The sequence below is a fragment of the Nocardia sp. NPDC059764 genome (assembly GCF_042732555.1).
Lineage (GTDB): Bacteria > Actinomycetota > Actinomycetes > Mycobacteriales > Mycobacteriaceae > Nocardia.
This window is the reverse complement of record NZ_JBHWHH010000009.1, coordinates 18484-74943: the sequence shown is the minus strand read 5'-3', so window position 1 is coordinate 74943 and position 56460 is coordinate 18484. Positions and strand designations below refer to the sequence as shown.

51 protein-coding genes and 2 pseudogenes (1 of these 53 only partly in view) are annotated in these 56460 nt (G+C 69.2%); 15 read left to right on the top strand and 38 right to left on the bottom strand.

From position 1 onward, the window contains the following. The 3 genes from ACFV4K_RS03545 to ACFV4K_RS03535 form a co-directional block, all read right to left on the bottom strand. Positions 1 to 242, bottom strand: the 5' end (the start) of a protein-coding gene (locus ACFV4K_RS03545; RefSeq protein WP_379271782.1) for an enoyl-CoA hydratase-related protein. 1444 nt of this gene lie to the left of the window's left edge; only the first 242 of its 1686 coding nucleotides appear in the window; its start codon is at positions 240 to 242; its stop codon lies beyond the left edge, outside the window. A gap of 191 nt (positions 243 to 433) precedes the next feature. Then, positions 434 to 1591 (bottom strand): lipase family protein, encoded by a 1158-nt coding sequence (locus tag ACFV4K_RS03540; protein ID WP_379271797.1) that lies wholly within the window; start codon positions 1589 to 1591, stop codon positions 434 to 436. A gap of 240 nt (positions 1592 to 1831) precedes the next feature. Next, entirely contained in the window at positions 1832 to 2479 is a 648-nt protein-coding gene (locus ACFV4K_RS03535) for a TetR/AcrR family transcriptional regulator (protein ID WP_379271780.1), read from the bottom strand. A gap of 240 nt (positions 2480 to 2719) precedes the next feature. On the opposite strand from ACFV4K_RS03535, the gene ACFV4K_RS03530 reads away from it, so the two are divergent. The 3 genes from ACFV4K_RS03530 to ACFV4K_RS03520 all read left to right on the top strand — a co-directional run bounded on the left by ACFV4K_RS03530 (position 2720) and on the right by ACFV4K_RS03520 (position 5970). Further along, positions 2720 to 3904, top strand: a complete 1185-nt coding sequence (locus ACFV4K_RS03530) for an LLM class flavin-dependent oxidoreductase (protein WP_379271778.1) — start codon at positions 2720 to 2722, stop codon at positions 3902 to 3904. A gap of 4 nt (positions 3905 to 3908) precedes the next feature. Then, complete coding sequence (locus tag ACFV4K_RS03525) at positions 3909 to 4976, top strand: alcohol dehydrogenase catalytic domain-containing protein (protein ID WP_379271777.1); 1068 nt, start codon at positions 3909 to 3911, stop codon at positions 4974 to 4976. Positions 4977 to 5121: 145 nt separating this feature from the next. After that, a complete protein-coding gene (locus ACFV4K_RS03520; protein ID WP_379271775.1) occupies positions 5122 to 5970 on the top strand; it encodes a ParA family protein in 849 nt (282 codons plus the stop codon). 2 nt (positions 5971 to 5972) lie between these two features. Here the strand turns inward: ACFV4K_RS03520 and ACFV4K_RS03515 are convergent, their stop codons facing one another. Continuing rightward, positions 5973 to 6950, bottom strand: a complete 978-nt coding sequence (locus ACFV4K_RS03515) for an NAD(P)/FAD-dependent oxidoreductase (protein ID WP_379271774.1) — start codon at positions 6948 to 6950, stop codon at positions 5973 to 5975. 82 nt (positions 6951 to 7032) lie between these two features. Here ACFV4K_RS03515 and ACFV4K_RS03510 point away from each other — a divergent pair, with 82 nt between their 5' ends. Next, positions 7033 to 7617: a helix-turn-helix domain-containing protein gene (locus tag ACFV4K_RS03510; protein WP_379271772.1), complete on the top strand. Its 585-nt coding sequence runs from the start codon at positions 7033 to 7035 to the stop codon at positions 7615 to 7617. A 16-nt stretch (positions 7618 to 7633) separates the two neighbouring features. Here the strand turns inward: ACFV4K_RS03510 and ACFV4K_RS03505 are convergent, their stop codons facing one another. The 6 genes from ACFV4K_RS03505 to ACFV4K_RS03480 all read right to left on the bottom strand — a co-directional run bounded on the left by ACFV4K_RS03505 (position 7634) and on the right by ACFV4K_RS03480 (position 13749). After that, complete coding sequence (locus ACFV4K_RS03505; protein ID WP_379271771.1) at positions 7634 to 8257, bottom strand: TetR/AcrR family transcriptional regulator; 624 nt, start codon at positions 8255 to 8257, stop codon at positions 7634 to 7636. A 73-nt stretch (positions 8258 to 8330) separates the two neighbouring features. Next, entirely contained in the window at positions 8331 to 9824 is a 1494-nt protein-coding gene (locus ACFV4K_RS03500) for a flavin-containing monooxygenase (RefSeq protein ID WP_379271769.1), read from the bottom strand. Then, on the bottom strand, positions 9821 to 10678 hold the full coding sequence (locus ACFV4K_RS03495; RefSeq protein ID WP_379271767.1) for an SDR family NAD(P)-dependent oxidoreductase: 858 nt from the start codon (positions 10676 to 10678) through the stop codon (positions 9821 to 9823). The genes ACFV4K_RS03500 and ACFV4K_RS03495 overlap by 4 nt, the downstream gene beginning before the upstream one ends. Beyond that, complete coding sequence (locus ACFV4K_RS03490) at positions 10662 to 11564, bottom strand: alpha/beta fold hydrolase (protein ID WP_379271765.1); 903 nt, start codon at positions 11562 to 11564, stop codon at positions 10662 to 10664. The genes ACFV4K_RS03495 and ACFV4K_RS03490 overlap by 17 nt, the downstream gene beginning before the upstream one ends. Then, the gene (locus ACFV4K_RS03485) at positions 11561 to 12976 is read right to left on the bottom strand and encodes a cytochrome P450 (RefSeq protein ID WP_379271764.1); all 1416 of its coding nucleotides are present in this window, start codon (positions 12974 to 12976) and stop codon (positions 11561 to 11563) included. Before ACFV4K_RS03485 ends, ACFV4K_RS03490 begins: the two co-directional genes overlap by 4 nt. A 113-nt stretch (positions 12977 to 13089) precedes the next feature. Next, positions 13090 to 13749, bottom strand: a complete 660-nt coding sequence (locus ACFV4K_RS03480; protein WP_379271762.1) for a TetR/AcrR family transcriptional regulator — start codon at positions 13747 to 13749, stop codon at positions 13090 to 13092. Between the two features lie 136 nt (positions 13750 to 13885). On the opposite strand from ACFV4K_RS03480, the gene ACFV4K_RS03475 reads away from it, so the two are divergent. After that, positions 13886 to 14830: an oxygenase MpaB family protein gene (locus ACFV4K_RS03475; RefSeq protein ID WP_379271760.1), complete on the top strand. Its 945-nt coding sequence runs from the start codon at positions 13886 to 13888 to the stop codon at positions 14828 to 14830. Positions 14831 to 14836: 6 nt separating this feature from the next. Here the strand turns inward: ACFV4K_RS03475 and thpD are convergent, their stop codons facing one another. The 11 genes and pseudogenes from thpD to ACFV4K_RS03420 all read right to left on the bottom strand — a co-directional run bounded on the left by thpD (position 14837) and on the right by ACFV4K_RS03420 (position 23265). Then, positions 14837 to 15721: an ectoine hydroxylase gene (gene thpD, locus ACFV4K_RS03470; RefSeq protein ID WP_379271759.1), complete on the bottom strand. Its 885-nt coding sequence runs from the start codon at positions 15719 to 15721 to the stop codon at positions 14837 to 14839. A 9-nt stretch (positions 15722 to 15730) separates the two neighbouring features. Then, on the bottom strand, positions 15731 to 16120 hold the full coding sequence (locus tag ACFV4K_RS03465) for an ectoine synthase (RefSeq protein WP_379271757.1): 390 nt from the start codon (positions 16118 to 16120) through the stop codon (positions 15731 to 15733). 1 nt (position 16121) lies between these two features. Continuing rightward, a pseudogene (gene ectB / locus ACFV4K_RS03460) lies at positions 16122 to 17401 on the bottom strand (diaminobutyrate--2-oxoglutarate transaminase). Further along, complete coding sequence (ectA, locus tag ACFV4K_RS03455) at positions 17398 to 17934, bottom strand: diaminobutyrate acetyltransferase (protein WP_379271755.1); 537 nt, start codon at positions 17932 to 17934, stop codon at positions 17398 to 17400. Before ectA ends, ectB begins: the two are co-directional and overlap by 4 nt. Positions 17935 to 18028: 94 nt before the next feature. Continuing rightward, complete coding sequence (locus ACFV4K_RS03450) at positions 18029 to 18754, bottom strand: response regulator transcription factor (RefSeq protein ID WP_379271754.1); 726 nt, start codon at positions 18752 to 18754, stop codon at positions 18029 to 18031. A gap of 254 nt (positions 18755 to 19008) precedes the next feature. Continuing rightward, complete coding sequence (locus ACFV4K_RS03445) at positions 19009 to 19692, bottom strand: L,D-transpeptidase (protein WP_379271752.1); 684 nt, start codon at positions 19690 to 19692, stop codon at positions 19009 to 19011. Then, positions 19692 to 20234: a YaeQ family protein gene (locus tag ACFV4K_RS03440; RefSeq protein ID WP_379271750.1), complete on the bottom strand. Its 543-nt coding sequence runs from the start codon at positions 20232 to 20234 to the stop codon at positions 19692 to 19694. Before ACFV4K_RS03440 ends, ACFV4K_RS03445 begins: the two co-directional genes overlap by 1 nt. Before the next feature lie 274 nt (positions 20235 to 20508). Continuing rightward, a pseudogene (locus tag ACFV4K_RS03435) lies at positions 20509 to 20712 on the bottom strand (winged helix-turn-helix transcriptional regulator); the annotation flags it as partial. A 73-nt stretch (positions 20713 to 20785) separates the two neighbouring features. Further along, positions 20786 to 21934 carry an RNA-guided endonuclease InsQ/TnpB family protein gene (locus ACFV4K_RS03430; protein WP_379271748.1) on the bottom strand — a complete coding sequence of 383 codons (1149 nt, stop codon included), beginning with the start codon at positions 21932 to 21934 and terminating at the stop codon, positions 20786 to 20788. Between the two features lie 138 nt (positions 21935 to 22072). Next, positions 22073 to 22717 (bottom strand): pentapeptide repeat-containing protein, encoded by a 645-nt coding sequence (locus tag ACFV4K_RS03425; RefSeq protein WP_379271746.1) that lies wholly within the window; start codon positions 22715 to 22717, stop codon positions 22073 to 22075. A 65-nt stretch (positions 22718 to 22782) separates the two neighbouring features. Further along, positions 22783 to 23265, bottom strand: coding sequence for a MarR family winged helix-turn-helix transcriptional regulator (locus tag ACFV4K_RS03420; RefSeq protein WP_379271745.1), 483 nt, complete (start codon positions 23263 to 23265; stop codon positions 22783 to 22785). 84 nt (positions 23266 to 23349) lie between these two features. On the opposite strand from ACFV4K_RS03420, the gene ACFV4K_RS03415 reads away from it, so the two are divergent. After that, entirely contained in the window at positions 23350 to 25137 is a 1788-nt protein-coding gene (locus ACFV4K_RS03415; RefSeq protein ID WP_379271743.1) for an ABC transporter ATP-binding protein, read from the top strand. Positions 25138 to 25235: 98 nt separating this feature from the next. Next, the gene (locus ACFV4K_RS03410; protein WP_379271742.1) at positions 25236 to 26018 is read left to right on the top strand and encodes a VOC family protein; all 783 of its coding nucleotides are present in this window, start codon (positions 25236 to 25238) and stop codon (positions 26016 to 26018) included. A 64-nt stretch (positions 26019 to 26082) separates the two neighbouring features. Here ACFV4K_RS03410 and ACFV4K_RS03405 read toward each other — a convergent pair whose 3' ends face one another. The 3 genes from ACFV4K_RS03405 to ACFV4K_RS03395 all read right to left on the bottom strand — a co-directional run bounded on the left by ACFV4K_RS03405 (position 26083) and on the right by ACFV4K_RS03395 (position 31799). Then, positions 26083 to 27219, bottom strand: coding sequence for a lipase family protein (locus ACFV4K_RS03405; protein WP_379271740.1), 1137 nt, complete (start codon positions 27217 to 27219; stop codon positions 26083 to 26085). A gap of 170 nt (positions 27220 to 27389) precedes the next feature. Next, positions 27390 to 30926: a carboxylic acid reductase gene (car, locus tag ACFV4K_RS03400; RefSeq protein ID WP_379271739.1), complete on the bottom strand. Its 3537-nt coding sequence runs from the start codon at positions 30924 to 30926 to the stop codon at positions 27390 to 27392. Positions 30927 to 31100: 174 nt separating this feature from the next. Further along, positions 31101 to 31799 carry an alpha/beta hydrolase gene (locus ACFV4K_RS03395; protein WP_379271738.1) on the bottom strand — a complete coding sequence of 233 codons (699 nt, stop codon included), beginning with the start codon at positions 31797 to 31799 and terminating at the stop codon, positions 31101 to 31103. A gap of 82 nt (positions 31800 to 31881) precedes the next feature. On the opposite strand from ACFV4K_RS03395, the gene ACFV4K_RS03390 reads away from it, so the two are divergent. Next, on the top strand, positions 31882 to 32793 hold the full coding sequence (locus ACFV4K_RS03390) for an AraC family transcriptional regulator (RefSeq protein ID WP_379271736.1): 912 nt from the start codon (positions 31882 to 31884) through the stop codon (positions 32791 to 32793). 199 nt (positions 32794 to 32992) lie between these two features. Here ACFV4K_RS03390 and ACFV4K_RS03385 read toward each other — a convergent pair whose 3' ends face one another. The 3 genes from ACFV4K_RS03385 to ACFV4K_RS03375 are packed head-to-tail and all read right to left on the bottom strand — an operon-like array spanning position 32993 to position 36286. Next, the gene (locus ACFV4K_RS03385) at positions 32993 to 35374 is read right to left on the bottom strand and encodes an ATP-binding cassette domain-containing protein (protein WP_379271735.1); all 2382 of its coding nucleotides are present in this window, start codon (positions 35372 to 35374) and stop codon (positions 32993 to 32995) included. Positions 35375 to 35417: 43 nt separating this feature from the next. After that, positions 35418 to 35831, bottom strand: coding sequence for a VOC family protein (locus ACFV4K_RS03380; RefSeq protein ID WP_379271733.1), 414 nt, complete (start codon positions 35829 to 35831; stop codon positions 35418 to 35420). Positions 35832 to 35836: 5 nt separating this feature from the next. Beyond that, positions 35837 to 36286, bottom strand: a complete 450-nt coding sequence (locus tag ACFV4K_RS03375) for a helix-turn-helix transcriptional regulator (protein WP_379271732.1) — start codon at positions 36284 to 36286, stop codon at positions 35837 to 35839. Between the two features lie 197 nt (positions 36287 to 36483). Between ACFV4K_RS03375 and ACFV4K_RS03370 the strand changes: the two genes are divergently transcribed. After that, entirely contained in the window at positions 36484 to 37497 is a 1014-nt protein-coding gene (locus ACFV4K_RS03370; RefSeq protein ID WP_379271730.1) for an alpha/beta hydrolase, read from the top strand. Positions 37498 to 37563: 66 nt separating this feature from the next. Here the strand turns inward: ACFV4K_RS03370 and ACFV4K_RS03365 are convergent, their stop codons facing one another. From ACFV4K_RS03365 to ACFV4K_RS03340, 6 genes are all read right to left on the bottom strand, one after another. Continuing rightward, positions 37564 to 38442, bottom strand: a complete 879-nt coding sequence (locus tag ACFV4K_RS03365; protein ID WP_379271729.1) for a GNAT family N-acetyltransferase — start codon at positions 38440 to 38442, stop codon at positions 37564 to 37566. A 59-nt stretch (positions 38443 to 38501) separates the two neighbouring features. Continuing rightward, entirely contained in the window at positions 38502 to 39605 is a 1104-nt protein-coding gene (locus tag ACFV4K_RS03360) for a PrsW family glutamic-type intramembrane protease (RefSeq protein WP_379271727.1), read from the bottom strand. Then, positions 39602 to 40171 carry a hypothetical protein gene (locus tag ACFV4K_RS03355; RefSeq protein WP_379271725.1) on the bottom strand — a complete coding sequence of 190 codons (570 nt, stop codon included), beginning with the start codon at positions 40169 to 40171 and terminating at the stop codon, positions 39602 to 39604. The genes ACFV4K_RS03360 and ACFV4K_RS03355 overlap by 4 nt, the downstream gene beginning before the upstream one ends. Before the next feature lie 263 nt (positions 40172 to 40434). Further along, on the bottom strand, positions 40435 to 41283 hold the full coding sequence (locus ACFV4K_RS03350; protein WP_379271724.1) for a lysophospholipid acyltransferase family protein: 849 nt from the start codon (positions 41281 to 41283) through the stop codon (positions 40435 to 40437). Positions 41284 to 41636: 353 nt separating this feature from the next. Then, positions 41637 to 42407: an ABC transporter permease gene (locus tag ACFV4K_RS03345; RefSeq protein WP_379271722.1), complete on the bottom strand. Its 771-nt coding sequence runs from the start codon at positions 42405 to 42407 to the stop codon at positions 41637 to 41639. Further along, positions 42407 to 43357: an ATP-binding cassette domain-containing protein gene (locus ACFV4K_RS03340; RefSeq protein ID WP_379271721.1), complete on the bottom strand. Its 951-nt coding sequence runs from the start codon at positions 43355 to 43357 to the stop codon at positions 42407 to 42409. Before ACFV4K_RS03340 ends, ACFV4K_RS03345 begins: the two co-directional genes overlap by 1 nt. A 104-nt stretch (positions 43358 to 43461) precedes the next feature. On the opposite strand from ACFV4K_RS03340, the gene ACFV4K_RS03335 reads away from it, so the two are divergent. Together ACFV4K_RS03335 and ACFV4K_RS03330 are read left to right on the top strand one after the other, a co-directional pair. Further along, complete coding sequence (locus tag ACFV4K_RS03335) at positions 43462 to 44187, top strand: TetR/AcrR family transcriptional regulator (protein WP_379271720.1); 726 nt, start codon at positions 43462 to 43464, stop codon at positions 44185 to 44187. 117 nt (positions 44188 to 44304) lie between these two features. Beyond that, positions 44305 to 45252 carry an alpha/beta hydrolase family esterase gene (locus ACFV4K_RS03330; RefSeq protein ID WP_379271718.1) on the top strand — a complete coding sequence of 316 codons (948 nt, stop codon included), beginning with the start codon at positions 44305 to 44307 and terminating at the stop codon, positions 45250 to 45252. On the opposite strand, the gene ACFV4K_RS03325 is transcribed toward ACFV4K_RS03330, so the two are convergent. After that, positions 45223 to 46521 carry an MFS transporter gene (locus ACFV4K_RS03325; RefSeq protein WP_379271795.1) on the bottom strand — a complete coding sequence of 433 codons (1299 nt, stop codon included), beginning with the start codon at positions 46519 to 46521 and terminating at the stop codon, positions 45223 to 45225. The two genes, ACFV4K_RS03330 and ACFV4K_RS03325, sit on opposite strands and share 30 nt — an antisense overlap. Positions 46522 to 46729: 208 nt before the next feature. On the opposite strand from ACFV4K_RS03325, the gene ACFV4K_RS03320 reads away from it, so the two are divergent. Together ACFV4K_RS03320 and ACFV4K_RS03315 are read left to right on the top strand one after the other, a co-directional pair. Continuing rightward, on the top strand, positions 46730 to 47617 hold the full coding sequence (locus tag ACFV4K_RS03320; RefSeq protein WP_379271717.1) for a LysR family transcriptional regulator: 888 nt from the start codon (positions 46730 to 46732) through the stop codon (positions 47615 to 47617). Positions 47618 to 47703: 86 nt separating this feature from the next. After that, positions 47704 to 49008 carry a hypothetical protein gene (locus ACFV4K_RS03315; protein ID WP_379271716.1) on the top strand — a complete coding sequence of 435 codons (1305 nt, stop codon included), beginning with the start codon at positions 47704 to 47706 and terminating at the stop codon, positions 49006 to 49008. Here the strand turns inward: ACFV4K_RS03315 and ACFV4K_RS03310 are convergent. Then, positions 49005 to 51278, bottom strand: a complete 2274-nt coding sequence (locus ACFV4K_RS03310; protein ID WP_379271714.1) for a bifunctional serine/threonine-protein kinase/ABC transporter substrate-binding protein — start codon at positions 51276 to 51278, stop codon at positions 49005 to 49007. The genes ACFV4K_RS03315 and ACFV4K_RS03310 overlap by 4 nt on opposite strands. A gap of 280 nt (positions 51279 to 51558) precedes the next feature. Between ACFV4K_RS03310 and ACFV4K_RS03305 the strand changes: the two genes are divergently transcribed. Together ACFV4K_RS03305 and ACFV4K_RS03300 are read left to right on the top strand one after the other, a co-directional pair. Then, positions 51559 to 52182, top strand: a complete 624-nt coding sequence (locus ACFV4K_RS03305; RefSeq protein ID WP_379271713.1) for a hypothetical protein — start codon at positions 51559 to 51561, stop codon at positions 52180 to 52182. Between the two features lie 108 nt (positions 52183 to 52290). After that, the gene (locus tag ACFV4K_RS03300) at positions 52291 to 53043 is read left to right on the top strand and encodes an SDR family NAD(P)-dependent oxidoreductase (RefSeq protein ID WP_379271711.1); all 753 of its coding nucleotides are present in this window, start codon (positions 52291 to 52293) and stop codon (positions 53041 to 53043) included. 65 nt (positions 53044 to 53108) lie between these two features. On the opposite strand, the gene der is transcribed toward ACFV4K_RS03300, so the two are convergent. From der to ACFV4K_RS03285, 3 genes are all read right to left on the bottom strand, one after another. After that, a complete protein-coding gene (gene der / locus ACFV4K_RS03295) occupies positions 53109 to 54524 on the bottom strand; it encodes a ribosome biogenesis GTPase Der (protein WP_379271710.1) in 1416 nt (471 codons plus the stop codon). Next, the gene (gene cmk / locus ACFV4K_RS03290) at positions 54521 to 55189 is read right to left on the bottom strand and encodes a (d)CMP kinase (protein WP_379271793.1); all 669 of its coding nucleotides are present in this window, start codon (positions 55187 to 55189) and stop codon (positions 54521 to 54523) included. Before cmk ends, der begins: the two co-directional genes overlap by 4 nt. A 65-nt stretch (positions 55190 to 55254) precedes the next feature. After that, a partial coding sequence (locus ACFV4K_RS03285) for a pseudouridine synthase (protein ID WP_379271708.1) occupies positions 55255 to 56460 on the bottom strand: 1206 nt, incomplete at its 5' end.

The following is a 56460-nucleotide window of genomic DNA, read 5'->3' as shown; positions in this document are numbered from 1 at the left end:
TGATCGCCCTCCGGTCCCGGCTGCACGACCAGCACCACGTGCCGGGCGCGCAGGTCCGCCGGGACCGGTTCGGCGAGTATGAGCCCGACGATGAGGTCGGGCCCGAAGGCTGCCACCCCGGCCCTGATCGCGTCGTCCCCGAGCGCCAGTTCCACCCCGATGAGATGACCCCGATCGGCCAGCTCGATCCGGATGCGCTGCGTCAGGCTGTCGAAAGCGTCGGCCACGAGCAGGATTCGCATCGGACTTCTCCCCTTGAAACACGGCTCAGCGTTGAGCCAGCTAACTATTTCTATCTAGAAGTAACTGACGAAACAGCGCTTGACAAGTTTCGGGATCAAGCTGTTACCAAAGGAAATTCAGAAAGGAGCACTCTGTCTCTTCTGACATACCGACGCAATCAGGATGGTGCAGCACACAATTGGTTAATACATCAACAGCTGGTCGGAACCGGATCCCCGCGGAAACGCGACTCCACGTAGTTCCAGGCATCCGGGAAACCCGCCACCGCCGTGGTCATGTGCTCGGCGATCTCGAAGGGCCGGAACATCACCGGCGCGCCCGCCTTGCAGTAGCGGTCGGCCACCTCGGCCACCGGATCGAACGACGTCAGCTCGTCGAACCGGCCCTGCCAGAAGTAGGTCGGGGCGACCGGGACGGCGGTGTTGTAGCGCAGGCTGTTCTCACGCAGTACCTCGTGCGCCACCGGGCTGTCCATCAGGCTCTTGGAGGCGGCCATCTGCTCGGCATTGCGGAAGATGCCGTGGAACAGCAGGAAGCGACGGCAGGCGTCGTGGGTGAACTCGCGGAACCACAGGCCGTTCTCATTGAGCTGATCCGAGATCGGCAGGCGGTTCGGGTATTCGCGCTCCAGGCCCATGGCCGCGGCGAAGGCCAGGCCGAAGCCCGGGTGCGGGGCGAAGCCCAGCGACAGCGCCATCTGCTCCAGGTCGGCCGGAATGCCGCCCGCCACCACGGCGTCCAGCTTCAGGTCGGGGGCGTACTCGGGCTGCATGGCCCCGGCCCACGCCGTCGCCATGCCGCCGCCGGAGTACCCCGCCAGCGCCACCGGCGAATTGCCCAGACCCAGCTCGGCGACCTTGCGGACCGCCTTCACGCTGTCCAGGGTCACCATGCCGCTCAGCTTCGCCGCGCCGTAGGCCACGTTCGGGCCCAGGTAGTCCGGCATGGAGATGGCCCAGCCGCGGCCGATCGGCAGCATGGCACCGGCGCCGTCCTGCAGTTCGCCGTTGAACAGTGAGCGCGACGGGTTGCACTGCGAGCCCAGGGAATTGATCAGGGCCTGGTACGAGACCAGCGGCGGGTTCTTGACGCCCTTGGGCATCAGCACCGTGGTCATGCCCAGGATCGGCTGACCCTGCGAATTGGTGGAACGGAAGGCGACCTGCCAGCCGTCGGTGCCCACGTACAGACCCGGATCGATACGCCGGGTGCGGACCACGTCACCGGGCGCGAAACCGCCCAGGTCGGCGGGCGGGCTGTAGAAAGGATCGGGATCCTGTGTGGGATAAAGGGGTTGAGCCGATACGGGGGCGCACACCGACCCTGCGGTCAGGATGCTCAAAGCCAGGACCACCGCCCTGGCGGATCTTGCGAACAACGACGTTCCCTCACACTTCAGCCGTTCGAGTCTCGCGCCCCCGACTGCACGGCGAACGAACGGTCGACCAACAAGCAACGGATTGGCATGCGGCACAGCCGCGCCCATGACCGGAAGAGGACAGACAGCAAGCCTCTCGCGAATCGTCCAGTGACGCTACAGCTAACCTGGGCAAACGTCCAGACATACGAACAAACCAGGCACGAACTGTCAGCGAGCAGCCCCGCTCAGTAGACGATCGAGTCCACCGATCAGGAAGACTACCTGGTCCTCGTATAAGTCCGATAATTCCTGCGCGGGTGGAGGAGTCGTGGCCGGGTGCCAGTCGTCGGCACGACTGAGCGCCTGCAGGAAACCCATGAGCGCAATGGCCCAGCGGGCTTCCAGGCGATCGGGGTCCGAGGCCGGGAAGGCGCGGCGCAGCTGGACGTGCAACTGATCGGGCAGGTCCTGCTCGGCGGTCGCCAGCGCCGGATGCGAGACCAGCGAGAGCTGGGTGACGATCTTGATCCACCGCATGCCGCGAGTCCGGTGCGCCAGCAGCAGGTCCCGATAGGGCTCGGTGACCGCGCGCACCAGCGTCTCCGCGGTCGGCGGCCCCGGGCGCGCCGCCAGCGCGTCGGCATTGGCGCGGATGCGGTCACGCACCGTGGCGCCCAGATCCAGCAGCACCGCGGCGATCAGATCGTCCTTGGTGCCGAAGTGGTAGTTGACCGACGACGGACCCAGACCCGCCGCGGCATTGACCGCGCGCACCGACACCGCGTCCACACCCTGGGCGGCGAACAGGCGCTCGGCGGTCTTCACCAGCCGGGTGCGGGTCGCATTGCCCTGGCGGTTCTGCATCGGGACGGTCACGCCACGAGCTTGGCACATCGGCGCGGCGGGCCCGTCAGCACGGGGTGCACAACTGGATCGACAGACCGATTTCCGGACGCCGAAACCGCCCATTATCGGGGCGCAATCAGTCCTTCCACCTGAGTTTTCGAATCATGTCCACTCACCGGGACGACCACATTTCTGGATCACTTGATCCAGGTTTACTCGGGGAACCGCCCCGGGCGACGAAGCCCGGCGCACTGGGTAAGGAGATCCCGCATGTGGACCGCTGAATCGATGAAGTTCGGGGCGTTCCTGGCCCCCTACCACCCCCTCGACGCCGACCCGGCCCTCCAGCTGCGGCGCGACATCGATCTCATGGAACACCTCGACCACCTCGGCTTCGACGAAGCCTGGATGGGCGAGCACCACTCCACCGGCGCCGAGATCGTGCCCGCGCCCGACGTTTTCATCGCCGCCGCCGCCGAACGCACCGAACGTCTGCGCTTCGGCACCGGCGTCATGTCGCTGCCCTACCACCACCCGCTGGTCACCGTCGACCGCATCACCCAGCTCGACCTGCAGACCCGCGGGCGGCTCATCTTCGGCACCGGACCCGGCAAGATCCCGCTCGACGCGCACATGATGGGCATCAACCCCTCCGACCAGCGCCGCCGCCAGGGCGAGGCCCTGGACGCGATCCTGGCGCTGCTGCGCGGCGAGGTCGTCAATATGACCACCGACTGGTTCACCCTGCGCGACGCGCGCGCCCAGCTGCCCACCTACGATCCGGCCGGGATCGAGGTCGCCACCGCCTCCACCATCTCCCCCAACGGGTCGGTGCTGGCCGGCACGCACGGGCTGTCGCTGCTATCGCTGGCCGCCAGCTCGCCCATGGGATTCGAAGTGCTGGACCGCAATTGGGGCGTCTACGAGAAGGCGTGCGCCGAACACGGGCACGTCGCCGACCGGTCGCGGTGGCGGCTGGTCAACCCGATCTTCCTCGCCGAGACCCGCGAGGAGGCCGAGCGCGCGGTGAGCCGGCGTATCGGATCCATGGCCGCCTACGTGAACCGGCAGACCGGCGAGAACCCGGCCTGGGCCGACACGCCCAAGGGCATCATCGACCAGTGGCGCAATGACAACCTCGGCGAATTCGGGCAGGCCATCATCGGTACGCCCGACGAGGCCATCGAGCGCATCGAGAAGCTGATCGAGAAGACCGGCGGCTTCGGCACCATGCTCGTGCTGCACGTGGACATGGCCGGCTGGGAGGACACCAAGCGCAGCTACGAGCTGTTCGCCTCGGAGGTGATCCCGCACTTCAAGAATCGCAACCGCCGCCGCGAGGACAGCCTGCAGTACGCCGCCGACAACCGAGAACTGCTGATCGGGCAGCTGGTCACCGCGATCAGCAAGGCCCACACCGACTACTACGGCGAATCCGCCGCGACGGGAGCCTGACACCATGCGCGCCACACAGTTTCTGAACGGCGAGTTCACCGCCACCGAGGTGGCCGAGCCGCCCGCCCTCGGACCCGGCCAGCTGCGCATCGCGGTCGCCGCGTGCGGCATCTGCGGCAGCGATCTGTCGATGTCGAAGGATCCCTGCCGATTCGTGCAGGTGGCCACCGACAGCGGGTATCCGCTCGCGACCTTCGACACCGAGCGGCCGGTGGTGCTCGGGCACGAGTACGCCGGGACCGTCAGCGAGATCGGTTCCGGGGTCACCGATTTCGCGGTCGGGGACCGGGTCGCCGGGATCGGGCTGGCCACCGAGACCGCCACCGGGATTCCGACGATCATCGGCTACTCCAACGACTATCACGGGGCGTTCGGCGAGAGCATCGTGGTGGACTCGTGGTGGGTGCGGCACGTGCCCGACGGGTTGTCCCTCGAACACGCCACCTTGGCCGAGCCGCTGCACGTGGGCGAGATGCATGTGCAGCAGTCGGGGCTGACGCCTGAGGACTCGGCGCTGGTGATCGGCTGCGGGACAATCGGACTCGGGGCCATCATCGCGGCCAAGGCGCGCGGGGCGCGGCTGGTGGTCGCCTCCGAGCCCTCGCCCAAGCGCCGCGAGCTGGCGCGGGCGGTCGGCGCGGACATCGTGGTCGATCCGAACGAGCAGGATCCGATCGCGGCCTGGATGGCGGCGGTGGCACAGCAGGATTCGGTGGTGGGCCAGTCGGGCACCGGCATCCTCATCGCCTTCGAATGCAGCGGGCGCGCCGGAATCCTCGGCACACTCATGGGGACCATGCCGTTCAATTCGCGCATCCAGGTGGTGGCCGCGCCGTTCGCGGACGAGCTGATCATTCCGGTGGTGGGCCAGTTCCGGCGGATCGCCATCAATTTCGGGCACGGGCCGTACGAGAACGCCTACGAAATCACCCTGGAGCGATTGGCGTCGGGGCAGATCGACGCCGAGGCGATCATCACCGGCCGGGTCGGGCTCGATGGCGTGGCCGAGGCGTTCACCGCGCTGCGGGACCCCGAGGAGCACGTGAAGATCCTGGTGCTACCGGGCCGCTGAACTGCCGGTTCCGTCCGATCCGGGGTGGAGGGCGCTATGGGTTGAGACCCTCCACACCGGGATTGGCTAACGTCCAGCGATTTCGAGACAAAGCGCCCCGGAGCGGGTCCGCCAGTTCCGCCACGTGACAGGTTATTCTGGCGAAATGTCGGCAAACAATGCTGTTGGGGAGGACGTGGCGACCACGGGCGAGGCCCAGGTGATTGCCCTGTGCAATCAGAAGGGCGGCGTCGGAAAGACCACCTCGACGGTCAATTTAGGTGCCGCGCTTGCCGAGTGCGGGCTGCGGGTGCTGCTGGTCGATCTCGACCCGCAGGGCGCGCTCTCGGCGGCGCTCGGCGTGGCCCACCACAACCTGGAACTGACCGTCTACGACCTATTGAGCCGCAACGCCCCACCCATCGACGATGTCCTGCTCGAGACCGCCGTCACCAATCTGCATCTGCTGCCCAGCAATATCGACCTCTCCGCCGCGGAGATCCAGCTCGTCAACGAAGTCGGCCGCGAACACTCCGTGAGCCGGGTGCTGAACCCCATCCGCGACCGCTACGACTACATCCTCATCGACTGCCAGCCGTCGCTGAGCCTGCTCACCGTGAACGCCCTGGCCTGCGCCGACGGCGTCATCATCCCCATGGAGTGCGAGTTCTTCTCGCTGCGCGGCCTGGCCCTGCTCAACGACACCATGGAAAAGGTGCGCGAACGCCTCAACCCCCGCCTCGAACTGTCGGGCATCGTGGTCACCATGTTCGACTCCCGGCTGCTGCACTCGCGCCAGGTCCTCGACCGCGTCGCCGACACCTTCGGCGAACGCCTCTACGACACCATGATCTCGCGCACCGTCCGCTTCCCCGACTCCACCATCGCCGGTGAACCCCTCACCACCCTGGACCCCAAATCCAAAGGCGCCGAGCAATACCGGGAACTGGCCCGCGAATTCCTCAAGCGCTCCGGCCGAGACCAGGCCCAGGGCTCCCTGTCCTTCACGCAGTAGAACTACCGCGCGACCTCCGACGCCAGTGCGGCGCGGTGGGTTTCGACGGCCTGGCGGGTTTCCTCGGTGACCAGGTCGGCGTTGATGTGGGCGCCTGCCATGGCGCCGGCGGCGGCGGAATTGCCGACCTGGGCGGAGAGGTCGGTGACGTTGCCCGCTGCCCAGACGCCGGGGATCTCGGTGCGGCCGGTGGGGTCGGCGGGGATGTATTCGCCTGCGCCCGAGGGGTGGGGTGTGGGGGTGAGGCCGAGGTCGGTGAGGAAAGCGGCTCGGGCCTTCATGTGGGTGGGGGCGGCGAGGATTTCTCGGGGGATGACGGTGCCGTCGGTGAGGCGGACGCCGGACAGGCGGTCGGCGGTGACTTCGACCGAGGCGATGTCGCCGGGGACTACCCGGATTCCCCTGGCGGCCAGTTGTTCCGATTCCTCTTCGGTGGGCGGGGTGTTGGTGTGGGCGAAGTAGACGATGTCGTCGCTCCACTGGCGGAAGAGCAGGGACAGGTGGACGGCCATGGGGCCCAGGCCCAGCACGCCGATGGGGCGGTCGCGGACCTCCCAGCCGTGGCAGTAGGGGCAGTGGATGACGTCGTGGCCGAAGCGGTCGCGCAGACCCGGAATGGCGGGGAGTTCGTCGACCAGGCCGGTGGTGACGAGCAGGCGGCGGGCCCGCACGGTGCGGGCGGCGGCGAGGATGACGACGAAATCGTCACCGTCCCTGCGGATTCCGGTCACCACACCGGAGACGACGTGGCCGCCGTAGTCGCGGACCTCCGCGCGACCGCGGGTCAGTAGTTCGGCGGGCGGGACGCCCTCGCGGGCGAACAGGCCGTGCACCCGGTCAGCGGGGGCGTTGCGCGGGGCGCCCGCGTCGATCACCGCCACCGTGCGGCGGGCCCGGGCGAGCATGAGGGCTCCGTTCAGGCCCGCGGGTCCCCCGCCTACCACCACCACGTCGTAGCTGTCGTTCAGCTGATCGGTCATTGATGACCACCTCCTGTCTACGACCATGCGGACCGCACGGCCATATCGGCAACCTTCTTTGCCGATATGGCAAACTGGAGTCATGACCGAGGATATCGACGCAGCCCTGGAAGGGGTGGGCCTACGACTCCGTGAGCTGCGCAAACAACGGGAAACCACGCTGGCCGAGCTGTCCACGGAGACGGGGATCTCGGTGAGCACCTTGTCGAGGCTGGAATCCGGGGCGCGGCGGCCCACCCTGGAGCAGCTGCTGCCCTTGGCGCGCGCCCACGGCGTCACCCTCGACGAGCTGGTGAACGCGCCCGACACCGGGGATCCGCGGGTCCACCTGCGACCGATCACGCGCGGCGGGATGCAGATGCTGCCGTTGACCCGGCGGGCGGGCGGGATTCAAGCGTTCAAGATCATCATGGATCCGAGATCCGGTCGCACCGAACCGAATCCGCAGACCCACGAGGGCTACGAGTGGCTCTACGTCCTCAACGGCCGGTTGCGGATGATCCTCGGCGCGCACGACCTCGTATTGGAGCCGGGCGAGGCCGCCGAATTCGACACCCGTGAACCGCACTGGTTCGGCGCGGCCGACGATCGGCCGGTCGAATTTCTCAGCCTGTTCGGCAAACAGGGCGAACGCGCCCACTTCCGCGCCCGCCCGCGCAAGGACTGATCAGGCCAGGACCTGATCAGGCCGGGTAGCGCGGACCGATCAGCGCCAGCGCGGTTTCCACCGCCACCGGAATGATCTCGGTGATGTCGCGCCCGTCCTCCACCATGGAGGCGATGAGCTCACGGAAGCCGCCGTAGAGGATGGTCGCCATCTGATGCGTCGGCGGATGCAGGCCCGCGCCCTGGAATTCCGTTGTGCCGGTCAGGGTTTGGATCAGCGTGATGAACGCGTCCGCGGCGTCGCGCTGCAGGTCCCGGGCCCGCTCCCCCAGCGCCGGGATGTCGCGGATCCAGGCCAGCGTGATGGGAGTGTCCACGCGCGAGGCCCCGATCCACGCCTCGACCGCCTGATGGATCTGGGTGTCCCACGGCGCGGACACGTCCACAGCGGCGTAGATCTGCGCGATGGTGTCGTTGTTGCGTTCGGTCAGCAGCGCCACGAAGCAGTCCTGCTTGTCGTCGAAATGCTCATAGAAGGTGCGTCGCGAGGTCTTGGCCAGGCGCACGATATCGGCGACCGTGGTGTCGCGGTAGCCGCGCTCGCGGATCGCGTCGGCCATCGCATCGAGCAGCCGACGCCGGAAGCCGGACTCGGCGGCGGAGTCGGCGCTGGTGGCGGAGTCGGCGCGGGTCACGAGCATCAGCGTAGTTTGCCCGGATCTCGGTGGGTGCCGCGACGGCCGGTGTGTTCGCCGCGGCGCTGGTCACCCGAGGTCAGGCGGTCACCGGTTCGGGCCCGCGATCGACGCTCGCGGCCCGCACCGAGCGGCGGCCGAAGCGGATGGTGCCGTCCTCGATTCGCCCGTGCCGCAAGGTGATCACGTCCTGCGCGTAGTTCATGCCCAGCCGCCACGGCGGGCGCGATCCGGCTTTGGGGAAGCGGTCCATCGACCGCAGCACGTAGCCCGCCTGGAAGTCGAGCAGCGGCGTGGTGGTCACCGCGGGGTCCGGCCACGGCGTGGCTTGGCTGTACCCGTGCTCGTCGAGGTGCCGCAGCAGCCGGCAGACGAATTCGGCGACCAGGTCGGCTTTGAGCGTCCAGGAGGCGTTGGTGTAGCCGATGGTGAAGGCGAAATTCGGGACGCCGCTGAGCATCATGCCCTTGTAGGCCATGGTGTCGGAGGCGGCGATCTCGCGCCCGTCGACGGTGAGCGCGATGCCGCCCAATGCCAGCAGATCCAGTCCGGTCGCGGTCACCACGATGTCGGCGGGCAGTTCGGCCCCGGATTCGAGGCGGATTCCGTCCGCGGTGAATCGTTCGATGCGGTCGGTGGCCACCGAGGCGCGTCCGGCGCTGATCGCCCGGAACAGATCCCCGTCCGGAACCAGGCACAGCCGCTGATCCCACGGGTTGTAGCTGGGATTGAAATGCGTGTCGACGTCGTAACCGTCGGGCAGCTGCTTGATGGTGAGGTCGCGGAAGAACTTGCGCATCATGGCGGGTCGCCGCTGGCTGAGCTGGTAGATGACGGTGCCGATGGCCACGTTCTTCCAGCGGGTGACGGCGTAGGCGCGCCGCTCCCCCAGCCATTGCCGCAGTTTGGTGGCGACGGCGTCGACGCTCGGCGCGGACATGATGTAGGTGGGTGAGCGCTGCAGCATGGTGACGTGCGCCGCGGTCTCGGCCATGGCGGGCACCAGTGTCACCGCGGTCGCGCCGCTGCCGATCACCACGACCCGCTTTCCGGCGTAGTCGAGTTCGGCGGGCCAGTGCTGCGGATGCACGACCTGTCCTCGGAACTCGTCCAGCCCGGCGAACTCCGGGACATAGCCCTCGTCGTAGCGGTAGTAGCCGCTGCACAGGTAGAGGAAGTCGCATGTGATGGTCGAGCCCCTGCCGTCATGCTCGTATCCGACGGTCCAGCGCGCTTCCTCCGAGTCCCACGAGGCCCCGGTCACGTTGTGCCCGTACCGGATTCGCCGGTCGATGCCCGCGTCGGCGGCGGTGTCGCGAATGTAGGACAGGATGGCGGGCCCGTCCGCGATGGCCTCGGCCGCCACCCACGGCCGGAACCGGTACCCGAGGGTGTGCATGTCGGAGTCCGACCGCACCCCCGGATACCGGAACAGGTCCCAGGTCCCGCCCATGGCCTCGCGGGCCTCGAGGATGGCGTAGCTGCGGTCCGGGAACGCGTCCTGCAGATGGTGCGCCGCCCCGATCCCCGACAGTCCGGCGCCGACGATCAGCACGTCCACGTGTTCGGTCATCGTCCCGCTCCCTTCGAGGCCCGGGTCCGCGCCAGGCCCATCACGACCGACAGCACGTCGAAGTAGTGCGTCGGGGTCACCCGGGTGAGGATGTCGAACAGATACGCGTCGGGTCCGACGAGGATGCGCGCCTTGCCGCGTTCGACTCCGCGGCAGATGATCTCGGCCGCCTTCTCCGGGCTGGTCATGGTCATGGCCTCGAATTCGGCGGCCATCTGCTCGTGGCTGCGGCCCCGGCCCTCGGGGTCCTGCCGGACGCGACCGTTGCGGGCGATATTGGTGCGGATGCCGCCGGGGTGCACGGTCACCGCCGAGACGCCGGTCCCCCGCAGTTCCTGCCGCAGCGCGTCGGTGAATCCGCGCACCGCGAATTTCGCCGCGCAGTAGGCGCTCTGGTACGGCATGCCCGCCAGCCCGAACACGCTGGAGGTGTTGACGATCGCGCCGCTGCCCTGTTCGACCAGGATCGGCAGGAAGGCTCGCGTCCCGTTCACGACGCCGTCGAAGTTGATCTGCCGCAGCCATTCGTCGTCCTCGGGCACGGTGTCGAGCACCGAGGAGGACACGGCCACACCGGCATTGTTGAAGACCGCGGCCAGGGGTGCGGTCAGCCACGCCTGCACTTCCTCGGCGAACGCGAGCTGGTCGGCGGCGTCGCGCACGTCCAGTACCCGGGTCAGCACCGGCCCGTTCAGTCCGGCCGCGGTCTGCTTCAATCCGTCGGCGTCGATATCGGCGATGGCCACCGGTGACCCACGGCGGGACAGCAGTTGGGCCAGTCCCCGCCCGATTCCCGAGGCCGCGCCGGTGATCATGACCGGGTGGCCGGACAGCGGCCTAGAGGTTCGGGGCATCGGAACTCCTGGATTCGGCGGTGCGGATGTGGGTGTCGATGAGGTCGGCGAAGGTGGGCCAGAGCGCGACCGGCAGATCGTGGCCCATGCCCGGCACGGTGTGCAGGCGCGCGCCCGCGATCGCGGCGGCGGTCACCGCGCCGCCGGTGGGGTTCACCATCGGGTCGCGGTCGCCGTGCACCACCAGGGTGGGCGCGGTGATGGTCCGCACCTCGCGAGTCCGGTCCCCGGACTTGAGGATTCCGGCGAGCTGCCGCCCGACGCCCGCCGCCGGGCGCGGATCGCGATCCCAGGTCAGGCCCGCCGTGGCCCGGATCCGCGGCTCGTCGAGGGGATATCCGGCCGACCCGATGTGCCGGTACATGCGCACCGCGCCCTCGACGTGCTCCTCCCGCGTGCGAGCGGGCTTGGCGAACATGCGAATCCAGGTGGACGGCGCGGGCCGCCCGACCCGCGGCGCACCCGTGGTGGAGAAGATCGACGTCAGCGAGGACACCCGCTCGGGATAGCGGGCGGCCACGGTCTGGGCGATCATCCCGCCCATGGACATGCCGACCAGATGCGCCGACCGCCAGCCGAGGATGTCGAGCAGTCCGGCGGTGTCGGCGGCCATATCCCCGAGATCGTATTGCTGTGCGTCCCAGCGCTTGCGGGCCATGGCGAGACCACCCGGCGGCCGGAACCCGGCGTGGGTGGAGGTGCCGACGTCGCGATTGTCGAATCGCACCACGTCGTAGCCGCGGACCACGAGCTGCGCGACCAGACCGTCGTGCCATTCGTGCTTCTGTTGTCCGAGCCCGGCGATGAGCAGCAACGGCACACCCGCGCCCTGCCGCTCGTAGGTCAGGGTGATGCCCCGCCCGACCTCGGCGACCCGCTCGCTCATGCGGTCACCTGCTCGCCGCGCGCGTCCCGGGAGTCGGCGGATTCGTCTGTGACAGTGCTGGATTCGACCGACACCGCGCCGGTCTCGCCGGATTCGACGTCGGCGGTCGACCGCGGCGTCCTGCGGTACACGACCGCGCGCCCCTTCTTCGCGGGAGCCAGCGCGACCCCGCGGAAGTGGGTGCGCTCGTCGGGCGCGTCGGTGGGCGCGAGGGTGAAGTCGCGCAGCAGCACCCGCAGCACCACGTTCATCTCCATGGTCGCGAACGCCGCTCCGATGCACCGGCGCGCGCCGCCGCCGAACGGAATCCAGTTGAACGTCCCCGGCCGCGCGTCGAGGAACCGGTCCGGGTCGAAATCGCGTGGGTTGGCGAACAATTCCGGATTGTCGTGCATGAGCCGGATGCTGACCAGGACGTGCTGGCCACGCGGCAGCGTCCAGCGGCCCAGCCGGAAGTCGTCCACCCGCACCTTGCGGGCGGTGGCGTCGATGACCGGGCGCACCCGCTGGACCTCGAGCAGCGTCGCCTCGCGCAGCGCGGAGCCGCCCGCGTCGGTCTCCTCGACCAGGCGCGCCAGGATGTGTGGGTGCCGGCGCAGCCGTTCGACGGTCCAGGCCAGCGAGGTGGCGGTGGTCTCGTGGCCCGCGGTGAGCAGGGTGAGCAGCTCGTCGGCGATCTCGCTGTGTGTCATGGCCGAGCCGTCGTCGTAGCGGGCCTGCAGCAGCATGGCCAGGACATCGTCGCGGTCGGCCAGGTGCGGGTCGGCGGCGGCGCGGCGGATGAGCCGTCCCACGATCTCGTCGTAGCTCGCGCGGTGGGCCTGGAACCGCGCCCACGGCCCGAAGCGCCCGAACAAGCCCTGCGGCACCGGCAGCGTCGCCAGCGCGGAGGCGACCAGCACCAGTTTCGGGATCACCTCGCGCAGTTGCTCGAATTCCGCTCCCTCCGCACCGAATACGGCGCGCAGGATCACATTGAGCGTGATGCGCATCATCGAATCCATGGTCGCGAATTCGCGCCCCGAGGGCCAGGTGGCCATCTCGCGGATGGCCTCCTCCTCGATCAGCGATTCGTAGACCGCCAGCCGCCGCCCGTGGAAGGGCGGGGTGAGCAGTTTGCGCTCCTTGCGGTGCTCCTCACCGCGCCGCGCGAACAGCGAACCGGGGCCCAGGAATTGGCCGAGGTTGATGTCGAGATTGTCGACCAGATCGGTGTGGGTGGTGAACAGCGCCTTCACCTCGGCGGGGTCGGACAGCACGACGGTGGGCCCGAAGCGCGGCATCGACACCACGAACGCCGACCCGTAGCGCTGATGCAGCCGCCGCCAGGCGCGGGTGCGCCCGGCCAGAATCTCGATGCCCTGCACGAAGCCCGGCGTCGTCGGTCCGTCGGGCAGTGTCACTGTGGTCATGCGCCATCTCCCAGCGTGGTACTTCTTCGTACCAGCGCGACGGTACGCCCGTGTACCACGGTGTGGCAAGGGTCACTTTCGCGACGTCAGGGGCGATGGGGTGGCGTTTCCGCTTACTGGCCGGTGCCGACGAGCAGCGCGACGATGGCCTGGACGAATCCCTCGATGCGTTCACGGGGGTATACATCCGGTTCGCTGACCGCCAGCCGGCCCAGCATCTCGGCGATGGTCAGCAGCGAATCGGTGAGCAGGCCGGAATCGATTCCGGCCCAGCGGGAATCGGCGATCAGGCCCATGCGGACCAGGGCCTCGGCCCGGTCGAAGATGCCCGCGCGGGAGCTGCGGATGGCCTCGCGGTATTCGTCGGGGGCATTGCCGGGGCCCGAGAGCAGCAGTCGCCAGCGGGTCGGATTGTCCAGGGCCACATCGACGAACGCGCGGACCGAGGCGGAGGCCGCGACCACCGGATCCGCTCCGAGCAGGTCGGTGGGCAGGGTGTCGGCGACCTGCTCGAGGGCGCGTTCGCGTTCGCGTTCCAGCAGGGCGGCGACGAGCTCGGCACGAGTCTTGAAGACGGTGTACAGCACGGGTTTTCCCACGCCCGCCTCGGCGGCGACGGCCTCCATGCTGAGCTCGTGGAGTTCGGCCTTCTCCAGGACCGCGAAGGCGGCGTCGAGCAATTGCGCGCGGCGCTCCCCGGGTGGCAACCGGGGCGCGTAGCGCCGGCGCGGGCGGTCCGCCGTCATGCCCTCATCCCCTGCCTCCACCTTCATCGGGCCCATTCTGTCATCCCGGATCGCGAGGTCACGCGCCCGTCCAGGGTAAAGCTACGCGACCGTTGTATTCATTCCCGGCAATTGCTACGGTGGCGTTGTATTCCATGGGATCGAACCTGCAGAGGAGCCCCCAGTGACCTTCGATCCGACCACCCTCCGCCGCGACGACTACGGCTTCTTCGGCCCGGATTCCCCGAGCTGGAAGGTGTGGACCTCCCCCACCGCCGTCATCGGATTCCAGCGCGCGGTCACCCTCGAGCACTTCGATCCGTTCCTGACCGCGGCCGTCGCCGACACCGGCAAGATCTACTCCGAGCCGCGCGACCGCCTCGACGCCACCTTCGCGTACTTCCTGATCGTGGCCATCGGCGATTCCCGCACCGCCATCCAGGCCTCGGAGCACCTGATGACGGTACACGCCGAGAACACCGGCATCGAGCCGATCAGCGGTCAGCGCTACAGCGCCAACTCCCCCGACACCCAGCTGTGGATCCACATCACGGGCTGGCAGTCGGTGCTCAAGGCCTACGAGATGTTCGGGCCCGGGCTGACTCCCGAGGAGGAGGCCCAGTACTGGCGGGAGTGCCGCATCGCCGCCGAGCTGCAGACCTGCAAACCCGAGGACGTGCCGATCACCCGCGAAGGCGTGCGTCAGTACTACGCGGATGTCCGTGCGCGCCTGTGCACTTCGGAGGCCGCCCAGGACGGAATGCGGCAGCTGCTGTTCACCTCGCCCAAGAACGGCGCGGGCTGGACCTATGCGCTCGGCGCGCGACTGCTGTCGTTCGCTTCGATCGCGACCCTGCCGAAGTGGCAGCGCAAGCTGGGCCAGTTCGACCGGCCCGGCTTCGTGGATCTGATGGTGCGCCCGGCGGGCCGGATCCTGGTGTGGCTGTTCACCCTTTTCGACAAGAAGGGCCTGATCATGGCCGCGCCGATCATCGCGCCGATGGCCGGGCAGATCCTCGAACAGCACATCAAGGGTGACCTGCCCGCGCGGCTGGAGACGGTGACCCCGGCCGATGCCCGCCGCCGCTACGGGACGCGCGGGCATCGGACCGTCACCGCCGCAAGCTGATCCGAGTCAGATCAGCGGTGTGAAGTCGCGGCTGGCCAGGTACTCCGGCCGCGGACCCGGCGCGGAGTACGGGTCGCGCAGGGTGTTCTCGACGCTGTTGAACACCAGGAACAGATTCGAGCGCGGGAACGGCGTGATGTTGCCCGAGGACCCGTGCATCAGGTTCGAGTCGAACAGCAGCGCCGAGCCCGCCGGACCGGTGAACTGGGTGACGCCGTGCTTGCCCGCCAGATCGGTGAGCGCCTCCTGGGAGGGCACGCCGATCCGCTGCTCCCGCAACGACACCCGGTGATGGTCGGTGGGCGTCTCGCCCTGGCACGGCACGAACGTGCGGTGCGAGCCGGGCATGACCATCAGGCTGCCGTTGAACGGGTAGTTGTCGGTCAGGGCGATCGACAGGCTCACCGCGCGCGGGGCGGGCATGCCGTCCTCGGCGTGCCAGGTCTCGAAGTCGGAGTGCCAGTAGAACCCGGCGCCGGTGAACCCGGGCATGTAGTTCACCCGGGCCTGGTGCAGGTAGACATCCGAGCCGAGGATCTGGCGGGCCAGACCCGCGATCCGGTCCTGGCGCACCAGCTCCCCGATCATCGGACTGAACCGGTGCACGTCGAAGACCGAGCGCACCCGATGCGAAGCCCGCTCGATGATCACGCGCTCGTCGAGCAGCAATTCGGGATCGCTGGTCAGGTGCTGCATCTCGGTCGCCACCGCCCGCACCTCGTCCGGGTCGAGCAGCATGTCCAGCACGGCGTAGCCGTTGTCGTCGAACTCGGCCAGGCCGTGGGAGTCGATCGGGCCCCAGACCGTCGGGTCGTCGCGCTCGATGGGCGGCGTCCCGGCGACCGTGCGGGTGCGGTAGCGGTCGATCAATCCGTAGTCGGACAGGGTCATGCGAATCTCCTAGTCGACGGCGACCAGCGGGTAGATACCGTTCTCGTCGTGGACCTCCTGCCCGGTCACCGGCGGATTGAACACGCACAGCATGCGCATCCGGGTGCGGGCGAACAGGCGGTGGCGTTCGTGGCCGTCGAGCAGATACATGGAGCCGGGGCCCAGCTCGTAGGTGACGCCGTGGTCGAGATCGACCAGGGTGCCGTCGCCCTCGACCAGCCAGACGGCCTCGACGTGATTCCGGTAGTGGAACTCGTGGACGGACTCGGCGTCGATGGTGGTCTCGTGGAACGAGAACCCGACCCGGTCGCCGCCCAGCACGATCCGCTTGCTGCGCCAGCCCGGACCCGCGACATCGCGGTCGGTGCCGGTGATCTCGGCGGTGGTGCGCACGATCATATCAGCGACCCCGTCCGCTGCCGAGGGCGTCCAGCGAGGAGGCCAGCAGTTCCAGGCCGTGATCGAGCTCGGACTCGGAAATGGTCAGCGGCGGAAGCAGTTTCACCACCTCGTCCTCGGGACCGGAGGTCTCGATCAGCAGTCCGCGCTGGAAGGCGGCGGCGCACACCTTCTCCGCCTGGGAGGCGTCATCGAAGACCAGGCCGTGCACCAGCCCGCGCCCGCGGGCGCTCACGCCGTCGAAGGCGGCGGCCATACCGGTCAGGGCGCGATCGATGCGCGCGCCCTTGGCCCGGGTGGCCGACTCCAGGCCGTCGTCGGACCAGTAGTGCTCGATGGCGGTGCGGGCGGTCACGAAGGCCGGGTTGTTGCCGCGGAAGGTGCCGTTGTGCTCGCCCGGCTTCCACTGGTCCAGTTCGGGTTTGAACAACACCAGCGCCATCGGCAGGCCGTAGCCGCCGATCGACTTGGACAGGGTGACGATATCCGGTGTGATGCCGGCGTTCTCGAAGGAGAAGAACGGGCCGGTGCGGCCGCAGCCCATCTGCACGTCGTCCACGATCAGCAGAATCTCGCGCGCGGAGCACAATCCGGCCAGCTTGCGCAGCCATTCCACACTGGCGATATTGACCCCGCCCTCACCCTGCACGGTCTCGACGATGACCGCGGCCGGGCTGTCCAGACCGGAGGAGGCGTCGTCGAGGACCCGCTCCATCCATTCGAAGGAGTCGCCCTCGGTGCCGGACAGGTAGCCGTCGAAGGGCATCGAGGTGGCGTGCTGCAACGGCACGCCCGCGCCCGCCCGCTTGGCGGCATTGCCGGTGACCGACAGCGCGCCCAGCGTCATACCGTGGAAAGCGTTGGTGAAGTTGAGGATCTCGGTGCGGCCGGTCACCTTGCGGGCCAGTTTCAGCGCCGCCTCCACCGCGTTCGCGCCGGTGGGTCCGGGAACTGCACCTTGTAGTCCAGGCCGCGCGGCCGCAGGATGCGTTCGCGCAGCGATTCCAGCAGTTCGCGTTTGGCGACGGTGGACATGTCCAGGCCGTGGGTCAGGCCGTCGCCCGCGATGTAGTCGAGCAGCGACTGCTTGAGCACCGGGTTGTTGTGGCCGTAGTTGAGCGCGCCCGCGCCGGCGAAGAAGTCCAGGTATTCGCGGCCGGTCTCGTCGTGCAGCCAGGATCCCGAGGCGGTGTCGAACACCGTCGGCCAGGAGCGGCAGTAGCCGCGCACATTCGATTCCAGATCCGCGAACACGGACAGGTCGGGGGTGGTGGTGATCATCGCGGTTCCTCCTGAGTGGTCACCGGTGCGATGCGGTAGAGATCCTCCGGCTGATGCCCGCCGGGGAATTGATCCGCCGAGAACAAGGTCGTGCGGGTCAGAGCCGCGCCCCGGCGACGGGCCAGGGCGGCGAACATGGCCACCGACGCCGGATTGTCCGGCGAGATGGTGGTTTCGAGCTGGGTGATGCCGTGCGCGGTGGTGCGTTCCAGCAGGGCGTCGAGCATGTCCACGCCGAGTCCGTGCCCGCGGTGTGGCTGGTCCACGGCCACCTGCCACACGAACAGGACATTGGGCCACGCCGGCCGGGTGTAACCGATGACGAAACCGGCTACCTCACCGTCGATCTCGGCGACCATCGACGTGGCCGGGAAATCACGGCACCACAGCAGATAGGCGTAGCTGGAGTTGGTGTCGAGTACCCGGGAGTTCTCGGCGATCTGCCACATGTGCGCGCCGTCGGCGAGCTCGGGTTCCCGGATCTGGATGGTTTGCTGGGATATCGCGTCAAATTTGCTGATTGGGATCTGCATGACCATCCCAGCCTGACCAAGCAACGTTGAGGTCTTCCATGCGAACTCATTGCGATCTCATGACGATCCGATGACTCCGCCCGGGACGAGGACCTCAGCGCGGCATGTCGAGGCGGTAGCCGAGCCCGCGCACCGTCACCACGATGCGGGGATCGGAGGGGTCGACCTCGATCTTCGTGCGCAAGCGGCGCACATGGACGTCGACGAGTCGTTCGTCGCCGAAGAAGCCTTCGTCCCAGGCTCTTTCGAGCAGCAGGGTGCGGGTGAGCACGCGGCCCGGATTCGCGGCCAGCTCGCACAGCAGCCGGAATTCGGTGATGGTCAACGGAATCTGCTCCTCGCCGCGGCGCACCGCGCCGCCCTCGGGCGAAAGCACCAGCGGCGCAGCATCGTCGGGGTCGAGCACGATCTCGGTCAACGGTTCGGCCATCGATTCGTCGGGCAGCCCGCCCAGGTGCGGGCGCCGCCGCAGCGCCCGCATGCGCGCGCTGATCTCCTTGATCTCGAACGGCTTGGTGACGAAGTCGTCGGCCCCCGCTTCCAGGGCGGCGACCACGTCGTGGGTGTCGTTGCTGGCGCTGACCACCATGATCGGCACCTCATGCGCGCGGCGGACCTCACGAATACAGGTGAAGGCGTCCATTTCACCGGACAAGAGGTCCACGACCATCACGTCCGGCGCGCCGTTCACCCGCAGCTGTTCCAGCGCGGCCTCGCCCGCGCCCGCCTCGGCGACCTCGTATCCTTCCTCTTCCATCGCCGCCCGCAAGGAGCCGCGGACTCCGTAGTCGTCCCCCACGATCATCAGGCTCGCACCCATATTTCAATTCCTTTTCGCGTTCGACAAAGTCGAATACCCGAACCATAGTTGCCCGAAACATGCTGACTTTTGCGGTGTGCACGCGATAGCTGGCGCGCATTGATGGAATTGCCACACGTCAAACGTGCTTTTCGCGCGACTCCGGAGGACGCCGCGGCTATTCACCCGGTCCGGTAACCCGCAGGTCGCATGTGCGACATTGTGAGAACAGGCACAAGGTGTTTCGAATGCGAAATCGCGGTTTTCGGGTGCTATTACCGGACGGCGATATCGATGACCGGCCCGCGTGCCGGATCCAGCCAGCGCATGAGCCGGTCCAGGTCGGCGGCGGGAACCGCGACACAGCCCGCGGTCGGGTGACCGTCGCCGACATGCAGGAAATACGCCGATCCGGCCCCCGCGACCACGGGAGCGCGGTTGTAGTCGATGACGACGGCGTGATCGTAGGCCGGGCCCGCGCTGCCGAGATCCTCACCGGCGGATTCGTCGAACGGGCAACTGCCCGGCGCGCAACTGTAATGCGTGTTGTAGTACCGCGACGCGGTGTCCGACACCCACCAGTCCGAGGTCGTCACCCGCCGGTACCGCAGCCGGGTGCCATTGTCGGCGGCGATGCCGAAAGCCTCTGTCAGTGACCAGATTCCGGCGGGCGAGCGGGTCGCGGATTCGCTGGCAGGACCGATGCCCTGGGCGCCGACATCGGCGCGCAACGGTCCGATCGCCCGAACCCACTGCGCCCCAACCCGATCCCACGCGCTGAGGGTGGCGGTGGTCGCGTCGGCCGAATCGGAGATCACGGTGATGACCTGCCCGGCCGGGCCGCGGTAGTCGGGTTGATCATCGGTCTCGGCGTGCCGTTGGCCGCAGCCGACGGTGCCGGTCAGCAGGGCCGCGGCGACCGCGGCCGCGCTGAGCAGGCGTCGACGGCGGGCGGCCATCAGGACAGGCGGTGCTCTTCGATATCGGTCGACAGCGTGTTGCCGTTCAGCTCCAGATACAGGTGCCGGTCGGTGATCGAGAGCGTGAGCGCGTTGCGGCGCTGCAGGAACTGGGTCGCGTCCTCGATGAAGGTGGGGTCGAACGAGTAGACGCGGATCTCCGAAGCGTGGTGAATCCGCTTGGCCGGGAGTTGCGCGAGCACCTTGACCGGATCGCGGTGGGTGTAGATGACCACGCGGTCAGCCAGTTTGCTGCCCCGGTGGATGCGGGCGGCCTCGGGCGCGCCCACATCGATCCAGGCGGTCATGCGGGTGGTGAGATCGCGGATCATCACCGGCGGCTCATCGGTCGAGGAGACCCCGCCGACACTGAACGCGATGCCTTCCTCGTACTCGAGGCAGTAGGCCAGCACCCGGGTCAGCATGTATTCGGCCGTCTCCGAAGGATGCTGGGCGACCCGCAGGTCCAACTCCTCGTACACCCCCCGATCGATATCGGACAGTTGCACGGCGAAGGTGTGGAGAGTCGCGTTCAGGGCCATAGTGCTTGCAGCTTAGAACACGCCGGGGCCAGGACTCGTCGCCGAAGCGGCCCGTCGCCAGGGCGGCGTCGCGCAGCCGGGCCGGGAAGCCCGGTCCCAGCCGGGCGGAGATGTCCTCGTAGCGCAGTGGTTCGCGGCAGTGCGCGCACACCACCTCGGCGTGGGTGTCGTGGTCGCAGGCGGTGTGATGCAGCAGCACCGGTTCGCCGGATTCGGGGGCCAGATAGCGGTCGCCCCAGGCCATCATGGCGGCGATCACCGGGAAGAAGTCGCGGCCCTGGGTGGTGAGCCGGCATTCGTGGCGCACCGGGCGATCCTGGTAGGGGACCTTGTCCAGCAGGCCCGCTTCCACCAGCCGGGTCAGCCGCTGGGTGAGGACATTGCGGCTGAGTCCGAGGGTGGATTCGAAATCGTCGAAACGCTTGGCGCCGTGCAAAAGAAGCTCGTACGTTTCATGTGTTGACGTCCTCCCAGCCATGAAGGCCGGGATTCCTCCTGCGACGTGGTGTGTCGCTCCGGTGGGTTCCTGTTTCACAGGGACGTGCCTTCCGCTAGGCGGCAGGGCTTACAGTCCCTCCACAGGCGTTTAGCCTCTCCGCCCGTCCGGCGGCGAGGATGTTGTGTGCCGCGTTCAGGTCGCGGTCGTGAGTGGTTCCACACGTGCATGTCCACTCGCGCACATGCAGGGGCTTCTGGTCCCCGACAACGCCGCACTTCGAGCACATGCGGGTGGACGGGAAGAATCGGTCCACCTTCGAGAAGTGCCGCCCGTATCGGGCAGCCTTGTCCTCCAGCATTCGGACGAACATGCCCCACCCGGCGTCGTGCACCGATTTCGCCAACCGGGTGCGGGCGAGACCTTTGACGCTCAAATCCTCGACGAAAATCGCTTGGTTGTCGCGAATGATCCGCGAGGAGTGCTTGTGCGCCCAATCCCGGCGCGTATCGGCAACCTTCGCGTGCGCCTTCGCGACACGCAGCCGCGCCTTGGCCCGGTTGGCGGAGCCTTTCCCCTTACGGGACAACGTCTTCTGCGCCTTCCGCAAACGCCGTTCGGCATGCCGCAGGAACCGAGGGGACGCGATCGTATGCCCGTCCGACAAGACAGCGAACATCGCCAACCCGAGGTCAATACCCACCTCGGACTCAGCCGCGGGCAATGACTGGCCGTCGACGACGACAACGAACGACGCGAAATACCTTCCCGCCGCATCCTTGACGATCGTCACCGACGAAGGGACCGAAGGCAGCTCCCGCGACCAGGAGACCCTCAGTTCCCCGACCTTGGCCACGTACAGCTTCCGATTCGCCCGCAACGAGAATCCGTTGCGGGTCAACCGGATCGACTGTCGGTTGTCCTTGCGGGACCGGAACCGGGGCGGGGCGACCTTCGCGCCCTTACGTTTGCCGGTGACCGAGGAGAAGAAACTGCGATAGGCGGTGTGCAGATCGCCCAGCGCCTGCACCAAAACCACCGACGAAACCTCGCTGAGCCATGCGCGTTCGGGAGTCTTCTTCGCATCGGTGATCACATGGGTTTGCAGGACCGAGTCCTTGACGTACGGAAGCCCCGCCTCGTGTGCTTCCCGCCGCGCCGCCAGCGCGTCGTTGTACACCACCCGAGCGCATCCGAACGCCCGCGCCAGTGCTATCCGCTGGCCAGGCGTCGGGTGAACGCGGTAGTTATACCGAAGCTGCACAAAAGCGAGCGTACCGTGCTGGCCTACGATATTGCCCGACTATCAAAGACCTAGTCGCAGTGTTGTTTCCGCGCTATATGGGACCGCCACTCCGTCATGCGTGAAGCGCAACTCAAGTCAGTTCACTTGCGCTACTGACTAGAGATCCTTGACCACGATCCCGAACGTGTGCGCGAACACCGGGGCCAGCTCGAGCAACTGCGTATTGGTGACCAGCGCCCCCGACAGCGACTCGACACCGCTGGAGACGCCGATCGACCGGGCCTCGCGCAGGTCCACGTTCTTCAGCTTCGCGTTGCGCAGCGACAGACCCGAGATCTCCGAGCCCGGGAAGCTCACCGAGGTCGCCTTGGCCTCGCTGATGTCCACATCGCGCAGCACGCAGTCCACGAACGAGACGTCGGTGAGCGTCGCGCCGCGCAGATTCACCGAATCGAACTTGCAGTTGTGGAAGCTCACCCGGCGCAGCACCGACCCGAACGCCTCCACCCCCGACAGCGCGGCCATCACGAATTCCGCGTCTATCCAATTGGTTTCGGACAGGTCGGTGCGGATCCATCGGGTGCTGTTCAGCCAGACGTCGTTGAAGCGCGAATACCGGAAGAAGCCGCCGTTCACGGTGGTGGCCGAGATGGCGCACTCGGTGAAGGTGACCCCGCGCAACTGCGGGTCGTCGAGAGACAGGCCGTCAAAATGCGCGCAGTCGTACGCGCCTTCGTCGCGCAGCGCGTCCTGCGGTTCCAGAAAGCGGGCGAAGGGCAGGTCGGCCAGCTCACGCGGCATTATCGGGCTCCTTGCTGATGACGATGACGAGCTCGGATCGGCGAACACGCCCGACTGTATGCCCGTCAGCGCGGCGCGGATTCGCCGGAGGTGAGTGCGGCGAGCAGATCGCGCAGGGTATAGCGCTGCTCCGGAGTGAGGGCGGCGAACATCTCCTCGGCGGCGTCGCGCCGGGCCGCGAACATGCGGTCGAGCGCCTCACGACCGGCCGCGGTCAAGGTCACCAGGGTAGCGCGGCGATTGGCCGGATCCGCTTCGCGGGCAACCAGACCCGCGGCGACCAGCGCGTCGACCACGGTGGTGGCCGAGCGCGGCACGATGCCCAGGTGCTCGGCGAGCGCGGACATGCGCAGTGGTTCGTCGGCGTGCTCGGCGGCGCGGCCGATGATGCGCAGCGCGCGGGCCTGGGCGGGGGTCAGGCCGAGCGGGGACAGTCGCGCGGACTGGGTGCGGTGCAGGCGTTTGGTCGCGTGCAGGAACAGTTCGGCGAGGTCGTCCTCGCGGGGTTCCCCGGTGGCGCGCGGCTGGTCCGCGGGCGTGCTCGACATAATTCAGAGCATAACTCATTGTCCTCGGAACAATAATGAGTCAGACTCAGTTACAGCGTGTGACTCCCTGCGAAAGGAGGCGCTATGGCTTCGAAAGACACACAGACTCCGGAAACGGAACTTCGCCGGATCGTCCGGCTCTTCCAGCCCTATCGGGGACGCCTGGCCCTGGTCGCGGCCCTGGTCGGCCTGGCCTCGCTGGCCGGTCTGGCCTCCCCGTTCCTGCTGCGCGGCATCATCGACGACGCCCTGCCCGGCGGGCGCACCGGCCTGCTCACCCTGCTGGCCGCGGGCATGATCGCCGTGGCCGCGCTGAACAGCGTGTTCGGCGTACTGCAGACCTACATCTCCACCGGCGTCGGCCAGGACGTCATGCACGATCTGCGCTCGGCGGTCTACGCGCGGCTGCAATCCATGCCGCTGTCGTTCTTCACCGCCACCCGCACCGGCGAGGTGCAGTCGCGCATCGCCAACGACATCGGCGGCATGCAGTCCACCGTCACCTCGACACTGACCTCCCTGGTCTCCAACTTCACCTCCGTCGTCGCGGCGGTCATCGCCATGTTCGCGCTCGACTGGCGGCTCACCCTGGTCTCGCTGGCCATGCTGCCGCTGTTCGTGTGGATCAGCCGCCGCGTCGGCTCCGAGCGCCGGCGCATCACCGGGGAGAAGCAGCGCAAGCTGGCGGGCATGTCGGCGATCGTGGAGGAATCGCTCTCGGTGAGCGGAATCCTGTTGGCGCGCACCATGGGCCGCTCCCCCGCCCTGGTCGAGGACTTCACCCGGGAATCGCGCGGGCTGGTGGATCTCGAGATCCGCGCCAGTATGGCCGGGCGGTGGCGGCAGTCCACCATCTCCATCGTGATGGCGGCCATGCCCGCGGTGGTCTACTGGGCGGCGGGGATGACCGTGGCCTCGGGGCATCCGCTGGTGTCGATCGGCACCCTGGTCGCGTTCACGACGCTGCAGAGCGGTTTGCTGCGGCCGTCGGTGATGCTGCTGTCGACCGGTGTGGACATCCAGAGCTCGCTGGCGCTGTTCGGGCGGATCTTCGAATACCTGGATCTGCGACCCGATATCGAGGAGTCCGAGCGCCCCACCCCGCTGCCCGAGCGGGTGACCGGTGCGGTGCGGTTCGACCGGGTCGGCTTCGGCTACGACGCGGACCAGGACGTGCTCAGCGACATCGACATCGACGTGCCCGCCGGGACCAGCCTGGCCATCGTCGGCGAAACCGGTTCGGGCAAGACGACTCTCGGCTATCTGGTGGCGCGGCTCTACGACGTGACCGCCGGACGGGTCACCGTCGACGGGATCGACGTGCGGGACCTGTCGTTCGCCGATCTGTCCGCGGCGGTGGGCGTGGTGTCGCAGGAGACCTACCTGTTCCACTCCTCGGTCGCCGACAACCTACGCTTCGCCAAGCCCGATGCCACCGAGGACGAACTGCACGCCGCGGCGAGCGCGGCGCAGATCCACGACCACATCATGAGCCTGCCCGACGGCTACGACACGCTGGTCGGCGAGCGCGGCTACCGGTTCTCCGGCGGCGAGAAGCAGCGGCTGGCGGTGGCGCGGGCGATCCTGCGCAATCCGCCGATCATGGTGCTCGACGAGGCGACCAGCGCACTGGACACCCGCACCGAGCGGGAGGTGCAGACCGCCATCGACACGCTGTCGGCGAACCGTACGACCATCACGATCGCGCACCGATTGTCGACCATCCGCGACGCCGATCAGATCGTGGTCCTCGACCGCGGCCGGGTGGTGGAGCGCGGGACGCATCGGGAACTGGTCGAGCGCAATGGGTTCTACGCGGAGCTGCTGGCCCGCGACACCTTCGAGGACGTAGTCGGGGCGTTGGACGTCTGACCTGGACGGATCGCACCGATCGGGCCGGACCAATCGGTATTCTGAGTCCGGCCGACCGCAGCGGCCGGCCGCCACCGACCGTTATCGGGAGGATCCGGATGCCCACGACAGACAAGGTTTGGCCGCAAGGAACTCCGTGTTGGGTCGACTGCTCGGTCGACGATCCCGCCGCCGCGCGGGCCTTCTACTCCCAGCTGCTCGGCTGGGAAGTCCAGGACAGCCCGCCCGAGGCCGGCGGCTATCTGATGGCCATGCTCGACGGCAAACCCGCCGCGGGCATCGGACCCAAGATGGGCCCCGACCCCATGCCCTCGGTGTGGACCACCTACTTCGCCGCCGACAGCGCCGACGCGATCGCGGGCGCGGTGACCGAGGCCGGCGGCACGGTCTTCACGCCGCCCTTCGACGTCATGGACGTCGGGCGCATGTTCATCGCCGGCGACACCGCGGGCGCGGTGTTCGGCGTCTGGGAAGCCAAGGCGCACACCGGCGCCGGGATCTTCAACGAGCCGGGCGCGTACTGCTGGAACGATCTGCACACCAACGGCTACAAGCCGTCCCAGGACTTCTACAACGCGGTGTTCGGCTGGTCGTACGACGAGATCGGCAACGAGCAGATGCCCTACGCCACCTTCGCCGGTCCGGACGGACGGCCGATGGGCGGCATGGCCGACAGCACCGGGCAGCCCGGCGGCGGCCCCAACTACTGGCTGACCTGGTTCCAGGTCGCGGGCGCGGACGCCGCGCTGGACAAGGCGACCTCACTCGGCGCGACCGTGCTCATGGGCGCCTCGGACAGCCCCTTCGGACGCATGGGCATCGTGGCGGGCCCGCAGGGTGAGGTGTTCGGCCTCATCGACACCACCGTCACCAGCGGCTGATATCCGGAGCCGACGAAGGCCGAGTGGCGCTGCGCCACTCGGCCTTTCGATTTCTCCCGGGTCGTCAGGCGAACAGTCGGGCCACGAACGGCACGCTGTCGGCCAGCGAGGCCAGCATCGCGCCGCTGTGGTCCTTGCCCGGGTAGACGTGCACCTCGGGGAAGGTGCCCGCCAGCGCCATGTCGGCGACCAGCTTGGCGGTCAGCGGCGCGGGGACATCGGTGTCGTTGGTGCCCTGGCCGATGAACAGCGGCCGGTCGTAGCCGGTCAGCGGGACATCCATGACCGAGCGCGCGATGGGCACGAAATCGCCCTGGGCCAGCGGGCGCGACAGCAGCTGCCCCAGCGTCAGCCCGTCGGCGCGTTCGGCCAGCGGCGTGAAGCACAGCGTCTTGGCGTCCTCGACCAGGTCCTTGCCCTCCGGGCTGAGGTAGCTGTCCAGGTCGAAGTCCGGGCGGGCCGCCTTCAGGCCGTCGAGGACGTAGGTGGCGTAGGCGGTGATGTGCGGGGACCCGACGGTGGTGCCCGGGCCGATCAGCGTGGCGGCGTCGACGATATTGGAGGCCGGGCCGGTGGCTACCGCGCCGCGGTAATCCAGTTCGGGCGCATAGCGAGTCGCGAGCGAGGCGGTGAACACCGCGGCCCCGCCGCCCTGCGACTGACCGATGGCGACCCACTTCGAGGCCAGCGACCGGTCCACCGCGCGGGCGGCGCGCACCATGTCGATGGCGGCGTGCGCCTCGGCGCGGCCGTCGAGGTAGGCATGCACGCCGGGGGTGCCCAGCCCGATGTAGTCGGTGGCGACGATGGCGTAGCCCTGCCGCAGCCAGGTGGCCAGGAAGCCGTTGTCGCGGTCGGAGCGACCGGTCACCGAGGGCGCGCAGTCGTCGCCGATGCCGACCGTGCCGTGCTCCCACGACAGCACCGGCCAGCCGCCGGCCGGCGGGGTGCCCGCCGGGGTGAACACGACGCCGGTGGACAGCGCGGGCTGATCGGCCGAATCGCGGGTCCAGTAGGTGAGTTTGCGGGCCGATCCGGTGCCGTCGAGCCACAGGTGTTGCGGCAGCGCGTCATCGCCGACGACCGCGCCCGGGGTCGCGCCCTCGGCCCGCGCGGGCGGGTCGGCCAGGGCGGCGGCGGTGAGCGGGCCGGTGGCCAGCATCGCCGCCGAGACCAGGGTCATCACGGTGCGTCGCGTCATCGAGGAGTCCTCTCGTACTCATCTCGCTCGGGTGTCGCAGAGCGACATTCCGGTCAGACTATGTGATCGGCGCCAAGCCGCGGCCGTTCACGTGCCGCGGGTCAGCGCAGCGCCGCGTCCCGGCGCGCGCGTCCGCTCGCCGACGCGGCCCGGGCCCGAGGGCGCCGGCGTCAGGACGGCGGGAGCAGGCCGCGCAGGCGCAGGTCGGCGGCGTACTTGTCGATGAGCCCTCTGGTCAGGTGCGGGATGTCTCCGGTCGGGCCGAGTTTCGCGTGCTGGACCGCGGCCTGGAAGCGCTTGGCCGGGAGGGCCGCGCCGGGGATCGGGGGCGCGGGGCGGCGGTAAGCGTGCAGCAGCGGAAGCACCGAGTAGGAGCGTTGTTTCTCCGGGAGCGCGCGCAGGGCGGTCTCGAAGCGGGTGAACCAGTCGCGGTGGGAGTCGATGCGGTCGATGGGATGGCCGGATTCGATGAGCCAGTCCACGAATTCGTCGAGGGAGATGCCGTCGTCGTGCGGGTTGAGCACGTCGAAGCTGTCGAAACCGTCGGTGACGCGGGCGCCGAGGGCGGTGATGGCGGCAGCGGTGAAGTCGGCGGGCAGACCGTCGTAGTGGGCGCGCCGCCGTTCGCCGCGAGCGTCCAAGGCGTAGAACGACTTCGGGGCCAGGCCGGTGGCGAGCACGCTGAGCAGCAGGCGGGTGAACATGTCGGGCAGGTTCAGCTGACCGGCGAAGGTGGTGTGCGCCAGGATCATGTCGGAGCGGAACACCGCCACCGGCAGCCCGCACAGATCGTGGGCCTCGCGCAGCAGGACCTCACCGGCCCACTTGCTGTTGCCGTAGCCGTTGGCGTAGCCGTCGTCGAGGGAACGCACGGGGCTGATCTCGCGGATGTCGCCGTCCTCGGTGAAGACCGCGGGATCGATCTGGGCGGCCACGGCGACCGTGGACAGATAGGTCACCGGCTTGCGGACCGTGGTCAGGGCCAGCCGGATCACCTCGGCGGTGCCGACCGCGTTCGGTGCGAAGAGCTGGTCGTAGGGCAGCACGTGGTTGACCAGGGCGGCGGGGTGCACGATCAGGTCGACGGTGGCGGCCAGTTTCTGCCATTCCTGGTGGTCCAGGCCGAAATACGGGTCGGCGATGTCACCGGCGAGCACGCGCAGGCGGCGCGCGGCGAGCTCGCGGTAGCGCGCGAGCAGCGCCGGATCACCGCTGTCGAAGACCTCGTCGAGCCGCGTCCGCGCGGACTCGGCGTCGCGGCCGCGGATCACGCAGATCAGGGTGCCGTCCGAATCGTCCAGGCGCTCCAGCCATTCCAGGCACAGGAACCGGCCCAGATAGCCGTTCGCGCCGGTGAGCAGCACCGTGTGCGGCGGCTGCGGGGAGAGCGGCAGATCGGGGGCGGCGGCGAGGGTCGGCGCGTCGAGAAACTTGTCGAGGGTGAGGTCGGCGGCCCGGATCTCGTTGCCGCCGTGCACCGTCGCCGCCGTCGGGCGGATGTCACCGGCGCGCGCGGCCTCGATGTACGCGGCCAGCCCGGTGAAGTCGTTGGCGGGGCTCACGATGACGCCGACCGGCACCTCGATGCCGAAGATCTCCCGCAGCAGCGTCGAATACGACAGCGCCGACAGCGAATCCCCGCCCAGATCGGTGAAGTGCTCGTCCGCCGCGGGCTCACCGCCGCCGAGGATCGCGCACGCCGCCTTGCGCACCGTCTCGACCACCGGCCGGTCCGCGGCCGCGCCGCGCAACGCGGCCAGCTCGTCCTCCTGCCGCTGGGCCTGGGCCCGATAGAGCTCCTCGAGCCGGTCGCCGTAGCGTTCCCGCAGCTTGGGCCGCAACAGTTTTCCGATCCCCGACAGCAGCCCGTTGTCCTGGGTGAAGGGCTCGGATTCGAGCAGGAACTCGCGCGGGATCTCGTAGGACTCCAGCTCGGCGTCCTTGGCCAGCTGCCGCAGCGACTCGGCGATGGCGGCGGTGCGCTCGGCGGGCGCGAGCGCGCGGGCCGCGTCGGTGGGCACGATGACCGCCAGCAGATGCGAGCGCTCACTGGAGCCGTGCACGAAGATCTGGGAGATGAGCGGGCTGGTGGCGTAGACCGCCTCCAGCTTGGCCACCGTCACGAACTCGCCCTGCGACAGCTTGAGCACATTGTTGCGGCGGTCGACGTAGACCAGGTGGTCGGGGCGGACCTCGGCGACGATGTCGCCGGTGCGGTAGAAGCCGTCCTCGTCGAACATCTCCGCGGTCAGCTCGGGCCGCTTGAAATAGCCGGGGACCTGCAGGATCGACTTCACCAGGAACTCGCCGCGCGGATACGGCTTGTCGGTGGCGAAATAGCCGAGCTCGGGCACGTCGACGAGCTTGTAGTCGAGCACCGGGGGCCGGCGGATCTCGTTGTCGATGAGCAGGCCGCCGCCCGCCTCGGTGGAGCCGTAGCCGTCGATGAGCGGCTGATCCAGCACCGAGTTCATGAACTCCTTCATCTCCGCGGAGATGGGCGCGCTGCCGACCATGACGCGGGCCAGGCGCTCACCCAGGAAGTCCTGTCGCAGCGCGGTTTTCGCGGCCGCCGCGGCCTCCTCGGCGGACGCGCCCGCGGCCAGGCGGCGCTGCGATTCGCTCTGGTAGCGCTGGAACACCATCTCGCACACGCGCGGTACGAAGAACGCCTCGGTGGGCCGGGCCAGCCGGAAATCCTCGAACAGGGTCGACATATCGCCCGAGGCGGTGCAGTAGGCGGTGCCGCCGCGGGAGAAGGTGCCGTTCACCACCATGCGCCCGGCGACGTGGCTCATCGGCATGTAGCAGAAGTTCAGCACGGGGACCGGGATCTGGGCCGGGCCCTGCCACATTCCGGTCACCAGGCGGTGGGTGTAGATCGCGCCCTTGGGGGTGCCGGTGCTGCCGGAGGTATAGATGAGCAGCGCGGGCTCGTCGGGGTCGGCGGGCACGTACGGCGGGACCGGCGGCAGGTCGCGGCCCCGATCGATCACGGCGGCAAGGGTTTCCAGCGTCAGCGCGGCGCCCGACTCCGCGATGCGGCGTTGCGCGGCGGCGTAGGTCTCGGCCTGGCCGTCGTCGCCGGGATCGAAGTCGAAGACCACCAGCGATTCCACCGGGGTGCCGTCGAGGACACAGTCGAGGGCGGGGGTGAGCAGTTCCAGGCTCACCGCCAGCACCCGCGCGCCGGTCTCGGCGATGATCGAATGCCATTGCGCGGCAGGGGCACTCGCCTGCAACGGCACGCTCACCAGGCCGAGCCGGACGGTCGCCAGCTCGACCGCGGTGAGGTCGCCGCTGACCAGGCCCAGCGAGCACAGGAAATCACCGGGGCGCAGAGGATTCCGCGTATCCGCCTGCCAGGCGGCGGCGAGTGCGCCCGCGCGCGACCACAATTCGCGATACGTGATGGCGCGATACTCGGGCAGCAGCCGCCGGGTGCGCCGGCCGTCCGGCCCGGTGACGATCTCGGCGGCTCGTTCGGCGATGGCCGGACGGTCCGCGTACCCGTCCATGAGGATCGCCACCACCTCGGCCATCGCCAGTCCGGGCCGCTGGGCCGCGGCCGCGATCTCGGGCGAGGGCGCCAGCGCGCGGACCTGATCGTCGACCAGCAGCGCCTGGAAGCGCCGGGCGGCCTCGGCGCGGGCGAGCCGATCCGCCAATCGCTGGGTCAGCCCCGCACGCGCGGCGTCCTCGACCATCACTGCCTCCCTGGATCTCCAGTGACCGCACGCCCCGAATCCGGTTCGGGCGCCGGGATTTCTCCCAATCGCTTAGCTTCGCTAAGTATCTCTACGATGCGGGCGCGGAGCAGGAAAGTCAAGACTCCGCGGTGCATCCCCGAACAACAGAATGCACCGCGCGTCAGTTGGGGGCTAGCTGTAGCCCAGATCCGCCACTGCAGCATCGATCAGATCCGCGATCGCGCCCGGCTGCGAGGCCGGCGAGGCGTGGCTCGCGGGCAGCTCCACGATGCGGCGCGGGCCCATGCGCTCGGCCATCCGCCGCTCGTTGTCCGGGTTGATCATGCGGTCCTCGGTGGACACCTGATACCAGGTCGGCTTGGCCTTCCAGGCCGGGGCGGAGACCGCGTCACCGAAGGCCGAACCCACCGGGGCCTTCTGGGTGACGGCCATGACCAGGGCCTCGTCCTCGGTCAGGTCCTGACAGAAACTGTCGTGGAACTTGTCCTGCGCGATCCACAGGTAGCCGTCCGAATCCGGCGCGATGGCCGCGACCGCCGCCGGGGGCAGCTCCTCGGTGATCCGACCGGGGCTCTCCCCCGCATCCGGCGCGAAGGCCGCGACATAGACCAGACCCTCGACATTGGGCAGGTCACCGGCCTCGGTGATGACCGCGCCACCGTACGAATGCCCCACCAGCAGGACGGGCCCGGCGATCTGGCGCACCATCTTCTGGGTCCGGGCGGCATCATCGGCCAGCCCGGTGAGCGGGTTCTCCACCGCGTGCAGCGACTCGTAGCCGCGCCGCCGTAACTCCACGATGACCTTGGCCCAGTGCGCCGCACCACCCCAGAATCCGTGTACCAGAACGATCGCAGGTTTGTCCGCCATGGCGTATCTCCTCTCGAAGTACTGATCTCGCGTGCTTCCCGGGTTGCGAGATCTACGCTATTCGGATGATGGAGCAAAGACCATGACGGAAACACCGCAGAACTTTGCCGAATCACCCGACGCCGCCTTGCCGGACCCGGCGGAGCTCGCGGGACTGGACGCCTTGTCGGAGATTCTGGAGACGGTGCGGCTGCGCGGCGAGACCGTCGCCCGGCACACCGCCGAATCCGATGCCCCGGTGCGGGTTCCGGCCGGCAAGCGGGTGCTCCACATCGTCGAGCAGGGCGCCGTCGAGATCCGCGTGGACGGCGAATCCGACCCCACCACAGCGCATTCCGGCGATATGGTGGTGCTCGCCCGCGGAGACGGCCACACCGTGACGCCGTTGACCGCCGACACCCGCTGGGTCACCGGCTCGTTCCTGGTCGACGAACCCCAGGCCGCCCCACTGCTTTCCGTGCTCGCGCCCGCGATCCACATCGACGCCGCCGGTCGCGCCCGCGACTGGCTGCCGTTGAGCCTGAACCTGCTGATGGTCGAGGTCACCGATCCGCGTCCGGGCGCGGCCGCCATGATCTCGCGCATCCTGGACCTGCTGTTCATCCACGCGCTGCGCGCCTGGTCTACCGACACCGCCGCCCCCGGCTGGCTGACCGCCGCCCTCGACCCGGCACTCGCCCCCGTCCTCACCGCCGTGCACCACGCGCCCGCCGCCCCGTGGACGGTGTCGGATCTGGCGGCGCTGGCGTCCATGTCGCGCACCACCTTCACCGACCGCTTCACCCGCAGGCTGGGCCGCGCGCCCGCCGCCTACCTGGCCGACCGCCGCCTGGCGCGCGCGGCAACCCTGTTGCGCACCACCGCGATTCCCATCGTCGCGGTCGCCCACCAGGTCGGCTACGACTCCGAGGCCGCCTTCAGCCGCGCGTTCCGCCGCCGCTACGACACCCCGCCGCTGCGCTACCGCAAGGGCGACACCCCGCCCGGCCCCTGACCCGCGCCGCACCCCGCTTGTTCTGGTGGACAGGTGATTCACATCCGGCAGGCATGGCGCTGGTCGCAGTAGCGGCCCGCTGAACCATGTCCACGGACCCGGATTTCACGATCGGCCTTGTCCGCCAAGGCAATCGGTGCGCGAACGAGATCGCCGAACGCACCCTTGACGAGGTGTGCGCGGCAAGGGGGACGGTGTACTAGGAGCCGATGTACGCGGCCAGGTGCTCGCCGGTCAGGGTGGACCGCGCGGCCACCAGGTCCGCGGGCGTGCCCTCGAAGACGATCCGGCCACCGTCGTGGCCCGCGCCCGGACCCAGGTCGATGATCCAGTCCGCGTGCGCCATGACGGCCTGGTGATGCTCGATCACGATGACCGTCTTGCCGGAATCGACCAAGCGGTCCAGCAATCCGAGCAGATTCTCCACATCGGCCAGGTGCAGGCCGGTGGTCGGCTCGTCCAGCACGTAGACGCCGCCCTTCTCGCCCAGGTGGGTGGCCAGCTTCAGGCGCTGCCGCTCACCGCCGGACAGCGTGGTCAGCGGCTGGCCCAGGCTCACGTAGCCCAGCCCGACCTCGTGGAGGTGTTCCAGGATCTTGTGGGCGGCGGGGATTTTCGCCTCACCCTCGGCGAAGAAGCCCAGGGCCTCGGCGACCGGCATGGCCAGCACCTCGCTGATGTCACGCCCGCCCAGCTTGTATTCGAGCACCGCGGCCTGGAAGCGCTTGCCCTCGCACTCCTCGCACACGGTGGCGACCCCGGCCATGATGGCCAGGTCGCTGTAGATCACGCCCGCGCCGTTGCAGGTCGGGCACGCGCCCTCCGAATTCGCGCTGAACAGTGCGGGTTTCACGCCATTGGCCTTGGCGAAGGCCTTGCGGATCGGTTCGAGCAGGCCGGTGTAGGTGGCCGGATTGCTGCGCCGCGACCCCTTGATCGCGCCCTGATCGACCGAGATCACACCCTCACCGGCGGGAATGGAGCCGTGCACCAGCGAGCTCTTGCCCGAGCCCGCGACACCGGTGATGACCACCAGCACGCCCAGCGGAATGTCGACGTCGACCTTCTGCAGGTTGTTGGCGGTCGCGCCGCGAATCTTCAACGCCCCCTTCGACTCGCGCACCGCGTCCTTGAGCGCGGCCCGGTCGTCGAAGTGGCGGCCGGTGATGGTGCCGCTGGCGCGCAGTCCGTCGACGGTGCCCTCGAAGCAGACGGTGCCGCCGCCGGAACCCGCGGCCGGGCCGATGTCGACGATGTGGTCGGCGATGGCGATGGTCTCCGGCTTGTGCTCGACCACCAGCACGGTATTGCCCTTGTCGCGCAGGCGCAGCAGCAGATCGTTCATGCGCTGGATGTCGTGCGGGTGCAGGCCCACGGTCGGCTCGTCGAACACGTAGGTGACGTCGGTGAGCGCGGACCCGAGATGGCGGATCATCTTGACGCGCTGGGCCTCTCCGCCCGACAGCGTGCCCGAGGCGCGGTCCAGGCTCAGGTAGCCCAGCCCGATCTCCACCAGCGAGTCCAGCACCTGCCACAACGCCTCGAGCAGCGGCGCGACGCCCGGATCGCGCAGCCCGCGCACCCAGTCGGCCAGATCGCTGACCTGCATGGCGCACGCGTCGGCGATGCTGATCTCGTCGATCTTCGAGGAGCGGGCCAGCTCGCTGAGCCGGGTGCCGTGGCAGTCGGGGCAGATCTGGAAGGTGACCGCGCGCTCGACGAAGGCGCGGATGTGCGGCTGCACCGAGTCGATGTCCTTGGACAGCATCGACTTCCGGATCTTGGGGATCAGACCCTCGTAGGTCAGGTTGATGCCCTCGACCTTGATCTTGGTCGGTTCCTTGTACAGCAGATCGGCGATCTCGCGCTTGTTGTATTTCCCGAGCGGCTTGTCCGGATCGAAGAACCCGCTGCCCATGAAGATGCGCCCGAACCAGCCGTCCATGCTGTAGCCCGGAATCGTGAACGGCCCCTCCCGCAACGACTTCGAGGCGTCGTAGAGCTGGGTCAGGTCGATGTCGTTGACCGAGCCGCGGCCCTCACACCGCGGGCACATGCCGCCGGTCACCGAGAAGGTGCGCCGCTCCTTGACCTGCTTGCCGCCCTTCTCCACGGTCACCGCGCCCGCGCCGCTGATCGAGGCCACATTGAACGAGAACGCCTGCGGCGAACCGATATGCGGCTGACCGAGGCGGCTGAACAGGATGCGCAGCATGGCCATGGCGTCGGTGGCGGTGCCCACGGTGGAGCGCGGATCGCCGCCCATCCGCTGCTGGTCCACGCTGATCGCGGTGGTCAGGCCGTCCAGCACGTCCACGTCCGGGCGGGCCAGGCTCGGCATGAAGCCCTGCACGAACGCGCTGTAGGTCTCGTTGATCAGCCGCTGCGACTCCGCGGCGATGGTGTCGAAGACCAGCGAGCTCTTGCCCGAACCGGACACGCCCGTGAACACGGTGAGCCGCCGCTTGGGCAGGTCGACGGAGACGTCCTTGAGGTTGTTCACCCGGGCGCCGACCACCCGGATCAGATCGTGGGCGTCGGCGGCGGGCAGGGCGTTCTTCGTGGACTTGCTCGGGGCCATGCGTGTCTCCATCTGAGGGCGGACCGGTCGGGCGGGAAAGCGGTTAGGGCACCTGCTGGATACGGACCATATTGCCCGCGGGGTCGCGCACCGCGAAGTCGCGCACGCCGTAGGGCTGGTCGGTCGGCTCCTGGACGATCTCGACCGCGTCGTTCGCCTGCAACCGCTCGAAGACCGCATCCACGTCTTTTGCCGCCAGCAGGACGCTGCCGTAGGTGCCCTTGGCCATCATCTCGACGATGAGCTTGCGCTCGTCCTCGGTGATGCCCGGATCGACGGCGGGCGGGTGCAGCACGATGGAGGTTCCGGGCTGATCGGGCGGGCCCACGGTGAGCCAGCGCAGGCCGTTGTAGCCGACATCCTTGCGCAGCTCGAAGCCGAGCGCGTCGCGGTAGAACGCGAGCGCAGCGTCCGCGTCATTGTGCGGGAGGAAGCTCGAGAGAATGGTGATGTCCATGTCGATCAGGCTAGTTGCGAGCCGCTTGCCTGGGCTTCTCGATTCCTGATCGGTCGAGTCACCTGCTTCTCCACGCACGACGGCATCCCTTCGGGCGCGTCGGCCATCTGCTGCTTGTACACACTCGGCGGCACACCGACCAGTTCGGCGAACCGGGTGCTGAACGTGCCCAGCGACGAACAACCCACCGCGAAACAGATTTCGGTGACGCTCAGATCCCCGCGCCGCAGCAGCGCCATGGCCCGCTCGATGCGCCGCGTCATCAGATACGCGTACACCGACTCGCCGTAGGCCGCCCGGAACTGCCGGCTCAGATGCCCGGCCGAGATGTGCGCGTCCCGCGCGAGCGCCTCCACGTCCAGCGGCTGCGCGTACTCGCGATCGATCCGGTCCCGCACCCGCCGCAGGCGCGCCAGGTCCCGTAGGCGCTGCTCCTCGTCGGGTTTGCTCGTCACCCCTCGATGGTCGCACGCTGGGCCGACAGCCCCGGGACGACGTGCCCGGCGGATTGGGGACTACCGCCCGGACGATTTGTCAGGTAACAGTTTTGCCTTGACACAAGACATAGCGTGCGGGGAAACCGGGACATCCGGGACCCGGCACCGATCTACATGCGGCCGTGCACGGCCCGAGAACTGGGATCAGCTCTTCGATGAAGCTCTCTGCACTACGTAACCGGACCGCCTTGCGCACCGCCGCGGTCGCCCTCTCCGCAGTCCTGTCCGTGGCCCTCGCGGCCGGCACCGGATCGGCCGACCAGGACAAGGCCTCCTCGGTCTCCTCGGTGACCAAGGAGGGCCGCACCTGGCATCTGAAGGTCTACTCGGCGGCCATGGGCAGGGACATCACCGTCGACGTGCAGCGTCCGGTCGACGAATCGCAGCCCGCCCCCAACCTGTACCTGCTCAACGGCCTCGACGCCGGCGAGGGCACCGCCAGCTGGTCCGCGCAGACCAACGCGCTGGGCTTCCTGTCCGACAAGCAGGTCAATGTCATCCAGCCGATCGGCGGCCGCGGCAGCTACTACGCCGACTGGATCCAGACCGACCCGCAGCTGGGCGTCAACAAGTGGACGACCTTCTTCACCCAGGAACTGCCGCCGCTGCTCGACGCCACCCTCGGCTCCACCGGCCTGAACTCGCTCGCGGGCCTGTCCACCTCCGGCACCTCGGTGCTGCAGCTGGCCGAGGCCAAGCCGGGCCTGTTCAAGTCCGTGGCCGCCTACAGCGGATGCGCGCAGATCGCCGACCCGATGGGCCGCCAGTTCGTGAAGCTGGCCGTCGAGACCTGGGCGGGCGGCAACACCGCCAATATGTACGGCCCGGCCGACAGCCCGCTGTGGGCCGCCAACGACCCGGTCATCAATGCCGAGAAGCTGCGCGGCACCCAGCTCTACGTCTCCAGCGGCAGCGGCATCCCGCTCATGCGCGACGTCGAGTTCTACACCAAGTCCGCCCCGGGCGTGCAGGGTGACGTGAACCTGGCGCTGGGCATGATCATCGAGGGCGCGGTCAACGCCTGCACCCACAACCTGCAGAGCAAGCTCGACTCGCTGCAGATCCCGGGCACCTTCCGCTACGACCCGGTCGGCACCCACTACTGGCCGTACTGGGAAGAGGCCCTGCACGACTCGTGGCCGATGCTGGCCTCGGGCATGGGCATCTGACCCACGCTTCCACGTGGAACGCCGCATACCGACGATCGGTATGCGGCGTTCGGCGTTCGGGGGTGACTACATGGCCGCGGCGCCCGGAACGCTCATCGGCGTGCGGACGATGCGGCCGCCCAGCCGCTCGTTGACCGAGAACCCTTGGTGGCGGCACCATTTCGCCAGCACCGGCACGGCGGAGTCGTCGTCGCGGAAGGTCGGGACCAGCTGGCCGACGATGCACAGGTGATGGGCGTCCGCGGCCCGGCACAGGTGCTGCAGGATCGCCGTGCCCAGGCCGGTGCCGCGCAACTCCGGATTCACCGTGATGTTGTCGAGCTTGATGGTGTCGGCGTAGATGTCGAAGACCACCTCCGCGAGGTTGTCGTCGCGGCGCAGCGACTCGATATCGGACGGCACCGGCCGCAGGACGCCGGGCAGGTGGTCGGAAAGCCGTTGCCGCGCGGCCTCATCGGGGGCGGAGCGGGTGATGGCGAGCAGTTCCTCGGTGAGGTCGGCGACCACGGCCCGATCCCCCACCGCGGCCATCGGGCGAGCCTCCCCGGTCGCGCGCGCCAGCGCCTCCAGGCGGCGCGTCCAGTGCGGGTGCTCGGCTCTGTGGCGCTCGGTCAGCTCGGCGAGGGTGTCCTCCAGGCACAGCGGCGCGCCGAGACTGCGCACGAATCCACCCGACAGCACACCCCAGCGATGATCGTCCGCACCGACACCGTGCACGGCCAGATCCCGCATCAGAGCGTCCCGGCGGGCCGTGGCGCGAGCGGTCGGCGAGCCGGGCAGCTTGCCCAGCCACTTGTGCCACCCGTTCAGGTTCGCGCGGATCCGGGTGCTGGCGATGTCGGCGCTCGCGTCGAGGTAGTTGCACAACGCTTGCTGACGACGCTTCAGCAACTCGTCCACCGGCCGACGCGCCGGGTCGGCGGGCGGCGTCTGACCCTCACTCATAGTGACCCACGCTAGCGTCCAGTTATCTCGACGCAGGTCACCGGCACGCGTTAAAACACCTACCAGTGGTAACGGACCACCCTACCCTGCGGGAACCCACCCGAACCGGGACCGACATCACCTGTCAACCGGGGTTGCCCGGAGGTATCCAGATCGGTGATGCGATCCACCAGATCACGTTCGTACGCCAGGGCCTGCTTGCGCGTCCAGCCGGTCGAATGCCGCAGCGCCGCACGGGCTTCGCGGCGGCGGTGGTAGGTGAGCAGCGGGGCCAGCGCCGCCTCCGACCCGATGGTGCGCGCGGCCGGGCGGGCGATGAGCCCGCGGAACCAGCGCCGCTCGCTCGCCAGCACCCAGCCGTACGCCAGGGCGAAGATGACCAGGTCGATCAGGATCGGCAGGTAGGTCGAGACCAAGGGCGGGCCCGGCGGGCGCGGGGCGTCGAAGAGCACGTGCATGGTGAACGCCAGCCCGTAGAACACGGCGAACACCCCGAACCGCCACAGCCACGACCGGTCCGGACGGACCAGCGCCATCACGATCCCGACCCCCGCCAGCGCCGACATGGCCCAGTGCGAGGTGAGCGCGGTGACCAGCCGCAGCACCGCCACCAGCAGCACGTCCGCCACCGGCGTCTGCGGCGACGACAACGCGGTCTGCGTGCTGTAAAGGCAGTCCTCCGCGATCTGCGCGCCCAGCCCGACCGCCGCGCCCAGCAGCAGCCCGTGCACGGGCCGGGTCAGCCGCGACCGGAACAGCAATGCCACCACCGCGATACCGATCGCCTTGATGTACTCCTCGTCGATCGGCGCGGTGATCGCGGCACTCCAGCTGATCGCGAACCGGTCCCCGAACAGATTCGTGACCGCCCGGCTCAGATGGTCATTGGCCCACATGGCCAGCCCGGTCCACACCGTCGCACCCCAGATCGCGCCCATCACCAGGGGAGCCATCAGCTGCCGCCGCGCCCGGAAAGGGTCCAGCGCGAACAGGAGCCGCCCGATCACCAGCAGGGTGAGCGCCGTGATCGGCAGCGCCGCCAGCGCCGCCGCCCCCGCGAACCACACCTGCCCCGCCGCCTGCATCAGGAACAGCAGCGGCCCCATCACGACCGCCACGCAGTAGACCCAGAACAATGCCGAACGCGGCTGGAACCAGCTCATGCCTGCACCGCCTTGCCCGAGCTCAGCACCTCGGCGATCAACTGGAGGCCCGCCTCGCGGGTGGGGCCGGTGGCGAGGAGGGTGACGCCCACGTCGCCACTCGCGACCACCGCGCACACGCCACCCGGCTTGTCCGGCAATTCGCAGGTGAGACCGTGGAATTCGCCTTCGTCGACGACTCCCCCGTCGAAGCGCGCGGCCACGCCCGCCGCGCGCAGGGGTAGGAGCATGCGGGGTGCGGCCGTGGGGAAATCGGTGATGCCGTCGGTCACCGACACCGACAGCCGCCGCTCGCCGTCCGCGGATTTCAGGATCACGACCGATTCGTCGCCGGTCGCCTGCCGCCGCATCGGCTCGGGCACCCGGAAGAAGACGGCGTTGGCGGGATCGTCGCCGCCGTGCACTGCGCCGATGCCGGAGGCGGTCAGCGTGATGCCGGTGCCCTCGGCCAGGTCGGTCACGCGGGTCGGCACGGCGTCCGACAGCAGGGGCGGCACCACCAGCGCCACCGCGAGCGCCCCCACCGCCGCCAGCGCGGGGCCTACCGAATGCACAAGGCGCGCCATGTCTTCCACCCTCTCGGCTCCCTGAGGCAACGTCCGGGGACGGTGGATGCGTTCCGGACACCCGGCTCGAGGCCCGGGCAGTCGCCGCCCGGGCGCTTGCCGCGAGTTAACCACATCGGGCGGCCGGAGCGTGTCCGCAGCGCCGGAGGGAAGTCGGGGCCGAAGACGAGACGAGGATGCCGCCCGCGGCTCCGGCCCGCGTACGGCATCCTCGATGGCTCATCCGGCGAAATCCGCTGTCCCCCTACAGCGAATCCGCGCGCTCACAGCAGGTCGGCGAGACCCTTCAGCGGTCCGGGCAGGCCCGCCGCGTGCTTCTTGAGGCCCGCGACCACCGGGTTCGGGGTCTCGGCGCGCAGCCGGTCCAGCTCGGTCTGCATGGTCGAGACCGTACGGGTGTAGTAGTCGTCGACCGTGGCGGTGTCGTCCGGGTCGCCCGGCTCGGTGGACCAGTCCAGGGCGGGCAGGAAGCTGACCGTCACCGAGGCCGGCAGCGGCAGCTGCGGCAGGATCGGGGCGATGCCGAAGGGCAGGCCCAGGGTGTACGGAAACACCTTGGCGCGCACCAGCTTGTCGAGCTGCAGCAGCTTGGCGGTGCGCTCGCCGCGGCTGAGCACGAAGATCGAGTCGTGGCCGCCGTTGGCGACCGCGGGAATCACCGGAACCCCCAATTCCAGTGCGAGCCGGATGAAGCCCTTGCGATCGGCGAAGTCGATCTTGCCGCGATCGGTCCACGGGCGGCACGCCTCCCAGTCGCCGCCGGGGTAGACCATGACCGCGCCGCCGTCCTTGAGCCCCTTGGCGGCGGATTCCTTCGAGGCCGCGATGACGCCGAACTGACGCAGGCTGTCACCGAGAACCGGTGCGCGCAGCAGGATGTCGTGGGCGACGCCGTAGCTGGGCTCGTCGGGGCGGTGCTCCAGCATGGCCATGAAGGTGATCCACACCTCCGGGGCCCAGTAGATGGACGAGTGATTGCCGATCACCAGCGCGGGTCCGGAAGTCGGCAGATTCTCCACGCCGACCACGGTGGGCGTGAAGTAGTCGGTGTAGGCCCGCGCGAGCGGAAGCAGCGGGTGGTTCGGGTCGGGGATTACCTTGTTCTCGGTCATGAGCCATTCCTGTCGATTGCTTTGCCGGGGACGGGCAGCATGCAACGACATCGCACGACGCTTTCGAAACAACGTCGAGCCGAATTGAATTGCCCCCGGGTCAGATCCCCATTGATTAGCTCCGACGGCCGCGCATGCGCGGTCCGGTTCAGCGTACGGACGTCGCTGCGTTGCGACAGATGCCCGTCACCGTCCTCCTGCACCATCGACGTTATCAACCCAAGCGTTTGCTTGTTAGGAAGTGTGCGAAACCCAACATTCATCTCACTGCCCCGGTTCCGCACACCGCACTCGCCTTAAGATGACTCATCCGAGATGTCATGCGTAGATGCGCATATCGGCGTAGACATATCTCAGGAGGCCGTCCGGCGACGGGACAGCGCGCCCGCCGCGAGGTACCCGGCCAGGGCCAGACCCGCGCACCACGCCAGCACGGTCGGCGCGGAATCCCCCACTGGCGTACCCATCAGCAGACCGCGCACGGTCTCGGTGACGGAGGTGACCGGTTGGTGCGCCGCGAAACCGCGCAGCCAGCTCGGCAGGGTCTGGGTCGGCACGAACGCGCTGCTCACGTAGGGCAGGAACATGAAAAAGAACATGAAACCGTTGGCCGCCTCGGGATTCGAGGCCAGCAGCCCCAGCGCGGCCGCGATCCACGACAGCGCCACCACGAAGCAGGCGAGCACGCCCGCCACCGCCAGCCAGCGCAGCGGGTCCGCGGTGGGCCGGAAGCCGAGCGCCACAGCCACCAGCACCACCAGCGAACTGGTGAGCAGATTGCGCAGCACGCTCTCCAGCACGTGCCCGGTCAGCACCGAGTTGCGGGACACGGCCATGGCGCGGAACCGGTCCACGATGCCGCTGTGGGTATCGGTGGCCACCGCCACCGCGGTCGCGCCCGAGCCGAATCCCGCGCACAGCAGAATGATTCCGGGCACCACGTAGTCGATATAGGAGCCGCCGCCGACATTCATCGCGCCGCCGAATACGTACACGAACATCAGCAGAATGCTGACCGGCACGGCGATGGTCATGATCATGGTGTCCGGACTGCGCAGGGTGTGGCGCAGATTGCGGCCGACCATGGTGGCGGAGTCCTGGGCGCAGTGCACGAGAGTACGCATTACGCAGCGCCTTTCACGGTATTGCCGGTGAGGGCGAAGAAGACGTCGTCGAGATCGGGTGTGTGAATGGACAAGTGGTCGATGGCCACGGCGTGATCGTCGAAATGATCGAGCAGCTTGCGGATATCGCCGACACTGCCGTCCGAGGGCACCCGCAAGGCCAGATCCTCGCCGTCGATCTCGGCCACCGGCAGCGCTCGCGCGGCCGCCGCCAGCCCGTGCTCGTCGGCGAAGCCCAGCCGCAGATGCCCGCCGGGCACCAGGCGCTTCAGCTCCTCGGCGCGCCCGTCGGCCACGATGCGGCCACCGTCGAGCACCGCGATGCGGTCGGCCAACTGGTCGGCCTCCTCCAGGTACTGGGTGGTGAGGAAGATGGTGACGCCGTCGGCCACCAGGCCGCGGATCACCCGCCACAGTTCGCGGCGGCTGCGTGGGTCCAGTCCGGTGGTGGGCTCGTCGAGGAAGACGATGCGGGGCTGCCCCATCAGGCTCATGGCGATGTCGAGACGTCGCCGCATGCCGCCGGAGTAGGAGCCCGCGCGCTTGCCGGCGGCCTCGGTGAGCTCGAACTGCTCCAGCAGCCGCGCTGTGCGCCGGGCGGTCTCGCGGGATCCGAGGTGCAGCAGCCGTCCCATGAGCCGCAGGTTCTCCGCGCCGGTGAGGATCTCGTCGACCGCCGCGAACTGCCCGGTGACGCCGATGGCCGCGCGCACGGTGTCGGCCGCGCGCACGGGGTCGTGGCCGCCGACCCGCAGCACTCCCCCATCGGCGCGTTCGAGGGTGGTGAGGATGCGGACCATGGTGGTCTTGCCCGCACCGTTGGGGCCGAGCAGGGAGAACACCGTCCCGGCGGGCACGGTGACGTCGATGCCTCGCAGCACGGGCTGGTCGCCGAAGGCTTTGACGAGGCCGCTCACCTCGATGGCGGGCCCCGATCCGGATGTGGTCATGGAGAGCTCCGTTCAGAAACTGTGTATGCCATATACTCTGCGTATAGGCTACACAGTTTCTTCGATGCCGCAAGATGGAAACCGAACCCACGACAGGAGGTCCGATGACGCCCGAGCCGCAAGCCCTGCCCAAATCGGTGAAACTGCTCTGGGATCTGGACGAGGCGGGCAGCCGCGGCCCCCGGCGCGGCATGAGCCTCGAGCAGATCCTCGCCACGGCCATGACCATCGCCGACACCGAGGGCTACGCGGCGCTGTCCATGGCGCGGGTCGCCAAGGAACTCGGCTTCACCACCATGTCGCTGTACCGCTACGTCGACAGCAAGGACACCCTCGTGGTGCTGCTGCACGACCGCATCTTCGACCACACCCCGGAACTGCCCGCGGGCTGGCGCGCCGGACTGGAAGCCTGGGCCTGGGCCGAGTTCCACGCCATCCGCGCCCACGACTGGTGGCTCGACATCCCGATGACCACTCCCCCGCTCGGCCCGAACAATATGGCCTGGCTGGAGACCGGCATGAACGCCCTCGCCGAGGTCGACATCCCCGAGGCACTCAAACTCCAACTGCTGGTGAACCTCTCGATCTACGTGATCGGCCGCACCCGGTTCCTGCGCGACGCCATCCGCCAGAGCGAGGACCAGGACTACACCGGCATCCTCACCTCCGTCCTCGACCCGCAGCGCTTCCCCGCCGTCACCAGCGCGCTCACCAATCGCGCCTTCGAGAGCGACGACATGCACTGGGAGGAAGCCGATTTCGGGTTCGCGCTGGACCGGCTGCTGGACGGTTACCAGGTCTTCATCGACGCGAACACCGGCGCACGGTAGGCCATCGGCGCGTGCCGGCGCGCTCGCAGATTCCAGCCATATCAGCTCGAGAGCCTGAACGAAAAGATCTCTTGTCGCTACAGTTCCATGAAACTGCTTGACAGACAGGTGATTACAGTGAGGCTCGGATTCAGAACGCTGGCGATGGCCGCGGTCGGAGCACTGTTCGCACTCTCGATGACCGGTGTCGCGGCCGCCCCCGCGAACGCGGTCGGCCTGCCCCCGTGCGGCCTGACCTGCGACGACCCCCTGCCGCCCGCGCCCGCCGGATGCTCGAGCGCGGCCACCGGCGGCACCCTCGCGCTGACCCTGCCCGACAAGAACGGGGTCAACCGTCCCTTCCGGCTGTTCGTGCCGTCCGGGCTGAGCGGCGCCGCGCCGCTGGTGGTCGCGCTGCACGGCGGTCAGGACAATCCGACGCACTTCGAAACCGCCACCGGCTGGACCGCGGTCGCGCAGAGCAAGAAGTTCATCGTCGCCTACCCCCAGGGCGGCAAGAACGACGGCGCGGCGGACAAATGGGCCTGGGAGTTCAGCGCCTCCAACCCCGCCAACGACGTTCCGTTCCTGCGCAGCCTGGTCCACGCCATCGGCAACGACTACTGCGTGAACCCCAAGCGCGTGCACTTCATCGGACATTCCAACGGCGGGCAGATGACCTCCCGGATGGCGTGCTCCGCCTCGGATCTGGTGGCCTCGGCCGCGGTGTGGGCCGGGCCGAGCGGCGCGTGGGACGCCAACGACTGCCCGACCACCCGCGCGCTGTCGTTCGGCGTGATGCTCAACGACAACGACCCCATCGTGTGGCAGATCGTCGCCGAGCAGCATCGAGATCTGTGGCGCACCAAGGACGGTTGCGGAGCCACCCCGGCCTCGGAGACCGGCACCGCGGTGGTGAAGGGCGAGCGCTACTCGTGCGCGTCGGGCACCCAGGTGCTGTACCGGCTGTACCACACCACCGATGACGCGACGAAGGCTCACCTGTGGCCCACCCCGGGCTCGGCGGCCGCGACCGACGTCAACAACCGCATGTGGTCATTGCTGAACGCCAACCCGCTGCCCTGACAGCCGCGACTCCGGGCTCCCGGCACGCTCGGGGCCCCGGGGCGACAGCGCGGCGGTGAGCAGCGCGGCGACCGCGAAAAGCACTGCCACACAGGCCACCAGGCCGATCCAGCCGCCCGCCGCGTAGGCGATCCCGGCCGCGCTGCCGACCACCGCGCTGCCCAGGTAGTACGCGAACATGTAGAGAGACGATGCGGCGCCGCGGTTCTCGGCCAGCGCGCCGACCCAGGCGCTGGCCGCGGTGTGCGCGCCGAAGAATCCCGTGGTGAGCAGCAGGATGCCGATCAGCACCGTGCTCAGGTGATCCGGGATGGTCACGGCCAGGCCGACAACCATCAGGGCCAGGGAGACGACCAGGATCCGGTGGTGGCCACGGCGATCGGCGAGCCGGCCCGCGTAGGCCGACGCCGCCGTGCCCGCGAGGTACAGCACGAACACCAGACCGACCACCGCCTCGGACAGGCCGAAGGGGCGGTGGGTCAGCCGGTAGCCGAGATAGTTGTAGATCGACACGAAACTGCCCATGAGCAGGAAGGCCAGCCCGAACAGCGCGGCCGGGCGCGGAGCGCGCACCTGCCGGGCGAGATCGCCGAGCAGCGTCCCGAAACCGGCCGGGCGAGCGGCGAATCCGCGCGAGGCCGGCAGCGTCCGCGCGAACCACACCGCGCCCGCCGCCACCGCCAGCGACACCGTCAACTCCGCCCACCGCCACGACGTCAGCCCGAGCGCGAGCGACGGGATCAACCGGCCCGACAGTCCACCGATACTCGTCCCCGCGATGTACACCCCCATCGCCGAACCCAGCCCGCCGGCGCCGACCTCCTCGGCCAGATACGCCATCGCCACCGCGGGCACCCCGGCCAGCGCGACACCCTGCACCGCGCGCACCGCCAGCAGCGTGCCCATCGTCGGGCACAACGGCAGCAGCAGCCCGAGCGCCGCGGCCGCCACCGCCGACCCGATCAGCACCCGGGTCCGGCCGATCCGCGCCGACAGCACACCCACCGGAATGATCGCCAGCGCAAGGAATCCCGTGGTCAGCGACACCGCCAGCGCCGCGTGCGCGGGCGGCACCCCGAACGCCGCCGACAGGCTCGGCAGCAGTGACTGCGTGGAGTACATGGCCGCGAAGGTGGTCAGCCCGGCCGCGAAAAGCGCCACGGTGACCCGCTTCTCGTGGGCTCCGGCGAGCTCGGCGGACCCGTCCGGCTCCGGGCGTTCGGTGGAGGCGACGTGCTGGTCCGACGGGGTGAATTCGCGCCGGGCCATGGGCTCCGGATCGGACGCTGGCTCGATGGTCACGGCGGCCGTGGGGGCGCCGATCGGACGCGGTGTGCTCAATGGCTGATCGGCGCTGGTCATCGGGGCCTCCCACGGTGGATCGGGTACGGATCCAGGGTGCGTGACCCGCGCTTAGATCGGAAATGCATGATGGTCGGTAGGACCATGCCACTGCGGTATATAGCGAGGAGGCGGTGTGCTCGGCGCGGATCTGGAGTGGTTCACGACACTCGCCGAAACCGAGAATGTGAGCGCGGCGGCCGACCGATTGCATCTGGCCCAGCCGACGCTGTCGCGGATGCTCGCCCGGTTGGAACGGCGGCTGGGCGCTCCCCTGTTCGATCGGCACGGGAAGCGCATCCGGCTCAACGACTACGGCCGCCTGTACTACGAGCACGCCCGCCGCGCCCGCGCCGAACTGCGGGCCGGGGAGCAGGCCGTCGCCGACCGGGTCAATCCGGCCAAAGGGGTGGTGCGGCTGTCGTTCCTGCATTCCTTCGGCAGTCGGCTGGCGCCGGAGTTGATCGCCGAATTCCGGCGTGGGGCCGGGCGGGTCGACTTCGGGCTGTTCCAGGGCGCGGCCGAGACGATCACGCGCCAGGTCCTCGACGGGGAGGCCGATCTGGCCCTGGTGTCGCCGCGGCCGAGCGAGCCAGGCATCGGGTGGCACACGCTGCTGAATCAGCCGCTGGTGCTGGCGGTTCCGGCCGATCACCGGCTGGCCGGGCAGCGCCGGACTCGGCTGAGCGAGCTGGCCGACGCCGAATTCATCACCATGCATCCGGGATTCGGGATGCGGCGCATCTTCGACGACCTGTGCGCGGCGGCCGGGATCCGGCCGCGCATCGCCTTCGAGGCCAGTGACCTGGTCACGGTGCGGGGACTGGTGGCGGCCGGGCTCGGGGTGGCGCTGGTGCCCGCCGAGGAACCGCCGCCGCCGGACCTGACCGTGGTCCCGCTCGCCGACGCCGGGGCATCGCGCGATGTGGGGCTGATCTGGTCGGCGACCGCGACACCGTCGGAGGCGGTACGCCGGTTCCGCGATTTCGCGGTGGACCGGGCGGCCCGCCGCCCCGCCCGCTGAGCCCGCGCACTGTCCCGGCGAGCCCACGCACTGTTACGGTTGCCGCACGGTAACTGTTCTGTCACTTCAACTCCAGGGAGCCGCCCGTGCAGCGCTATCGTGCGGCCCTCGACACACTGGGCGGAGGCATCGCCGCCGCGGTCGCGGGCATGGCCTTGATCGTGCCCTACGACGCCGGGTGCGGCACCGACTCGTCCGCCATGCAGATGACGCTGCTGACCATCACCGTGCCCCGGGCCACCGCCACGGGCGCGGTGTTCGCCGTGGTGGCCGCGGTCCTCGTGCGCATGCTCGGCGACCGGACCGCGTGGGCCACCGGCGCATTCGCGGCGCTGGTCCTGGCCACCGACCACCTGCTGGTCGGCTCCACCTCCGCCACGCTGGCCACCGCCAACTTCCTCGACTCGCTCGCCGGCGGCGTGCTGCTGGGCGCGGCCGGGGCGGCGGCCCTGCGGTACCGGCCGCCCGCGGTCGGCTACCTGCTCGGCGGGCTCACCGGTGTCCTGCTCGGACGCCACATCGAGACCATCGCCGCCGAGAAGGGGAACCTGTCGGTGCTCGAACGCGCCTTCGTGGATCTGCCGCCGGACTGGCTGGCGGTGCTGGCGGCGACGTTGCTCGCGGTGTGCGCGGTGGTCTGCGGACGGACCAGCGCCACGCATCCGACGTCCGTGCAGCTGCCGTTCGCGCCGATCGTCGCCGCGGCGGTGGTGATCACGACCATCGCGGTGGTCTCCGAACGCCTCACCCCGGGCACCAAGAGCTGGATCGCCATCGCCGCCTGGCTCGTCGCCGTGGTCGCGGCCGCCCTGATCGCGGCCCTGTTGCTGCCGGGCCGCGACGGCACCCTCACGCTGCTCGCGGTATCGCTCACCGCGACCGGCGGCGCCCTCGCGACCGTCCACGCCCATTGGAAACTCGCGCCGGTGCTGGCGATCATGGCGCTCGGACTGTTCGCCGGCGTCCTGCTGCCCCGCCCGCAGCCCGTGGCCGCCGCCGCGGCGAGCATCGGGCTGTCGGTCTTCGCGCTGCTGGCTTCCGGCGCGCAGCACCATGATTCGTGGGCAGCGCTGCTCGGTGCGTGCCTCTACGCGGGACTGGCGGGATACAGCTTCGGTGCGGTCACCACCCGCCTGGCCGCGAGCACCGTCCTGGGGCTGGGCGTCGTGCTGGTCCCGACCGCGGCGCTCACCCTGGAATACCGGGGCTGCGATGCGCTGCCGTCCTTGCCCGACGGCATCAGCACAGCCGGTGACCGGGCCGCGTGGACGGCCATCGGCCTCGGCGCCGGATGCCTGGCGGCCATGCTGCTATTGCGCCGCCTGCGGCCGGAACGCGACGAGCCGTCGCAGCCGAAACCTCTTTCCCCCGAGTCCGAGCGAACGGACTAGGCGACCCGATACAGCCAGATCCGCGGCTCGGCCGGTTCGCCGCCGGTGGACCAGGCATAGGTGTGGGCCAGGCCGTCGCCGTGATAGCCGTGCAGGTAGTCACGCAATCCGGTACGGCCGCCGTGCCCGGACACGATGCCCCGCAGCACGATCGCGGTGAGGTCGTAGGCCTCGACGGCGTACGGATTCGCGGCCGTCCCGGTGGCGTCGCGATACTCGTCGAGGAAGCGCTGCGTGGCGGGCCCGCACTGACACGCCACCACGGTGCCGGAGGCCGCCGACCCGGCGGCGGACTTGAACGCCGGGTCGTAACTGCCGTCGCCGAGGACGAAAGTCGCTGTGACATCGGCTTTCCGAAGCTTCGCCAGCAGGGTCGCGGCGGCGGCCGGATAACCCGCGTAGAACACCGCGTCCGGGTTCACGGCGGCGATGGCGGACACGGCCTGCTCGGTATCGCCACCGAGATCGACGCTGACCTCGCACGCCGGCACCGAGGCCGGACCGAGGCCCTCCACCACCGCGCCCGCCAGCGACACCCCGAAACCTCCGCCGCTGTCACGGACCACGCAGACCCGCGAGAACCGGGCGGTATTGGTGAGGTATCGACCCAGCGCCGGGCCCTCGGCATTGTCATTGGCCAGGCCGCGGAAGAAACCGCTCCAGCCCGACTGCGCCAGCAGCGGATTCGTCGCGACCGGGGTGAGGAACGGCAGCCCGGCCGCGTCGAAGGTCTTCCCGGCGGCCATGACCTCCTTCGACAGCGCGGGACCGATCACCGCCACCACCGAGTCGTCGGCGGCGATCTGCTCGGCGACCCGCGCCGCCCTCGCCTGATCCCCGGCGGTGTCGAACTCGCGCACCGTGATCGGGCAGACCTTGTTGCCGCCCTGCGGGTTTCCGCCCTTCACGAACTGATCGACGGCCAGCTTCACCGCGCCCAGCACCGTACGACCGAGCGCGGCGTCCGAGCCGGTCAACGGGAGCGCCGCCGCGATGGTCGCCGAGTCGCACGGCAGCCGACCGTCATTGGCGGGGTCGGCCACCGACACCGGCGCGGCCACCTTGACGCCGAGCCCGTCGATCTGGGTCAGCGGCACGAAACCCGGGTAGGTGGCCGTGTAGGGACCGGCCACGCTCACCGGATCGGCGCGGCCGGACGGCCCGGAACCCTGTGCCGCCCAGATGATTCCCGCCGCTGCCGCGATGGCGACCACCAGCGCGCCGACCCCCGCCGCCAGCCACCGACCGGACCGCACCCGGGCGGCGGTGACCGGCTCCGGTCGCAGTCGCGGGTCGTCGAGCACGGTGGGGTCACCGCCGCGCGACAGCGTGACCGTCGCGGCCGTGGCACCCGTCGACCCGATCGCCGCCGCTCCCGGCCGCGGCGTCCCGGCCACCGTGAACGGCGGGACGGTCGACTCCGAGACACCCGAAAGCGCTCGCGCCGCAGCGTCGGCGAAGTCCCGGCAGGTGTCGAACCGATCCTCCGGGCGTTTGGCCAGCCCCCGAGCGAACACCGCGTCCAGCGCGGCGGGCAGCTCGGGCCGCCGATCGGTCACCTTCGGCACCGGATGCTGCAGGTGCCCCGCGACCACCGCGGCCGCCGTCTCCGCCTGATACGGCGTGGACCCCGTGAACAGCCGAAACAGGGTGCAGGCCAGCGAGTACTGGTCCGACCGCTGATCCAGCGCAGCCCCCGACAGTTGCTCCGGCGACGCATAGGTGATGGTCGCGGCCAGCATCCCGGTGCGGGTGATCTGCGCGGAATCGTCGCGCAGCCGCCCGATTCCGAAGTCGGTCAGCAGAATTCGGCGTTCCTGCCCGGCGGTGTGGCGGCTGAGCAGGATATTGGCGGGTTTCACGTCCCGGTGGATCACGCCCATCGAATGCGCGTAGTCCAGCGCCTTGGCCGTCTCCCCGATGATCCGCACGGCCTCGGCGGCGGGCAGGGTGAACGGGTCCAGCGCGGAGGCGTCGCCGCCGTCCACGTACTGCATGGCGATCCACAACCGCCCGCCCGACACGCCCCGATCCTGCACGCCCACGATATTCGGATGATCCAGCCGCGCAACGAGTTCGGCTTCCCGCTCGAACCGGGACCGCGTCTCGAGTTGTGTCACCAGCTCCCGCGCCAGCACCTTGATCGCCACCAGCCGGGGCAGCCGCGGATGCCGGGCGAGAAAGACCTCCCCCATCCCGCCCCCGCCGAGCTTCCGCTCGATCAGATACCCCGCGAATTCCGTACCCGCACGCACAATTCGGCCCTTCACACCCCGCACATTCCCCCGAACCTTACCCGCTCGAACCCGCCGTCTCAGCTCCCCGGCGCGGGTTCGCGCGACGCCCGGGAGGGGGTTCGGCCAATGCCGCGGACCACGGCGACGCCGCCGTCGGGCGCTCGCCCGGCGCGCCCGGCGACAGACCGCGCACCCCGTCCGTTTGCTCCAGGTATGCCCCGGTATTGCCACGGCGAACGGGCTGGAGCAGGCTGGGAGGCGTCGGTGGCGTCACCCCGGGCGCTGCCCCCGTGACCGAGGAGGTGGATCGAACGTGTTCGCACGCTCTAACACGATTCAAGCGCAGCCGTCCACTATCGATGCCGGGATTGCGTTCATGCGCGACGAAGTGATGCCCGAACTGGCAGGCATGCCCGGCTGGGTGGGTCTGTCGCTACTGGTGGACCGTGAGTCCGGCCGCTGCATCGTCACCACCGCGTGGGAGTCCGAGAACGCGATGCACGACAGCGCCAGCCGGGTGCGCCCGCTGCGTAACCGCGCGCGGGACTACTTCGGCGGCGACGGCCCGCTCATCGAGGAGTGGGAGATCGCCACCCTGCACCGCCTGCACCACGCGGACGAGGGCGCATGCGCCCGCCTGACCTGGACCCGGGCCGACGCCGATCGCATCGATTCGGCGATCAATGTCTTCCGTTCGATGGCGATACCCTCGATGGAACAGATGGACGGCTTCTGCAGCGTCAGCCTGCTGGTCGACCGCACCGCCGGGCGCGGCGTCTCCTGCGCCACCTTCGAGAGCGCCGAGGCCCTGGCCCGCACCGCCCAGGCAGCCGCGGACCTGCGGGCCGCCGCCACCGCCCAGGCCGGCATCGCGGTCACCGAGGTCGCCGAGTTCGAACTGGCCCTCGCCCATCTCCGCGTCCCCGAACTGGTCTGACCCGCACCCCGGATGGCGCGGTCGCCCCGGCCGCGCCACCCGGCTAATTTAGAACCCGTTTCAGCGGGCGGCGGCTTCCGGCCACCCGGCGATCGATGGGAGACGGGTATGTCGGGCAATGGTGGCGGTCGATTCGACGGCAAGGTCGCGGTGGTGACCGGAGCCTCCTCCGGCCTCGGCCGGGCCGTGGCGCAGCAGCTGATCGCGGGCGGGGCGCGCGTGCTCGGCGTCGGCCGCGACGAGGCGCGCCTGAAGGACAGCTTCGACGAACCCGACACCGCCTGGCACGCCACCGATCTCGCCGATCCGGCGGCGGCCGATCAGGTGGTCCGGGCCTGCGTCGACCGCTTCGGCGGCCTCGACATCCTGGTCAACGCCGCGGGCGCGCACACCATGCGCCACACCGGGCAGGTCACCGACGAGGAATGGCAGCACGACCTCGCCGTCAACCTCAGCGCGCCCTTCTTCCTGTCCCGCGCCGCCCTTTCCCACCTGCTCGAACGCACCGGTTGCATCGTCAACGTGGCCTCGATCGCGGGCGTGGAGGGCCAGGCCTATTCGGCGGGCTACTGCGCCGCCAAACACGGCCTCATCGGTCTCACCCGGGCCATGGCGCTGGAGTTCGACGGCGCCGGCATCCGCATCAACGCGGTCTGCCCCGGCGGCATGATCACGCCGATGCTCGAGAACTTCACCTTCCCCGAAGAGCCCGACTACCAGCTCATCCTGAAGACCGCCAGCCCCCGCGGCCTCATGGAACCCGCGCAGGTCGCCAACATCATCAGCTTCCTGTGCTCCGACGAAGCCTCCGCCGTGCACGGCGCCGTCTACACCGTCGACAACGGCAAGATGGCCCTCTAGACAGACGAATCGGCCCCGGGCGACGCAGCTGCCGTCGCCCGGGCCGATGCCGAGGGTGGGTCGGGTTACTTCTTGCGGTCGCGCTTCTCGCGGACGCGCACATTGACCCGGACCGGAGAACCGTCGAAGTTGAACTCCTCGCGCAGCTTCCGCTCGATGAAGCGGCGGTAGCCCGCCTCGAGGAAGCCGGTGGTGAAGAGCACGAACGTCGGCGGCCGGGTGGACGCCTGCGTGGCGAACAGGACTCGCGGGAGGCGGCCGCCGCGCATGGGCGGCGGCGTGGCGGCGATGACCTCCTTGAGCCAGTTGTTCAGGCGGCCGGTGGAGATGCGCTTGTCCCACGACTCCAGCGCGGTCTCCATGGCGGGGACCAGCTTCTGCACCGCGCGACCGGTGTGCGCGGAGATATTGACGCGCTGGGCCCAGCGGACCTGGACCATCTCGCGGTCGATCTCGCGCTCGAGCATCTCGCGGCGGTCCTCGTCGACCAGATCCCACTTGTTGTAGGCGATCACCAGGGCGCGGCCGGTCTCGGCCACCATGGAGATCACCCGCAGGTCCTGCTCGGTGACCGGCTCGGAAGCGTCGATCAGCATGACCGCCACCTCGGCCGCCTCGATCGCGCCCTTGGTGCGCAGCGACGCGTAGAACTCGTGGCCCGAGGCATTGCTCACCTTGCGGCGCAGACCCGCGGTATCCACGAAACGCCACGGCTTGCCGCCCAATTCGACCAGCGAGTCGACCGGGTCGACGGTGGTGCCCGCGACATTGTGGACCACCGACCGTTCCTCGCCGACGAGCTTGTTCAGCAGCGACGACTTGCCCACGTTCGGCTTGCCGACCAGCGCCACACGGCGCGGACCGCCGTGCAGACCCGTGCCCTCGCGGGGAGTCTCGGGCAGCTTCGCCAGAATCTCGTCGAGCAGATCACCGGTACCGCGACCGTGCGCGGCCGAGATCATGTGCGGCTCACCCAGACCCATCGACCACAGCTCGGCGGCGTCGGCCTCCAGCTTCTGGTTGTCGACCTTGTTGGCGACCAGGATGACCGGAGTCTTGCTGCGCCGCAGCGTCTTCGCCACCGCCTCGTCGGCGGAGGTCGCGCCGGTGGTCACATCCACCACCACGACGATCGCGTCGGCGGTGTTCATGGCGACCTCGGCCTGCCGGGCCACCGACTGCTGCAGCCCCTTGGCATCGGGCGACCAGCCGCCGGTGTCCTGCACCAGGAATCGGCGACCGGCCCAGGTGGCCTCGTAGGAGATCCGGTCCCGGGTCACGCCCGGAATGTCCTCCACGACCGCCTCGCGGCGGCCCAGGATCCGGTTCACCAAGGTCGACTTGCCGACATTGGGGCGGCCGACAATGGCCACCGTCGGCAGCGGAACGTGCTCGGCGTCCTGCTCGCCCTCGAATTCGGCGATGTCCCAGTCGGATTCGTCCGACCAGATCCCATCACCGGCGAAGGTGTCCTGCGTCACTGCGCGCCTCCCGCCGAAATCCGTGCGGCCACCACGCGATACAGCTCGTCGATGACCTCGTCCTTGTTCAGATCGCTGGTGTCGACCAGCTCCGCGTCCTCGGCGGGACGCAGCGGCGACACCTTGCGCGTCGAGTCCAGGGTGTCGCGGCGCTGCACATCGGCCAGCACGCCCGCGTAATCGTCACCCCGCCCCTCGGCGATGTTCTGCGCGTTGCGGCGCTGCGCGCGGGCCTCGGCCGACGCGGTCAGATAGATCTTCACGTCCGCCGCGGGCAGCACGGTGGTGCCGATGTCCCGGCCCTCCACCACGATTCGACCCGCCGCCGCCGACAGCTCCCGCTGCAACGCGACCAGCTGCTCGCGCACCTCGGGCACCGCCGACACCGCGGACACCGCCTGGGTGACCGCGTTGCCGCGGATCTCACCGGAGACGTCCTCACCGTCGAGCAGGATGACCTCCCGGCTCGGATCGGTGCCGATGGTGAGCGGCAGTTCCTTCACCGCGATCGCGATGGCGGCCGCGTCGTCCAGGTCCACGCCGCTGCGCAGCACGCGCAGCGTCGCCACCCGGTACATGGCGCCGGTGTCGAGGTAGCTGGCCTCGAGCCGGGTCGCCAGCATGCGCGACACGCTCGACTTGCCGGTGCCCGACGGGCCGTCCATGGCCACGACCAGCTGCGCGGAGCCGGTCAGCGCGCCGGCCGTATCGATCAGAGATCCCACACCGTTCACAACGACACCGCCTCGTAGAGCTTCCCGACCTCGTCCCGGCCCAGCACGCGCAGCGTGCCCGGCCGCTGATCACCGAGCGCGATCGGCCCGACGTGCGTGCGCACCAGCGCGGTCACCGGATGCCCGACGGCGTCCAGCAGGCGGCGCACGATGTGCTTGCGACCCTCGTGCAGCACCACCTTCACCAGCGACTTGCCGTTGCCGACCTCGAGCACCTGGAACTTGTCCACCGACGCGGGCCCGTCCTCGAGCTCGACGCCGTCCTTGAGCTGCTTGCCGACCTCGCGATTGCGGACCTCGCCGTTCACGGTGGCCAGGTAGGTCTTGGACACCTCGAAGGAGGGGTGCATGAGCCGATGCGCCAGATCACCGTCATTGGTGAGCAGCAGCAGGCCCTCGGTGTCGGCGTCCAGCCGGCCGACGTGGAACAGGCGCTGACCGGCGGCGATCCGCTCGGCCACGATATCGCCCACGCACGGGCGGCCCATCTCGTCGGACATGGTCGACTGCCAGCCCTTGGGCTTGTTCAGCGCCAGGTACACCTGCTCGGAGCGGATCACCACGCGCACGCCGTCGACCCGGACCACCGCGGTCTCGGGATCGATGCGCAGACCCTGCTCACGCACGATCTTGCCGTCCACCTCGATACGACCGGCGTCGATCATGTCCTCGGCCACGCGCCGCGAGGCCACACCGGCCTTGGCGAGAACCTTCTGCAGGCGCTCACCCTCACCCCACGGCAGCTTCTTCGGAGCCCGCTCCTCGAAGTCCACGTGCTGGTGCCGGGCGGGCTTGGCATTGCTGATCAGCACCGGCGCGACGATCTTGCGCTCCGGCTTGGAAGTCTTCTTCTTACCGGTGGTGTTCGGCGAGGTGTGCGGGGCCAGCGGGCGACCGCCGCCGATACCGCGAGACTGGTTGCCGCGCGCGGAGTTACCGCCCTGGCCGCCGAAGCCGGAGCCCGAGCCGCCGCGAGCGGGCGCGCCGCCACGGGAACCGCTTGCGCCCCACTGGCTTTCGCCGCGGGGAGCGGAACCGCCACGCGAACGATCGGAATCACGACCGTACGAACCAGCACCGCCACGCGAACGATCCGAGTCACGACCATACGAACCAGCACCGCCACGCGAACGATCCGAGTCACGACCATACGAACCAGCACCGCCACGCGAACGATCCGAGTCACGACCATACGAACCAGC

Excerpts from the sequence above, each read along its gene's own strand:
- ACFV4K_RS03530 (WP_379271778.1), top strand. The coding sequence starts at position 2,720 with ATGTGGACCGCTGAATCGATGAAGTTCGGGGCGTTCCTGGCCCCCTAC.
- ACFV4K_RS03525 (WP_379271777.1), top strand. The coding sequence starts at position 3,909 with ATGCGCGCCACACAGTTTCTGAACGGCGAGTTCACCGCCACCGAGGTG.
- ACFV4K_RS03520 (WP_379271775.1), top strand. The coding sequence starts at position 5,122 with ATGTCGGCAAACAATGCTGTTGGGGAGGACGTGGCGACCACGGGCGAG.
- ACFV4K_RS03515 (WP_379271774.1), bottom strand. The coding sequence starts at position 6,950 with ATGACCGATCAGCTGAACGACAGCTACGACGTGGTGGTGGTAGGCGGG.
- ACFV4K_RS03510 (WP_379271772.1), top strand. The coding sequence starts at position 7,033 with ATGACCGAGGATATCGACGCAGCCCTGGAAGGGGTGGGCCTACGACTC.
- ACFV4K_RS03505 (WP_379271771.1), bottom strand. The coding sequence starts at position 8,257 with ATGCTCGTGACCCGCGCCGACTCCGCCACCAGCGCCGACTCCGCCGCC.
- ACFV4K_RS03500 (WP_379271769.1), bottom strand. The coding sequence starts at position 9,824 with ATGACCGAACACGTGGACGTGCTGATCGTCGGCGCCGGACTGTCGGGG.
- ACFV4K_RS03495 (WP_379271767.1), bottom strand. The coding sequence starts at position 10,678 with ATGCCCCGAACCTCTAGGCCGCTGTCCGGCCACCCGGTCATGATCACC.
- ACFV4K_RS03490 (WP_379271765.1), bottom strand. The coding sequence starts at position 11,564 with ATGAGCGAGCGGGTCGCCGAGGTCGGGCGGGGCATCACCCTGACCTAC.
- ACFV4K_RS03485 (WP_379271764.1), bottom strand. The coding sequence starts at position 12,976 with ATGACCACAGTGACACTGCCCGACGGACCGACGACGCCGGGCTTCGTG.
- ACFV4K_RS03480 (WP_379271762.1), bottom strand. The coding sequence starts at position 13,749 with ATGAAGGTGGAGGCAGGGGATGAGGGCATGACGGCGGACCGCCCGCGC.
- thpD (WP_379271759.1), bottom strand. The coding sequence starts at position 15,721 with ATGACCCTGTCCGACTACGGATTGATCGACCGCTACCGCACCCGCACG.
- ACFV4K_RS03465 (WP_379271757.1), bottom strand. The coding sequence starts at position 16,120 with ATGATCGTGCGCACCACCGCCGAGATCACCGGCACCGACCGCGATGTC.
- ectA (WP_379271755.1), bottom strand. The coding sequence starts at position 17,934 with ATGCAGATCCCAATCAGCAAATTTGACGCGATATCCCAGCAAACCATC.
- ACFV4K_RS03450 (WP_379271754.1), bottom strand. The coding sequence starts at position 18,754 with ATGGGTGCGAGCCTGATGATCGTGGGGGACGACTACGGAGTCCGCGGC.
- ACFV4K_RS03445 (WP_379271752.1), bottom strand. The coding sequence starts at position 19,692 with ATGGCCGCCCGCCGTCGACGCCTGCTCAGCGCGGCCGCGGTCGCCGCG.
- ACFV4K_RS03440 (WP_379271750.1), bottom strand. The coding sequence starts at position 20,234 with ATGGCCCTGAACGCGACTCTCCACACCTTCGCCGTGCAACTGTCCGAT.
- ACFV4K_RS03425 (WP_379271746.1), bottom strand. The coding sequence starts at position 22,717 with ATGCCGCGTGAGCTGGCCGACCTGCCCTTCGCCCGCTTTCTGGAACCG.
- ACFV4K_RS03420 (WP_379271745.1), bottom strand. The coding sequence starts at position 23,265 with ATGTCGAGCACGCCCGCGGACCAGCCGCGCGCCACCGGGGAACCCCGC.
- ACFV4K_RS03415 (WP_379271743.1), top strand. The coding sequence starts at position 23,350 with ATGGCTTCGAAAGACACACAGACTCCGGAAACGGAACTTCGCCGGATC.
- ACFV4K_RS03410 (WP_379271742.1), top strand. The coding sequence starts at position 25,236 with ATGCCCACGACAGACAAGGTTTGGCCGCAAGGAACTCCGTGTTGGGTC.
- ACFV4K_RS03405 (WP_379271740.1), bottom strand. The coding sequence starts at position 27,219 with ATGACGCGACGCACCGTGATGACCCTGGTCTCGGCGGCGATGCTGGCC.
- car (WP_379271739.1), bottom strand. The coding sequence starts at position 30,926 with ATGGTCGAGGACGCCGCGCGTGCGGGGCTGACCCAGCGATTGGCGGAT.
- ACFV4K_RS03395 (WP_379271738.1), bottom strand. The coding sequence starts at position 31,799 with ATGGCGGACAAACCTGCGATCGTTCTGGTACACGGATTCTGGGGTGGT.
- ACFV4K_RS03390 (WP_379271736.1), top strand. The coding sequence starts at position 31,882 with ATGACGGAAACACCGCAGAACTTTGCCGAATCACCCGACGCCGCCTTG.
- ACFV4K_RS03385 (WP_379271735.1), bottom strand. The coding sequence starts at position 35,374 with ATGGCCCCGAGCAAGTCCACGAAGAACGCCCTGCCCGCCGCCGACGCC.
- ACFV4K_RS03380 (WP_379271733.1), bottom strand. The coding sequence starts at position 35,831 with ATGGACATCACCATTCTCTCGAGCTTCCTCCCGCACAATGACGCGGAC.
- ACFV4K_RS03370 (WP_379271730.1), top strand. The coding sequence starts at position 36,484 with ATGAAGCTCTCTGCACTACGTAACCGGACCGCCTTGCGCACCGCCGCG.
- ACFV4K_RS03365 (WP_379271729.1), bottom strand. The coding sequence starts at position 38,442 with ATGAGTGAGGGTCAGACGCCGCCCGCCGACCCGGCGCGTCGGCCGGTG.
- ACFV4K_RS03360 (WP_379271727.1), bottom strand. The coding sequence starts at position 39,605 with ATGAGCTGGTTCCAGCCGCGTTCGGCATTGTTCTGGGTCTACTGCGTG.
- ACFV4K_RS03355 (WP_379271725.1), bottom strand. The coding sequence starts at position 40,171 with ATGGCGCGCCTTGTGCATTCGGTAGGCCCCGCGCTGGCGGCGGTGGGG.
- ACFV4K_RS03350 (WP_379271724.1), bottom strand. The coding sequence starts at position 41,283 with ATGACCGAGAACAAGGTAATCCCCGACCCGAACCACCCGCTGCTTCCG.
- ACFV4K_RS03345 (WP_379271722.1), bottom strand. The coding sequence starts at position 42,407 with ATGCGTACTCTCGTGCACTGCGCCCAGGACTCCGCCACCATGGTCGGC.
- ACFV4K_RS03340 (WP_379271721.1), bottom strand. The coding sequence starts at position 43,357 with ATGACCACATCCGGATCGGGGCCCGCCATCGAGGTGAGCGGCCTCGTC.
- ACFV4K_RS03335 (WP_379271720.1), top strand. The coding sequence starts at position 43,462 with ATGACGCCCGAGCCGCAAGCCCTGCCCAAATCGGTGAAACTGCTCTGG.
- ACFV4K_RS03325 (WP_379271795.1), bottom strand. The coding sequence starts at position 46,521 with ATGGCCCGGCGCGAATTCACCCCGTCGGACCAGCACGTCGCCTCCACC.
- ACFV4K_RS03300 (WP_379271711.1), top strand. The coding sequence starts at position 52,291 with ATGTCGGGCAATGGTGGCGGTCGATTCGACGGCAAGGTCGCGGTGGTG.
- cmk (WP_379271793.1), bottom strand. The coding sequence starts at position 55,189 with ATGGACGGCCCGTCGGGCACCGGCAAGTCGAGCGTGTCGCGCATGCTG.